This window comes from Streptomyces sp. NTD91 (genome assembly GCF_059510455.1).
Genome location: NZ_JCAJZW010000051.1, coordinates 1 through 52,595 on the forward strand (window position 1 = coordinate 1; position 52,595 = coordinate 52,595).

Here is a 52,595-nt window from a genome sequence, read left to right on the forward strand (position 1 = left end):
GTTTATGCTCGCGGGTATGCGCTATGACCTGGTCATCTTCGACAACGACGGGGTGCTCGTCGACAGCGAGCCCATGTCCAATCGGCATCTGGCCGCGTATCTGACCGAGCTGGGGCACCCGACGTCGTACGAGGACTCCGTCCGCGACTACATGGGCTCGGCGATGCACCGGATCCACGAGCTCGTGCTGGAGCGGACCGGTCAACGGCTGCCGGACGACTTCGACGACGTCTTCCACGCCCGCGTATTCGCGGCGTTCGAGCGGGAGCTGCAGGCCGTGGCCGGCGCAGCGGGCGTCCTGGAGAAGCTCGCCGCGGACGGGGTGCCGTACTGCGTGGCCTCGTCGGGAAGTCATGCGCGGATCCGGGTCGGACACCGCACGACCGGGCTCGACCGGTGGTTCCCGGACGAGCGCATCTTCAGTTCCGAGGACGTGGGGAGGGGGAAGCCGGCGCCCGATCTCTTCCTGTACGCCGCGCAGCGGATGGGAGCGGCGCCGGAGCGGTGCCTGGTCGTGGAGGACTCTCCGCTGGGCGTGCAGGCGGCCGTGGCGGCCGGGATGACCGTCTACGGGTTCACCGCGATGACGCCGGCGGCGAAGCTTGCTGATGCCGATCAACTCTTCTCCTCCATGGGAGAGTTGGCTGACCTGCTGGTTTGACGGAAGCCATCGCCCGGTGCCTGACAATTGTCATGCGGACGTCCGGACGATCGTTTCTACAGGCGGACCCCCCGCGGGGGCGAAGCTTGGGGCATGACGAAGAACACGGGGGCCCAGGGCCGGAGCGAGCAGCAGGACCAGAAGCCGAGCGTGTGGCACAACTTCCGGCCGCTGATGCTGGACGTGGCGGTGCCGCTCGGGTCGTACTACCTCCTCAAGGACGCCTTCGGGCTGAGCACCTTCACGGCGCTCGCCTGGAGCAGTGTGGTACCGGCCGTGCGGACCGTGTGGGGCGTGGTGAAGGAGCGGCGGGTCAACGGCCTGGCCGGGCTCATCCTGGTCGTCAACGTCGTCTCGCTGCTGCTGAGTTTCGCCTCCGGCGACCCGCGGCTGATGCTCGCCAAGGACAGCGCGGTCAGCAGCACCATCGGCATCGGCATGCTGGTGTCCGTGTGGCTGGGCAAGCCGATGATGACCGCCGGCATGAAGCCGTTCCTGGTGAAGGGCGACCCGGTCAGGGAGGCGGCCTGGGAGCGGCTGCTCTCCGGGCAGTCGGTGCGGTCCGCGGCCTTCCGGCACAAGGAGAGGGTCTTCTCCGCCGTCTGGGGTGGGGCGCTTCTCCTGGAGTGCGTCAGCAGGGTCCTGGGTGCGTACACCATCCCCGTGAACACGATGGTGTGGCTCGGCACCCTCTTTCTGATCGGTTTCATGGCGGTCGCGTTCGTCATCAGCGGGGGCCTGGCCGTCGAGCCGATGGGGAAGATGCTGACCGCGGAAATCGAGGCCGATGCCAAGGACGCGCACCCGGCCGGGGTGGCCGTCGCCGCCTGACCGGACGCAAAGCAAAGCTGAAGAAAATTCATCTTTGGCTGGATCTACCCACAGGTAGCCCGGGGCCCTACGCTCGCCGCCATGACTGATGTGCTGCGGCGCGGCAGGGCCTCGCTGGCGTTCGGCTTCTTCGCGCAGGGCGCCACCTTCGCCCTCCTGGTGACGCGCATCCCGGCCATCCAGGACCGGTACGACGTCTCCGACGCGTTGCTGCCGGTCTTCCTGGCCGCGGTACCGATCCTCGCCGGCGCCGGCAGTGTGACCACCGAGCAGCTGGTGAAGCGGATACGCCCCAGCCGGCTGCTGCGCTGGTCCCAGCCGCTCGTGCTGCTGGCGCTGCTCGGTGCCGGAGCGGGCGGGAACATCGCGGAGCTGGCGGTGGCGCTGGGCGCGTTCGGGCTGGCCGTGGGTGCACTGGACGCCTCCATGAACATGCTCGGGGTGAGTCTCCAGCGGTCGTACGGGCGCAGCATCATGCTCAGCTTCCACGCCGCGTACAGCCTGGGCGGGATCCTGGGCGCCTCGCTGGCCTGGGCCGGAGCGCACTGGCATCTCGCGCTGTGGGTGTCGTACCTGCCGGTGGTGGCCGTTCTGCTGCCGGCGGCGCTCGTGGGCAGCCGGTGGTACGTCGACGGGGATCCGGCGCCCCTGGAGGAGCAGGGCGGCACGGCGGGAGGCGTCGTCTTCAAGGTGCTGCTGCCGCTGTGTCTGGTGATGACCTTCGCCTACATCGGTGACTCGACCGTGTCCAACTGGAGCGCGAAGTACCTGAAGGACGTGCTGGGCAGCTCGGAGCAGCTGGCGACCGTGCCGTACAACGTGTACATGGTGACCACGCTGGTCGGGCGGGCCCTCGGGGACTTCGGGGTACGGCGGTTCGGAGCGGTGGCGGTCGTACGGCTCGGCACGCTGGTGGCGGCCGGCGGGTTCGCTGTGGTGGCCTCGGCGCCCGGGGCGTGGGTGGGGATGCTCGGGTTCACGCTGTTGGGCCTGGGGCTGTGCGTGCTGGTGCCGCAGACGTTCGCGGCGGCGGGGCGGCTGTTTCCCGGGGCTTCCGATGCGGCGATCGCGCGGCTCAACATCTTCAATTACGTTGGTTTTCTGGTCGGTTCGCCGCTGGTGGGGGCGCTCGGGGACGCCTGGAGCTATCGGGGGGCCATGCTGGTGCCGATGGTGTTGGTACTGGTGACGTTGGTGTACGCCAGGTCGTTCGCCGCTCAACCGGACCGATACGGTGGCGGGCATGAGCGGCCGCGCACAGCTGATGTGGGACGAGGCAGTAACGGGCTATGACTTCGGCCCGGACCATCCGATGGATCCGGTCCGGCTGGCACTGACCCGCAAACTGGTGGATGCCTTCGGGCTCGACCGGGAGATCGAGGTCGTGGCGGCCAAGCCGGCCGGGGAGTCGACACTGCGGCTGGTCCACCGGGAGGACTACATCGACGCGGTGAGGGCCGCGTCGGCGGACCCGGCGGGAGCGGACGGGGCGTACGGGCTGGGTACGCTCGACGATCCGGCCTTCGCCGGGATGCACGAGGTGTCCGCGTTGATCGCCGGGCAGTCGGTGGGGGCGGCGGAGGCGGTGTGGCGCGGGGACGCCGATCACGCCGTGAACTTCGCGGGCGGTCTGCACCATGCGATGCCGGGTGGGGCATCGGGGTTCTGCGTCTACAACGACGCTTCGCTGGCCATCGCGCGGCTGCTGGAGCTGGGGGCCGAGCGGGTCGCGTACGTGGATGTCGACGTGCATCACGGGGACGGGGTGCAGGCGGCGTTCTGGGCGGATCCGCGGGTTGTGACGATCTCGCTGCACGAACATCCGCGGACGCTCTTCCCGCAGACCGGGTGGCCGGAGGAGACCGGGGCCGGGGCGGGGGAGGGGTCCGCGGTGAACGTGGCGCTGCCCGCGGGGACCGGGGACGCGGGGTGGGTGCGGGCGTTCCACGCGGTGGTGCCCGAGCTGCTCGCGGATTTCCAGCCGCAGGTGCTGGTGACGCAGCACGGGGCCGACACGCACTTCGAGGACCCGCTCGCGCATCTCGCCGTGTCGCTGGACGCGCAGCGGGCGGTGCAGGTGGCATGCCACGAGTTGGCGCACGAGTACGCCGGGGGCAGGTGGGTCGCGCTCGGCGGCGGCGGGTACGCGGTGGTCGACGTCGTGCCACGGTCCTGGACGCATCTGGTGGGGATCGCGGCGGGGAGACCGATCGCTCCGGAGACGGTGATCCCGCAGGGGTGGCGCCAAGAGGTCTTCGCCCGGACCCGGCAGTTGGGGCCGCAGCGGATGACCGACGGGCGGTGGCCGGTGAGTTGGGCGCCGTGGGAGGCGGGGTACGACCCTGCGGACCGGGTCGACCAGGCGGTACGGGCGACTCGCCGGGCGGTGTTCCCGCTGCGGGGCCTGCTGCCCTGAACGGCGGGGACTCCGTTACCCCAACCGTGCGCAAATCCCCCGTTCCCGGCTCGCTGTCGGCCGCCATGCGTCACCATCGCACCCATGGCGACCGGCGGAGCCCTGCGTGCGCATCTGCTGGCTGTTCGGCTTGCCGGGGAGGTGGGGACCTCTCGGGAGGACAGTCTGCGGAGTTATCGGCTGTTCGCTGCCCGGGACCCCCGGGTGCTGATCGGGATCGATCCCGAAGGGGCCTGGGGGCAGCGCGACTTGCTGGAGCTGATGGCGGAGAAGTGCGGGGTTTCGGCCGATCCCCGGCACACGTCGGGGCCGGACGTGATCGATCCGGAGCGTACGCTGGCGGCGCTGGACGCCTTCGCGGGGCGGATCGGTGAGGTCGCGAGGCGGGGCGCGCCCGTGTTGTTCGGGACCGGGCATCCGCGGCCGCTGCTCGGGTTCTACGCCGGCTTGGCGGACGCGCTCTCGGCGGCGGGATGTGAGGTGCTCACCCCCGCGCAGGGTCGCTGTGTCGACATATTGACCCGGTTCGGTCTACGTACGTGCGCCCTGGACTACGCACGGGGAGTCGGGCTGGTGCGGGAAACCGGCGGCGGGCGCCCCGGTTGTGAGCCGGGCGTGCACTGCCATTCACCGCTCCCGGTTCGGGTCGTGCTGGAGGCCGCCGCGGCGGGTGGGGGGCCGTTGCCCGAGCTGGTCGTCGGCGATCACGGTTGGGTCTGCGGTGCTGGTCAGCTGGGGTTCGAGGCCATCGGGCTCGCCGACACCGACGACCCGGCGCCGTTCGTGGGGGAGGTGGAGGGGCGTGTGTCCGTCGTCGTTCCGGTTGATGACGGCGTGCGATCCGAGTACTACGGACCGCTCACCCGGTACGTACTCAAACGAGCGTGTCTGTCACAGTAGGCCTGCGATGGGTGCACCTCTTCCCCACTTGCATCACCCGCCCCTACATTGGGGAGTGAGCACGCAGCGACGAAGAGTCACCGGAAGGGGAAGCCGGTGGCCGTCGAGTGCGGAAGGTTCAGGTGTGTCATGGCTGCAGCTGGCGAGAGGCCTCTGAACGAGGTTCAGTTCCTTACCGTGGCGGAGGTCGCCTCGGTGATGCGAGTGTCCAAGATGACCGTGTACCGCCTGGTGCACAGCGGTCATCTGCCCGCGATCCGGGTGGGGCGGTCCTTCCGTGTCCCGGAACAGGCGGTACACGAGTACCTCCGTGACAGCTATGTGGGGGTGGAGACGGCCTGACGGCAACTCCAGGGTGACCCCGGGGCGACCGGGGCACCCCCTCGATTACGACCTCGGCGCTCGGTTGGGTAGGCTAGCCCCTCGTAGGTCGTGTGGGCCCATGGCGCCCAAACAACCGAGTGATGAGAAGTGAGCGAGGGTAGTCGTGGGCTCTGTTATCAAGAAGCGGCGCAAGCGGATGGCCAAGAAGAAGCACCGCAAGCTGCTCAAGCGCACGCGCGTTCAGCGTCGCAACAAGAAGTAAGCGGCGTCGCGAGAGCGTGTCCCTGTGGCCCCCCATCCACGTCGGTGGGGGGCCACAGTCATATCCGGGGTACCCGGCGTGTTCCGATGAGTGAATTTCCGTCACTTCATGCATCGGGTGGTCATCACAGCGCAACATCCACCCGCTAGGTTGACCGTACGCATCACGTACGAGGGAAGGCGCTGATCTTGGGAAAGGTCGTGCTCGTCACCGGAGTGGCCCGGCAGCTGGGCGGCCGGTTCGTACGGCGGATCCAGCGGGATCCCGAGGTCGCCCGGGTGATCGCCGTGGACGCGGTGCCGCCGGCGCACCATCTGGGCGGGGCGGACTTCGTCCAGGCCGACATCCGGCAGCCGACGATCGCCCGGGTGCTGGCCGAGACGGGCGTGGACACGGTCGTCCACATGGATGTGACGGGAACGGCGCTGGGCAGCGGCAACCGCGCCACGGTCAAGGAGACCAACGTCATCGGCACCATGCAGCTGCTCGGCGCCTGCCAGAAGTCGCCGGCCGTGAAGCGGCTGGTGGTGAAGTCCAGCACCAACGTGTACGGCTCGGCGCCGCGTGATCCGGCCGTGTTCACGGAGACGACCCCACCGAAGTCGCTGCCGAGCGGCGGCTTCGCGAAGGACACCGTCGAGGTCGAGGGCTATGTGCGCGGGTTCGCCCGGCGGCGCCCGGACGTCGCCGTGTGCGTGCTGCGGTTCGCCAACATCCTCGGGCCGACCGCCGGCACCCCGCTCGCCTCCTACTTCTCGCTGCCCGTGCTGCCGACCGTGCTCGGCTACGATCCGCGGCTGCAGTTCGTCCACGAGGACGACGTCATCGAGGTGCTGAGGATCGCCTCCCACGAGCCGCGCCGGGGCACTCTCAACAGCGGCACGTTCAACATCGCGGGCGACGGTGTGCTGCTGCTCTCGCAGTGCTCGCGGCGGCTCGGGCGGCCGACGGTGCCACTGCTGCTGCCCGCGGTCACCTGGGCGGGTTCGCTGGTGCGTACGCTCGGTATGACGGACTTCTCGCCGGAACAGATCCGGCTGCTCACCCACGGACGGGTGGTGGACACGGTCCAGATGCGCGAGACGCTGGGCTTCACGCCCAGGTACACGACGGCGGAGACGTTCGCGGACTTCGCCCGCGGCCAGGGCCCCGGCCTGGTGCCGCCTCAGGCCCTCGCGGGGGCCGTCGACCGGATCGCCGCGCTCGCCGCGAAGGCAGGCGGCCACCCACAGACGCACAGCGCCAACTGAGGAGAGCGGCAACGATGGCGGACGCCAAGGTCATTCCGTTCGACGACGACCGGTCCCGTGGGAGCGCCGCACAGCGCCCGGTGCGGCGCCGGAGCGCGGGCAGCCGGCGCGGTGGCCTCACCGAGACCGGGGAGATGGGTGAGGTCCAGCCCCTGCCGGGCCGGGGCAGGGTGCAGGAGGATGGGCCTGTGAGCCGCGAGGAAGGTCCTGGGAAGCCGCAGGAGCACGACGGGCAGGGGGGTGGTCTGGAGCGGCGGGTGGCGGCCGGGCTGGCCTTTCTGCGGCGCCGGCTGACCGGGGACTACGACGTCGACGACTTCGGTTACGACGCGGAGCTGACCGACCAGGTCCTGATGTCGCTGCTGCGGCCGGTGTACGAGAAGTACTTCCGGGTCGACGTGAAGGGCATCGGGAACATCCCCGCCGACGGCGGGGCGCTCATCGTCGCCAACCACTCCGGGACGCTGCCGCTGGACGGGCTGATGATGCAGGTCGCCGTACACGACCGCCATCCGGCCGACCGTCATCTGCGGCTGCTGGCGGCCGACTTGGTGTTCGTGCTGCCGGTGGTCAACGAGCTGGCACGCAAGCTGGGGCACACTCTCGCCTGCGCGGAGGACGCCGAGCGGCTGCTGGCCCAGGGCGAGCTGGTCGGGGTGATGCCCGAGGGTTTCAAGGGCATCGGGAAGCCCTTCAGCGAGCGGTACAAGCTGCAGCGGTTCGGGCGGGGCGGCTTCGTGTCGACCGCGCTGCGGCAGGGGGTGCCGATCATTCCGTGCTCGATCGTGGGGGCGGAGGAGATCTACCCGATGATCGGCAACGCGAAGACGCTGGCGCGGGTGCTGGGCTTTCCGTACTTCCCGCTGACGCCGACGTTCCCGTGGCTGGGTCCGCTGGGTGCGATTCCGTTGCCGACGAAGTGGACGATCCAGTTCGGGGAGCCGATTCGGACGGACGGGTATCCGGCGGAGGCGGCCGAGGACCCGATGCTGATGTTCAACCTGACCGACCAGGTACGGGAGCAGATCCAGCACACGCTGTACAAGCTGCTGGTGCAACGGCGCTCGGTGTTCTTCTGACGCCCTCGAAGACCCGCGTGCGACGGCGGGGACACCCCGCTCGGGTGGGGTGCCCCCGCCGTCGTGGCCGTGCCGGCGTCAGTGGGCGTCCTCGCCCTCGATGCCCAGGCCCGGCAGGAGGCCGGGAAGGAGCGGGGGGAGGGTGACGTCAGGGGCGGTCGCCGAGGGTTTGGTGGTGGACGGGGCGCTGCTGCTCGTGCCGGTCTTCGGCGGCTCCAGCAAGCCTCCCGTGTCGCCGCCGAGCAGGCCGTCCCCGCTGCCGGTCGCCGCGTCGCTCGGGTCGCCGGTGCGCGCGTGCCGGCCGGAGGACGGGGTGGTGCCGGATGAGCTGGGCGCCGTCGACCGGTGGCTGCCGGAGCCGGGAGACGACGGGCCGGAGCCCGGCTGCTTGCCGCCGCCGCTCTGGGAGGGGGGCTGCGGCAGCAGGGACTGCAGCGGGGCGACCTCCTGGTCTATGGCGTCGAACACCGACGACACCTGCCTTTTGACGTCCCCGAGCTGCACCGGCAGCTTGTCGCTGAGCGCGCTCCAGGCCTCCCGGTGCGAGCGGGAGAACGTGGACAGCGCCTGGATCGGGCCCAGGGAGTCGGGGTCGGCCTCGTAGGCCTCGTGGAGCAGGCGGTGGCCCTCGGTGACGTCGTGCCGCATGCCGGAGAGCGTGCGGCGGATCTCGCCGATGGACTCGTGGTCGAGCTGGCCGCCGCGGCCGCGCTCGAGCAGCCGGCGGGCCTCGTTCAGCCGGGTGGAGGCCTGGTCGAGGTAGGTCTGACCGCGGGCGTCGTCGCCGTCGGTCAGATAGTTGAGCTTGAAGTCCTCGATGCCGCGCTTGAGGCCGTAGAGGGAGTCACCGGGCAGGGCGTTCGAACTGGCGGCGGCGACTCCGCCCAAGGCTCCCGCGGCCACGCCGACGCTGAGCCCGCCGACGGCGAGGCCCTTGGTCAGCCGGGAGCGCGGGCGGAGCTTGCCCAGCGGCCTCGCCCGGTGCGTGCCCCGGCTCCGGGAAGAGCGCTGTTCCGGTACCGACGCGTCCGCCGCCCCCGTGCCCTCCTGGAGCATGGCCTCCATCGCCGCCACCAGCTGGGCGCGCTGCACGACCTTGACCTCGGGGTCGAGGTGCGGCTTGGGCAGCGCGCCGAGGCCCGCGGCGAGGGCCAGCAGCTCGCCCTGCTCGGACTGTTCCTCGGCGGTCGGCGGAGAACCCGCCGGGCCTGCGGACTGCTCGGCCGCCGTGTCCCGGTCGGACTGCTCCTCCAGGGCCTGGGCGAAGGCGTTCGCCCGCCGGTGCGCCGATACGTTCGCGATCACTGGCGGCACCTCCTCTCGTCATGACGGTCGACTCCCCAGGGGATCCTGAGGGTTGCACGCCCGCGACCACTTGCACACGATCGAGCGATCAGGGTCGGCCGGACGTGACCACAGGGAGCCTGTATCCCGCACAACGACTGGCGCGGCACTTCGGTTACGGATGGCGGGCGCCCGGATCGAAATGGCAACTTGCTTTCACGGAACGTGAGTTGAACGTCGCTCAGGGTGGCGGACGGTCAGCGGGCGTCGTCCGGAAGGAGCCGGGCGAGGGTGCGCACGGCGCGGTACTGGAGGGTCTTGATGGCGCCCTCGTTCTTGCCCATGACACGAGCGGTCTCGGCGACCGAGAGGCCCTGGAGGAAGCGGAGGGTCACACACTCCTGCTGCTGCGGGTTGAGCCGGCGTACGGCGTCCAGCAGCGCGGCGTTCGACAGGGACTCGAGGACGGACTCCTCCGGGGAGCGCTCGACCTCGTTGGCGTCGAGCATCTCGCCGGTGGTTACCTCCAGGCGGAAGCGGCTGGACTTGAAGTGGTCGGCGACCAGGTTACGGGCGATGGTCACCAGCCACGCCCCGAAGTCGCGGCCCTGCCATGTGAAGGTGCCGATCCGGCGCAGGGCGCGCAGAAAGGTCTCGCTCGTCAGGTCCTCGGCGGTGGCCCGGCCGCCGACGCGGTAGTAGATGTACCGGTACACGGTGTCGCTGTACTGGTCGTACAGCCGGCCGAAGGCCTCGGCCTCGCCGGCCTGCGCGCGCTCGACCAGGTCCATCATCCGGGCGCTGTCACTGTCGGCGGCCGGGCGGCGAGCGGTGGCGGCGCCGGCCGAGCGCCCGCGTCTGCCCACGGCGGCGCCGCCTTCGGCCAGTGCGTAGCACGGGCCGACGGGCGCGGCGGCGAAGGCGGGGACGGCGTACGCGGTGGGGACGAGGCCGCGCAGCGTCTCTTTGACCGTTGCGACGGTTGCGCGCAGCGTAGCCAGGCCCGAGGCGTCAACCCCGACGTGTGGGTACACGGGACTCCCAGAGGCAGAGCTTCCATCACGTGCAGTGCGGGACCGTTCACCCGTCGTGACGACGGAGGGGTACCGGTTTGCGTCTGAGGAGAATAACGCTTCGTGCAGGCACTGCTACACCGAGTTGCTCAAATCATCGATTGCGTCGCTTCTGTTACCGATTGACGCCTGATCAAGTGCCGCAGAGTGATCGGTTCTTGACCGATATTCGGCTGGTTTCGGCGAGGTACAGGCGTGTTGAAGTTGCCGCGGCATAATCCGTGCGCGGCACCGGGGCGGGGCGGAGCGCCGCTGCGGAGGTGTTACCGCCGGCGCCGGCTCAGGGCGATGGCGGCCGCAGTGCCACCGGCGACCGCGCCGACGCCCGCCGCCGCGGGGATCCCCACCTTCGCAGCCTTGCGCCCCGTGCGGTAGTCCCGCAGGCGCCAGTCCTTCTCGTGGGCGTGCTTGCGCAGCTTGGCGTCGGGGTTGATGGCGTAGGGGTGGCCGACGAGGGAGAGCATCGGGATGTCGTTGTGGCTGTCGCTGTAGGCGGCACAGCGCGAGAGGTCGAGGCCCTCGGCCGCGGCCAGGGCGCGCACCGCCTCCGCCTTCGCCGGCCCGTGCAGCGGCTCGCCCACCAGCCGGCCCGTGTAGACGCCGTCGACGGACTCCGCCACCGTTCCCAGCGCGCCGGTCAGTCCCAGGCGGCGGGCGATCACCTGGGCGATCTCCACCGGGGCCGCCGTGACCAGCCACACCTTCTGTCCGGCGTCCAGGTGAGCCTGGGCCAGGGCGCGGGTGCCGGGCCAGATGCGGTCGGCCATGTACTCGTCGTAGATCTCCTCGCCGATCGACTCCAGCTCGGCCACCCGGTGGCCCTTGACGATCGACAGCGCGGAGTCGCGGGCGTCCTGCATGTGCTCGGGGTCCTCGACGCCGGCCAGCCGGAACCAGGCCTGCTGCCAGGCGAACCTGGCGAGGTCGCGCGTCTCGAAGAACTTCCGCTTGTACAGGCCCCGGCCGAAGTGGAACAGCGCGGCGCCCTGCATCACGGTGTTGTCGAGGTCGAAGAAGGCGGCCGCCTTGTCGTCGCCGATCACCGGGAACTCCGGTTCCGCCTGCTTCGGCGGGGCCTCCTGCGAGGATTTGCGGGCAGCCTCGGCCGAGGCCTCGCCTGCCAACACGCTGCGCGCCGTGGCGGAGCGCCTACGGGGAGTGAGCCATCCGAGAGCGGCCATGGCGTGAGCATAGCCAGTCCGTTCCGTCGTTCCGTCGGTGGAGAGGTTGGGTGTGTGTGAACTCTCCGCGACCGAGCCGTTAAAGAGCCGATCCGAAGCGTGCGCGACGCGAGCGAGAATGGCCGGTATGAGTCCACTTTTCCGGCGCAAGGCCGACTCCGCCGACCCTCGTGACCGGCTCGTCACCCTGATCCGCAAGCCCGGCTGCCATCTGTGCGACGACGCGCAGGTGGTGATCGAGAAGGTGTGCGGGGAGCTCGGCGTGCCCTGGGAGCGGAAGGACATCACCGAGGACCGGGCGCTGCACGATCAGTACTGGGAGCAGATCCCGGTCGTCCTGATCGACGGTGAACAGCACACCTTCTGGCGCGTGAACGAGGAGCGACTGCGCCGGGCACTGACCGACTAGTCCGAAGAGGCGGGAAAGTCGCTTAGGATCGACGGCGGTGTGATCTCGGGGGCGGGATTCGTGAGGAGAGTGTGCGGTTTTGCCCCCAGTAACTAAGGGACACCGGTGCGTATGCGCCGGTTCCCGCCGAGGGCGCGAAAGGCGCGTGACCCCGGTCACTTCTGCCGGGCAAATCGGACACCATCTTTGTGCACGCGTTCACAAAGACATAGCCTGCTGTCCACGGGGCGGTCTGGGGACGTATGACCGCCTGCAGCCCCGCTCTACCCGCAGGAGCACCGTGGCAACTGGCCGAACACACCGACCGGCGACCCGCAGCCGAGGGATTCCCGAGGCCACCGTCGCCCGGCTTCCGCTGTACCTCCGAGCCCTGACCGCGCTGTCCGAGCGCTCGGTACCCACGGTCTCCTCCGAGGAGCTGGCCGCGGCGGCGGGGGTCAACTCCGCCAAGCTGCGCAAGGACTTCTCGTACCTGGGGTCGTACGGAACGCGCGGTGTCGGCTACGACGTGGAGTATCTCGTCTACCAGATCTCCCGTGAACTCGGTCTGACCCAGGACTGGCCGGTTGTCATCGTCGGTATCGGCAACCTCGGCGCCGCCCTCGCCGGCTACGGCGGTTTCGCCTCCCGTGGCTTCAGGGTCGCCGCGCTCATCGACGCCGACCCCGCCCTGACCGGCAAGCCGGTCGCGGGCATCCCCGTGCAGCACAGCGACGACCTCGAGAAGATCATCGAGGGCAACGGGGTCTCCATCGGTGTCATCGCCACCCCCGCCGGCGTCGCGCAGCAGGTCTGCGACCGGCTCGTGGCCGCCGGGGTCACCTCCATCCTGAACTTCGCGCCGACCGTGCTGTCCGTCCCTGACGGTGTCGACGTGCGCAAGGTCGACCTCTCGATCGAACTCCAGATCCTCGCCTTCCACGAGCAGCGCAAGGCCGGCGAGGAGACCGCGGCCGGTGACGTCGGCTCGCTGCCCGCCACCACCCGCGACGCCCCCACCGACCAGGGACCCGACGGGGACGTGCCCGCCGTGATGCCGGCATGAGTCTCCTCGTCGTCGGACTGAGCCACCGCAGCGCGCCGGTCAGCGTGCTCGAGCGGGCCGCGCTGGGCGCGGACGCCCAGATCAAGCTGGTGCAGGACACGGTCGCCGCCGAGCCGGCCACCGAGGCCGCGCTGCTCGCCACCTGCAACCGCATCGAGCTGTACGCCGACGTGGACAAGTTCCACGCCGGTGTCGCCGAGCTGTCCACGCTGCTCGCCCGGCACAGCGGGGTCGGCATCGAGGAGCTCAGCCCCTATCTCTACGTGCACTACGAGGACCGGGCCGTCCACCATCTGTTCTCGGTGGCCTGCGGTCTGGACTCCATGGTCGTCGGCGAGGGGCAGATCCTCGGCCAGATAAAGGACTCCCTGGCCACGGCGCAGGAGCTGCACAGCGCCGGCAAGCTGCTGAACGACCTGTTCCAGCAGGCACTCAGGGTCGGCAAGCGGGCTCACTCCGAGACGGGCATCGACCGCGCCGGCCAGTCACTGGTCACCTTCGGTCTGGAGCAGCTGGCCGCCGGCGGTGACGTTCCGGCCTGGGCGTCCGGCCGCAAGGCGCTGGTCATCGGCGCCGGATCGATGTCCTCGCTGGCCGCCGCCACGCTCGCGCGGACCGGGGTCGCCGAGGTCGTCGTCGCCAACCGCACCTTCGAGCGCGCGGAGCGGCTCGCGCGGATACTCACGGAGGCCGACGACAACGCGGTGACAGCCCGTGCGGTACGGATGGACGCCGTGCCGGACGAGCTGACACGTGCCGACGTCGTCGTCTCCTGTACCGGGGCGACGGGCCTGGTGCTCACGGCGGAGGCGGTCGCCCAGGCGGTCGAGGGCCGCACCGGGCAGCCTGCCGTCGCGAACACCACGGTGACCGCGAAGGCTGTGCTGCCGACCGCCACCGTCGGCGCCGACGAGAACTGCCCGCTGGACCTGGCCGCCGTACAGCCCGGCTTCTCCCTCATGGGCGAGGCCGCCGTCGCCGGCATGGACGCGGCCACCCTCGAGCAGCACGCGGCCTGGGTCGCCGGAGGCACGATCGACCGCTCGGGCCGCCGTGGCCCCGAGGCGGGCGCCGAGCTGATCGCCGCGCTCGCCGCGACCGCCGCCACGGTGGGCCGGATCCCCGAGCGGCGCAGGCCGGAACCGCCGGCCGAGCGCCCGGCGCCCTTCTTCTTCCTCCTCGACCTGGCCATGCCCCGCGACATCGACGCGGCAGTGCACCGGCTGGCCGGGGTGCGGCTGGTGGACATCGAGTCACTGGCGGAAGCCTCCGCCGACGCTCCGATGGCCGCCGACGTGGACCAGGTCCGGCGTATCGTTTCCGACGAGGTCGCGGCCTTCGGCGCGGCACAGCGGGCGGCGCACATCACGCCGACCGTGGTCGCGCTGCGCACCATGGCCGCCGACGTCGTCGCCGGTGAGATCGCGCGGCTCGACGGCCGCCTGCCCGACCTCGACGAACGCCAGCGCGGCGAGATCCGCCAGGCCGTGCACCGGGTCGTCGACAAGCTGCTGCACGCGCCGACCGTACGGGTCAAGCAGCTCGCGGCCGAGCCCGGCGGCGCCGGGTACGCGGACGCGCTGCGCACCCTGTTCGACCTCGACCCCGAGACGGTCGCCGCCGTCTCCCGGGCCGGGGACAGCACAGACAAGAAGGACCGACCGGCATGACTGAGAAGGCACTGAGGCTGGGAACCAGGCGCAGCAGGCTCGCCATGGCCCAGTCCGGTCAGGTGGCGGAGGCCGTCCGCCGGGTGACCGGGCAGCCCGTCGAGCTGGTCGAGATCACCACGTACGGCGATGTCTCCCGCCAGGCGCTCGCGCAGATCGGCGGCACCGGCGTGTTCGTCACGGCGCTGCGGGACGCGCTGCTGAGGGGCGAGGTCGACTTCGCGGTTCATTCGCTCAAGGACCTCCCGACCGCGCAGCCCGAGGAACTGGTCCTGGCCGCCGTACCGGAGCGCGAGGACCCCCGCGACGTGATCGTCGCCCGGGACGCGCTGAAATTCACGGACCTGCCGCGCGGGGCGCGCATCGGCACCGGTGCGCCGCGCCGCATGGCGCAGCTGAACGCGTACGCCCGCGTCCACGGCCTGGACATAGAGACGGTCCCGATACGTGGCAACGTCGACACCCGCATCCGGTATGTCCACGACGGCGAACTCGACGCGGTCGTGCTGGCCGCCGCCGGCCTGAACCGGATGGGCCGGATCGACGAGGTGACCGACTTCCTGTCGGTCGACACGGTTTTGCCCGCCCCCGGCCAGGGGGCCCTGGCGATCGAGTGTGCCGCGGGCAACGCGGACCTGATCGCGGCGCTCGGCGAGCTCGACGACCCGTTCACGCGGGCCGCCGTGACCGCCGAACGGTCACTGCTCGCCGCCCTGGAGGCCGGTTGCAGCGCCCCTGTGGGTGCGCTGGCCGACCTTCCCCCACTCTCGGCTCCGCTCGAGCGGGGGGACCCCCAGGCCGACGGGCAGATTGTCAAGGAAATGCGCCTGCGCGGCGTCGTCGGCACGACCGACGGCACCCGCATGGTGCAGCTGTCCACCACCGGTCCCGTGCCCCAGACGCACGACCAGGCGTGGGCACTCGGTCGCGAACTCGCCACCGAGATGCTCGCCCAGGGCGCGGCCGGTCTGATGGGGGAGCGAGCACAGTGAGCCCCACCGCCCTTCCTGCCGCCGGTCCGGAACACGGGCACGTCACCTTCCTCGGTGCCGGACCCGGAGATCCGGGACTGCTGACTCTGCGTGCCGTGGAGGCGCTGTCGCACGCGGACGTCCTGATCGCCGAGCACGAGGTGCTCGACGTGGTCCGGACGCACGCCCGACAGGGCGTCTCCGTGGTCCAGACGGACGCGGACCCCTCTTCGGTCTCGCCACCCGGCACGGGCACACCCCAGCTGACGGTCGTTGACGGGACGTCAACAACCGCCGCTGTCCCGGCTGCTGCCCGGGATGCCGCTCATCTTGTCATGGAGGCCGCGCGGGGTGGCAGGCGGGTCGTCCGTGCGGTGTCCGGGGACCCGGGACTGGATACGTACGCGGCCGAGGAAATGCTCGCCTGCGCCGCCGCCGGGGTGCCCTTCGAGGTGGTCCCGGGCGTCGCGACGGCCGTCGGTGTGCCCGCGTACGCCGGTGTGCCGCTGCGGGACGCCGAGGGCGCGGACGTCCGGTTCGTGGACGCCCGTACGGCCTCGGACCGCTGCTGGACCGAGGTCGGTACCTCCGACGGCACGGTGGTCGTCTCCACGACCCTGGACTCGGTGGCCGCGGCGGCGGGCGAACTGGTCTCGGCGGGCCGCAAGCCCGACACGCCCCTGACGGTCACCGTCGCCGGTACGACCACCCGCCAGCGCACCTGGACCGCGACCCTCGGCACGATCGCGCAGACCCTGAAGCAGGCGAAGGTCCTGCCGTCGCCGGACGGCGGCCGGCCGGTGATAGCCGTGGTCGGCGAGCGTTCCGCTGCCGCCCGGCGCGACCAGCTGTCGTGGTTCGAGTCCAAGCCGCTGTTCGGCTGGAAGGTGCTCGTGCCGCGCACGAAGGAGCAGGCGGCCTCGCTCTCCGACCAGCTGCGGTCCTACGGCGCGGTGCCGCACGAGGTCCCGACCATCGCGGTGGAGCCCCCGCGCACCCCGCAGCAGATGGAGCGCGCGGTCAAGGGCCTGGTCACCGGCCGCTACGAGTGGATCGCCTTCACGTCGGTCAACGCGGTGAAGGCGGTACGGGAGAAGTTCGAGGAGTACGGCCTTGACGCTCGGGCTTTTGCGGGTATCAAGGTGGCTGCGGTGGGCGAGCAGACGGCGAAGGCCCTCGTCGCCTTCGGCGTGAAGCCGGACCTGGTGCCGAGCGGCGAGCAGTCCGCGGCGGGCCTCCTGGAGGACTGGCCCCCGTACGACCCGGTCTTCGACCCCATCGACCGCGTCTTCCTGCCGCGCGCCGACATCGCCACCGAGACGTTGGTCGCCGGTCTGATCGAGCTGGGCTGGGAGGTCGACGACGTCACGGCCTACCGCACCGTCCGCGCCTCGCCGCCCCCGGCGGAGACCCGCGAGGCGATCAAGGGCGGCGGCTTCGACGCGGTCCTCTTCACGTCGTCGTCCACGGTCCGCAACCTGGTCGGCATCGCGGGCAAGCCGCACAACGTGACGGTGATCGCGTGTATTGGGCCCGCTACGGCGAAGACCGCCGAGGAGCACGGTCTGCGGGTCGATGTCATGGCCCCCGAGCCGTCGGTCCACAAGCTGGCGGAGGCGCTGGCCGACTTCGGCATGAAGCGCCGGGCTGCCGCGCTGGAGGCGGGCGACCCGGTGACCCGTCCGAGCGAGCGGCGGCCGGGGGCGCGCAGGCGGCGGTCCACGACGTGAGGCCGTGAGCTCGTCCTCTGATGCGCGGAAGCGGCCCGCACCCGTGAACTCGGGTGCGGGCTGCTTCCGGCTTCGCCGCCGCACTGCGCGGGCTGGAGACGCACGGTTCCCGGAGCGGGTTCGTGAACACACGGAGTCCGGGCGCCTGGTCACGCGTACGTACGCCCGCCACACCCCGGTCACGGGAGCGGCGGCCGCTGCGCCTCTTCGTGTGGCCGGGCGTTCCCCGGCCGTTCGCCGTACCGTCGACCGTCAGCCCGTGGCAGGCACGGACGGGCAGGCCGCGCCCGAGGAGGACGACCAGGCCCACGGCCGCCGCGCTGAAGGCGGCCGGTGCCGACGGTGCTCGGCCGCCACCTCGACATGGACTACGGCAACACGGCCGAGCACGTCGCGCGGGCGCGATTACGCCGCTTCTCCCGGGACGCCTGCCCGCTGCGCCTCCGGGGCCACTGCCGATCTGGGGCCAGGTGAGGCCGGGCGGGCGTCGTACGGCACCCGCCCGGCGTACGTCCGCTACGCCGCTGTGCCGCCCGCGTAGTCGCTGTCGAACGTCGTCTCGACCGTCGACGCCACCGGTTCGGCCACGCCCGTGCCGGTGAGGATGATGCCCAGCTCCCGGTTGTTGCTCAGGGAGTTGCTGCTGATGTTCATGGAGCCGGCCTCGACCTCCTGGGTGCTCAGGCCGTAGTCGGCGACCATGGCCTTGGCGTGGATGTAGAAGCCGTTGGGGTCGGAGTAGCCGACGACCGTGCCCCCGGCGGCCTTGACGGCGGAGACCTCACTGGCGTAGCCGGAGGGATCCTCCAGGACCACGCGGACCTTCACGCCGGCCTTTGCGCGGGCCACGATCGCGTTGACCACCGTGCTGTCGCTGAACTCCAGCTCCTCCACGTCCAGGCTCTTGGTGGCGGAGTCGATGAAGGACACCAGGCGGTTGCGGGAGTCGGTGGGGGACCAGAGCAGGTGGTCGCCGTCCGTCGGGGTGATCGATGTCGCCGTGTAGTCCGCGTTGAAGACCTTCTCGATGGCGGCCACGTCGCGCGTGTCGTCGGTGAAGACGCCGTAGTCGCGGCTGGTCGTGTAGTACTGCGAGGTCAGGTTCCCCGTCATGACCAGGGACTTGACGTCGTCGACCGTGATCGTCTTCTGGTGGGTGTAGACGTAGGCGGAGGAGGACCAGACCACGCCGATGCCCGCGTTCCTCAGGGAGGTGTAGGCGGAGCTGTTGGCGGTCCGGTGCTGGCGGTCGAGGATGACGCGGACCGTGACGCCCTTGTTCTTCAGGGCTATGAGGTCGTTGACGGCCGTGGTGTCCTCCAGCTCGTACATGGTCATGTCGAGCGTGCTGGTGGCCGAGTTGATGAAGTCGTAGATCGTGGGCTGGCTGCCGCTCCGGGAGAAGGCGAACGCCGAATAGCTCGCCGCGTTCGCGGGGACGGCGGTGGCGACGACGGCGGCGCCGGCGGTCAGGGCGATGGCCGCGCGGGTGAGGACCTTCCGCAGCATGCGTGACTCCTAGGTGAGCGCACGGGGAGGGGGTGGCGCGTGCATGACACCACGCGCGTAGAACGCTGGGGAGGCCGCGAGTTCCAGGGATGTCCAGGGGAGCGCAAAGACTTCGTATGCCGGTGCCGGTTTGCCCGTGAATGGGCCTGCTGCGGGCCGCCTATGGGCCGTCGCCCGGGCCGACACGGCGTCGGCAAAGGCGCCGGCCGGGCGGGCGTAGCGTAGAAGGCATGACGAAGTACGGATCCTTCCCCGGTGCGCGTCCCCGGCGGCTGCGCACATCGCCCGTCATGCGCCGCATGGTCGCCGAGACGCGACTGCACCCGGCCGACTTCATCCTCCCGGCGTTCATCCGGGAGGGCGTGAGCGAGCCCGTGCCGGTCGTCAGCATGCCCGGTGTCGTCCAGCACACCCGCGACAGCCTGAAGAAGGCCGCCCTGGAGGCCGTGCAGGCCGGGGTCTCCGGGATCATGCTGTTCGGCGTGCCGGAGGAGGCCAAGAAGGACGCGCAGGGCACGGCCGGCACGGACCCGGACGGGATCCTGCAGGTCGCGCTGCGCGACGTGCGCGCCGAGGTCGGCGACGACCTGCTCGTCATGTCCGACCTGTGCCTGGACGAGTTCACCGACCACGGGCACTGCGGGGTGCTGGACGCCGAGGGCCGGGTCGACAACGACGCGACCCTCGAGCGGTACGCCGAGATGGCCCAGGTGCAGGCCGACGCCGGCGCCCATGTCGTCGGGCCCAGCGGGATGATGGACGGCCAGATCGGCGTCGTCCGCGACGCGCTCGACCAGATCGGGCGCGAGGACGTGGCGATCCTCGCCTACACCGCCAAGTACTCGTCCGCCTTCTACGGCCCCTTCCGCGAGGCCGTCGCCTCCTCGCTCCAGGGCGACCGCAAGACCTACCAGCAGGACCCGGCCAACTGGCGCGAGGCCCTGCGGGAACTGGAGCTGGACCTGGCCGAGGGCGCGGACATGGTCATGGTCAAGCCGGCCGGGCCGTACCTCGACATCCTCGCCAGGGTCGCGGACGCCGTGGAGGTGCCCGTGGCCGCCTACCAGATCTCCGGCGAGTACTCGATGATCGAGGCCGCCGCCGAGAAGGGCTGGGTCGACCGCGACCGGGCGATCCTGGAGACCCTGACCGGCATCAAGCGGGCCGGGGCGCGGAACATCCTCACGTACTGGGCCACCGAGGTGGCGCAGAAGCTGCGCTGAGGCGGCGGGACGGGTCGTCCGGCGGATGCTGCGGGTCGGCCGAATCGGCTTTCACGGCACGGCGCGAGCCCGGACGAAGTGACTGGTTCGGCAGTTGCTCCGCGTGCGGCGGGAGTGGCTCCGCGGGGGCTGTCGGCACAGTCCGGGCGTCGCCGGGCGCGCTGATCGGCCGTCCGGATCGCGGAATTACCGGTGCAGGCGGCACCCAGTTCTCTAGCGTGGCGGCTCCCGGAGCCGAACGGTCTCAGCCGAACGGCCCCAGAAGCGAAGGAGAGCCGTGCCATGACCGCGACCGAGCCCGCTCCCGTGGAGCCGACCCACGCCCCCGTCCCGCCGCTCGCCGCGCGCGCCCGTGCCGTGGGCGGCTCACCGGTGCGGGACATCCTCGCGGTCACCGCACGCCCCGAAATGATCAACTTCGCGGGCGGCCTCCCGGCACCTGAGCTGTTCGACAAGGACGGCATAGCGGCCGCGTTCGGGGAGGTCCTGGTGCGGACCCCGGCGCAGGCGCTGCAGTACTCCACCACCGAGGGCGAGCCCACGCTCCGGGCCGCCCTGGCCGCGCGCGCCACGGCCCGTGGCCTGCCCACCGGCGCCGACGACCTCCTTGTCACCACCGGCTCCCAGCAGGCCCTGTCCCTCCTGGCGACCGCCCTGCTCGAACCCGGCGACACGGTCCTCGTCGAAAGCCCTTGTTACCTGGCCGCGCTTCAGGTCTTCGGTCTCTCCGGCGCGCGCCTCGTGCCCGTACCGGGCGACGCCGACGGCGTGGACCCGGCCGCCCTCGAAGAGGCGATCCGCCGCGAACGTCCCAAGCTGCTCTACCTGGTCCCCACCTTCCAGAACCCCACCGGCCGTACGATGCCCGTGCCGCGCCGCGCCGAGATCGCCGCCGTGGCCGCCCGTCAGGGGGTGTGGATCGTCGAGGACGACCCCTACGGCGAACTCCGCTACGACGGTGAGCCCGTCCCCTGGATCGCCTCCCTTTCGGGCGCCGAGGACCGAACCGTGCTCCTCGGCTCCCTCTCCAAGGTGATGGCCCCCGGCCTGCGCCTCGGATGGCTGCGCGCGCCCGCCGAACTGCTCCGGGCATGCGCGGTGGCCAAGCAGGCGGCGGACCTGCACACCCCGACGCTCAACCAGCTCGCTGCCGCCCGCTATCTGGACGTCCTGGACGCCCATGTGGAACGGGTACGGGCGGGGTACGGCGAACGCCGGGACGCCATGCTCGCCGGCCTGCCGGACGCCCTCCCGCCCGGCTCACAGTGGAGCAGGCCCGAGGGCGGCATGTTCCTCTGGGTGTGCCTGCCCGAGTCGTACGACACCCTCGCCCTGCTGCCCCGCGCGGTCGAGCAGAACGTGGCCTACGTCCCCGGCGCGCCCTTCTACGCCGGCACCCCCGACCCCTCCACCCTGCGCCTGTGCTTCGTCACCCAGACGCCGGAGGAGATCGCGGAGGGGCTGCGCAGGCTGCGGCGGGCCCTGCGGGCCTGACGAAGGTGGGGAGTCAGTCCCACCAGAAGGTCCAGACAGGCCGGCCGACCAGTCCCTTCGCATACGTGCGGACGGTGGTCTCCTCGCCCTGGAGCACGTTGTCCGGGCAGAACGCGAAGTGTTCCGCCGCCACCGCCTCGGCGTCCTCCTGGGTGGCCGGCGGAGCCGCGACGGAGACGACGAGGGTGTCCGGGCCGAGGGCCACCACCCGTATGCCGAAGCGGTCCTCCCAGGAACGCAGCACCGCGCAGATCCGGGCCACGTCGCTCTCGTAGTTCACCGCGCCGGTCCAGCCGATCGCCGCCGGGATGTCGGCGGACCGGCGCGCCGGGACCAGGGCGAGGTGCGCCTCCTCGATCGCCGCGCCCCGGCCGCCCTCGAGTCCGTCGGCGACCTGCGCGGCGCGGGTGTCCGGGTCCGCGGACAGTGAGCCGGCCGGTGCGAGGCCGGGCCAGGTGTCCCCGAACGGCTCGATCTCCTCGACGAGCTCGCCGTCCTCCGTCTCCTCCTCCCAGTACTCCGCCAGGACCTCCTCGGCGTCGTGATCCCCCGGATACGACGTCTCGCCGGGAAGCAGCACCCAGTCCTCCAGCCCGCCCCGGGACGCCGCCAGGTCTATCAGCACCGGCAGCAGGCCGGCCCGTGCCGCCGGTGCGCCCAGCGCCTTCCACGTGCCCGGTGCGGCCGGCTTCTCCGCGTGCCACAGCAGCGGTTCGTGCCAGGGGCCGTCGTACGCCAGGTCGACCAGCCGGCCGGGAGGGAGCCGCAGCCCCAGGGAACGACCGCTGGGGTCGGTGGCCAGCTCGGGCAGCGGATTGGGAAGAGTCGCCATACCCGTGACTGTAAAGGCCGCCACTGACAATGCGGTTGACCGGCCGCGCGCGAGGAACCCCCGGCCCCCGAACCGGCTCTTACCGGGTGGTGTTGTGATGGGTGGGGCACGGTGATCGGCGTGGCGGAAAGGACGGAGGAACGTGCGGATCGGGCGTTACCCGGTGCGGTGGCACATCGTGCTGCTCACCCTGTGGACCGTCGTCTGGTTCGCGGTGGCCGAACGTCACGCGGCCGTGTCCTGGCACTATCTGCGCCAGGGCGAGCAACTGCTCTTCGGCCAGGCCGACGGAGGCGGCCTCGCCCTCTACGCCAACCACCCCGAGCTGCAGATCGGCCCCGTCAGCTTCCTCGTCGCCGGACTCTTCGCCCCCTTCCCCGCCGATCTGGGTGAGAAACTGGCCGACGCGTTCATGTCCGGTCTCGGCCTGTACATGCTTGTGCTGGTCGGCCGCGCCGCAGCCGACCACTACCTCGGCACGGGCGTCAACCACAAACGCCTCCAGCAACGCGTCCTGATCGCCGGCGCCGCCTTCATCCCCATGTGGGTCGAGGTCGCGGTCCGCTTCGCCCACCTCGACGACGTCCTCGCCCTGTTCTTCACCACGCTCGCCGTCCGCGCACTGGTCCGGGGCAACGCCACGGCGGTCGGCGTCTTCCTGGCCCTGGCGGTCGACTCCAAACCCTGGGCGGTCGGCTTCCTGCCACTGCTGCTCGCCCTGCCGCGCCCGGCCCGCCCGCGCGCCGCGGCCTGGACGTTCGGCCTGGTGGCGCTGGCCTGGCTGCCCTTCTACCTGACCCACCTGGAAACCCTGCACGCGGCCCGCTTCACGATCCCCAACCAACAGGCGTCCTCGCTCCGCTGGTTCGGCGTGCACGACCCCCAGACCCCCTGGTGGGACCGCCCCGCCCAGATGGCCCTCGGCATGGGCCTGGGCGCCCTTGCGGTACGACGGGGCCGCTGGCCGGCGGTGGTGTTCCTGGCGGCCGACGCCCGCATCGTCCTCGACCCCAGCGTGTACACGTACTACAACGCCTCCGTCCTGCTGGGCACGCTGATCTGGGACTCCATCGGCCAGCGCCGCCTGGTCCCGTGGGTCAGCTGGATCGCGCTCATCTCCCTGTACGGCAGCGCCCTGCTGATCCCGTCGGACCCCACCCGGGGCTTCATCCGGCTGGCGTTCTGCCTGAGCTCGGCGGCGTACGTGCTCCTGTGGCCGCAGCGGAGGCCCCGCAGCAGACGCGGCCGGCACCAGGAGGAAGGCCGGGGCGGCCCGCCGGTACAACGCACCGGGCGGGCCGCCCCGGCCTGGCACCCCGTCGACACTCAGGGCCGTTGATGCCCGCCGTCGCAGTCGGAGAGCCGGAAGGAGGCGATGCGGGTGCGCCAGTTGTCGATGCCGTCGGACGGCAGGTACTCGTTGGTGTACCAGAACGTGCAGTCGTCCGTCGGGTCGATCGCCATGGAGGTGTAGTCGCCCCAGCGCCAGGGCTGCTCCGGCACGTCCCCCACCTGCGAGCCGGCGCCGGTCAGCACGGTCGTCTCGCGGAACGTCATCAGGCCCGACCGGTCGTGCGCCAGACGCCCGGTGACGCGGATCGAGGGATGGTTCCGGGAGGACGACTGCGAGTATCCCAGCGCGATGTCACCCACCCTGTTCTGGGCGACGGAACCCATCCACCGGTAGGTGGTGTCCGGAGCATAGGTGCTCTGCTGGTGGACGACCGGCCGGCCGTCGCGCAGCCGCAGCTCGTACCAGCGCACCCCCACGGCGCCGCGGGCGTCGACCGAGTGGTTGAACACCAGTGACTCGTGGTCGCCGAAGTTGCGGTAGGCGAGCCGGTACATGGGCCAGTAGGACAGCGAGTCCAGCTTCTGCGTGGTACCGGCCTGGGGAACGCACATGTCGGGAACGGTGTGCTCGCAGGCGGGGGTGAAGGGCGCGACCCTCAGGGTTCCCGGGCCGGTCACGGAGGTGCGGGCCTGGTTCCTCCAGTCGACGTGGAACCGGTAGTAGCGCAGGGACCGGCCGTTGTCGCCCATGGTGACCAGCAGGTTGGGCTCCCCGCGCGGCGGCGGATTCGTGCCGTCGAGATCGGAGCCGAGGAGGACGGGGATCGCCGGCACCAGGTAGCACTGTTGGCTCGCGTCCTCACCGCGCAGCATCCTGCTCCGGTCCCAGGCGCACACCTCCTTCCTGTGCGGACCGCCGGAGTTGATGGTCACGTAGTAGGCGTCCGGCCACACCGCGAGCTTCTCGTAGTCGGGGTCCTCCCGGTACTCGAAGGCGTAGCGGTGATAGGAGCCGGTGGCGTCGGACGTGGTGGAGACGCCCACGCACAGGAGGTTGTCATTCGCGGAGAACTGGGTGAAGACCCAGCGGCGGGCAAGGGTGTCCCACCGGACGACGGGGTCCACGTTGAACCCGGTCTCGCACGGTCCGCCGAAGCCCTTCCACAGGGTGTCGGTCGGGATCGGTCCGAGCAGCGCGGTGCCGGTCCTGGAGTACACCGCGAGTTCGACGTTGGTGACCTCCATGATCTGGCTGGATCCCACCGAGGCGTTCGGGTCCGGCGGAACGGTGCCGCTCGCCGGAACCCCCTCGAAATTGCTGCGCAGCGGGATCTGCGGCCGGCGGCCCTGGTGGCGCTGCACCACCGGATCCGGGGCCTGTCCGGGGAGCGCCGGATGCTGCGGCTCTCCGGGGGGCACGGGGTGCGGCGCGGTCGGGGGCCCGGGCGTCTGCGCCAGCGTGCGCAGCGGTGGTGAGGTGTCATGGTGCAGCGCGGGGCCGGAGTCCGGGGAGCGGACCGGCCGCGCATGCGTGGACCGGCTGAGAGCCGCGCCGGCGGCGGGCGTGGGGGACAAGGCGGGAAGGACGGCCAGCGCCGCGCCCAACGCGGCGACGGCCGAGAGCGAACGCGGGCGACGGAAGACTCGCACAAAGCCTCCAAAGCGATGCGCCCGCCCACGACGGCGGACGCGGTTCCCCGTGCCGCAGTCACACCGGCATGTGTCGGGGCCGCGCCTCTGGTACCGGGACGAGCGGCTCATCTGGTGCAACGGACACCAGTTACCCACGGCATCCTCCGGGCGCGGTCGCAACCGGCGTCGTGCCGGAAGCGGATCACCCGGACGGCGCCCTCGACCGGGTCGGGACCGGACGGCTTCGGGACCGGGTTCTCGAAGCCGCCGAGGACCCGGGCGAGGGCGGACGGCGGGTGTGGCCGCTATCGGCGTGCCCCGGTGGGCCCCGCTCCTGGGGCGTGTCTCGAAAGTCCCGTCTGGTCCGCGACGCCTGGCACGGCACCTCGCCGCGTTGTCGGGATCGTCCACGTACGCCCGGTACGAGGACGACCCTCCGCCTTGCGATGCACCGCACCAGACGCCGCGGACCCCGCCCTCCGGGCGGACGACGCCACTTTCGAAACACGCCCTAGACGAGCGTGGTGATGCAGAACGGGTGCCCCGCGGGATCCAGCAGCACCCGCCACCGCTCCCCGCCCGGCTGGAACTCGGGCTTCTGCGCGCCCAGTTCGAGCAGCCGCTTCTCGGCGGCGTCCAGGTCGTCCACGCCCAGCTCGATGTGTGCCTGCTTCTCCTGGGCCGGGTCCGGCCAGGTGGGTCGGCGGTAGTCGGCGAGGCGGTTGAAGCCCAGGCCGGTCGAGCCCTCCTTGCCGAGGAAGACGAAGTCGTCGCTGGAGAAGGCGACGGACATGCCGAGCAACTCGCTGTAGAACCGGGCCATCTCGGCGGGGTCGGCACAGTCGAAGGTGACGGCGGCGAAGCGGAACGCGGGCGTGGAGGAGGTTTCCGTGGTCATGGGGAGGACGGTAGGACATGACCAGGACAGCTACGGTCCTGGTCACCGGTTGCCGCGTGCCAGACTTCCCGCGTGCTCAGCTCGTCCGCCCGCCTTCTCCGCCTGCTGTCCCTGTTGTCCTCGCGTCCTTCCTGGACCTGCACCGAGCTGGCCGAGCGCATGGAGGTCACCGACCGCACGGTCCGCCGGGACGTGGCGAGGCTCCGGGACCTCGGCTACACGGTCGACTCCGAGGCCGGCCCCTGGGGCGGTTACCGCCTCCGCGCCGGCTCGCGCGTACCGCCGCTGATCCTCGACGACGAGGAGGCACTGGCCGTGGCCGTCGGCCTGAGCCAGGCCGCGCTGAGCGGCGCGCTCGGTGGGGACCAGGCGGCCCTGTCGGCACTGCTGAAGTTGCGGCAGGTGCTGCCCCGGCACATCGCGGACCGTCTCGGCGAGCTGGACGACGCGTTCGTACGCCTCCCGGGGACGGACGACTCCGCGTTGCGCCCCGGCCTGCTACTGGAACTGGCCGTCGCGTGCAGAGAGGGCCGCCGTGCCCGGCTGTCGTACACCGACGGAGAGGGCACAAGCACGACCCGGGACGTGGACCCGTACCGACTGGTCCACACCGGTCGCCGCTGGTACTTCGTCGCGCGGGACGTCGCCCGCGCCCAGTGGCGCACCTTCCGCGCCGACCGGGTCGACCGCCTCCAGCCCACCGCCCACCCGGCGGACCTCACCGACGCACCGGACCCGGCCCGGCTGGTCTCCCGCAACATCGCGAACGGCCCCTACCCGCTCTCGGCGACCGTCCGCCTGCCCCTCCCCGCGAGCGAGGCGCTACGGCTGATCCCGCCCACGGTCGGCACCCACCGCCCCGACGGCCCCGACGCCACCGTGGTCGACATCGGCGGACCCGACCCGGACGGCCTCGCCCGCTACCTCCTCACCCTGGGCACGCCCCTGCGCGTCCTCGCCCCGGACGCCGTGCGCCAGGCCCTGGCCCGCCGCGTGCGGGAGCTGGCCGAGGACAACGCGCAGGAGGCGGAGGATGCGGAGGCACCCTCCGCATGACCGACCGCGGCCAGATGGCGTACGCCCCCGTGCTCGGCCTGCCACGCTCCCGCGCGTGCGGGGTGAGGGCCACGATCCCGGCACCCCGCACGGAGGTGCCCGGGCCCAGACCGAAGGGACTGGCCCCCAGCCGACGCGCCGACTCCGGTGCGAGGTACGGGGCGAGGTACGGGGGCGAGGTCCCGCCCACTCCTCGTCGCCGCCATCAGGCGGGTCGTCGCGCCGCGGTCTGCTTTCAGACGCGGGGCTTCCAGGGGCTCACGATGGTGTCGGGGGTGACAGCCCGACGAGCGGGCGTGGACTCTTCGTCACAGCGGTCCTACCAGATCCCGTGCTCGATTTCCTCGAGCGACAGGTTCCACTGCGACTCCTCGTCGGCGAACGGTGTGGGATCGAAGGCGCCGACCACGTGCCTGAAACGTTCGGTGAGTTCCGCGGGATCGACGTTGTTCTCGTGGTCGACTTCCAGCTTCCGGAACTCGATGAGGCTGAAGAGCAGGGATTCCAGGTCGCGGTGCAGGAGAATGTACTGCTCTTCGCTCTCCGGGAAGGCGTACACCTTCCCCGACCGTGGGTCGAGGGCGAGGAGTGAGGTGAAGAGGTACCCCAGAACCCACCATGTCCGGCTCTCCTCCGGGCAGGACAAGCCGTAATGGTCGAAGCGACTGCCTACGACCAGCGGGTCGAAGCCCGGCTCGTACGGGTCCTCCGGATCTTCTTTCGATGTGAAGGCTTCTGAGTGCGGTAGTCCTACGGAGCTGAGCAGAGAAAAGGCGCGCGGGTCGACGGATTCGTCGACCGTGAATTGTGGATGATAGACCACGTTGGTCAGCCCGTAAGCCTCGATCAGGTCGCTGGAGTTGACGGTGAAATTCACGGGTGCATCTTAGCGTGGTGCTATAGTCCGAGCGTCTTCTTCAGGCCGTTCACGTATTTGGTGTGTTCTGTGTTGGTGGTCTTCATTTTTTCGTCGTAGTAATCTGCGGCGTGGGTCACTTTCAGGTCCGAGCCGAAGTGGTAATCCAGTCAGCGGGCGCACACGGGGTTCTTTTGACAGGGTTCCCGCTCTGTGAATATTTCCTCAAGTCCATGCTTCTGGTTCGAGTGAATGACGGGAAACCCTATCATGCGCTCGGAATGGCCCCTCTTATTGCTGTAGCCGACGAGGATTGACTCCCTGCCGGCCCCGTCGATGTAACGGCCTGCGGCATAGTTTGTTCCGCCGCCGTCGCCGCGGACCACACGAGCCGCCTGGGTGGCCCGGGCGAGATCGCTGGTGGACGGGTCGATCTTTTGAGACTTGGCCCTTCCCGGATGTTTTTGCTCGGCGTGGAATTCCGACTTCTGTTTCGGCGTCGCAGGGATGTAGAAGCGGCCGTCATCCCCGACGATTCCATGGAGGCGCTTCTTGTCGTGGTCGTCGAGGTCTCCCGTACCGCCGTCGGCGTGCAGGCGCTGTACGGACCCGTCGGCGTGCAACAGGTACGTGCGCGTTTCGGCGTCCTCACCGTCCTTCCATGTCTTGATCCGCTTGGCCCGCCTCCCGATCTCGATGTCGTTGTCCTTGTGCAGCCGCGACACCGCCCGTGCACGGTCCGGGACCGTCTCGGTGAGGTGCTTGCCGACCTTTGCCAGGGCCTTTTCGCAGCCTTCCAAGGCCCCGTGGATCACCGAGTCGAAGGTCTGGGTGAAGGGGTCCTTGCCCCTCGTGCGGCCGAACAGGCCCTTGGCACGGCCGAGTGGGGCGGTGCTGTTCGCGTGGAGTTCGCTGCCGTGGAAGGAGAGCTTGCCGGCGCCGCTCTCGAATTCCTCGTGGTCCATGTGGAGGTCACCCCCCGCCCAACCGCCGGACGCGGAGGCCGGTTCCGTGCCACCGCTGCCTCCCGCCGAGGCCAACTTCATGCCGCCGTGGCCGTGACCGCGCCCGCCGTCCGCGCCGCCACCGTCCGCGCCGCCACCACCCGCGCCGCCACCACCCGCTCGCCCACCGCCTCCTCCGGTCGGATCCTGCGGCAGGGAGAACGCGTCCTCCGCCAGATTCAGCACCGCGTCCTCGATCATCGCCTCCAGCTTGGCGTTGACCGGCTCGGTGACCCTGGCGATCAGTTCGCTCACGATCTGGTCGGCTGCCTCGTCGATGATGCGTTTCACCAGTTGGCGCATGGCGGTGACCTCCGCCGCGCCGAGCACGGCGGACAGGCCGCCGGTGAGGAAGGCCGCTCCGATCGACAGGCCCACCGAGCCCGCCATGACGGCGAGTTCGGCCTCTGCCTTGGTCTTCATGCCGAAGACGACGTCCGCGACCACGTCGAGGGCGTCGGCGAACAGGCGGGCCAGTTCGGGAATTTTGTCCAGGTGGCCGGCCTTGACCTGGTTCCAGTGCGTCTGCATCGAGTGGACGGCCCAGCCCTTGGACGAGGCGAGGATCTGCTCCACCGTCCTGTGCGCGTCCGCGCCGTGTCCCTCGAACTTGTCGGCGAACTCCCGCATGGCCGTGGCCATGTGACGGTAGTCGTCCTCGTCGACGTTCGGGAAGTGGATGCCGATGTAGTCGAGGACCTGGTCCAGCCAACCCGGAATCGTGTAGCCCATCCCCCGTGACGCCCCCTCGTCCTCCGATCGTCATGTGAGCCTGAAAACCGTAAGGATGAGGGGAGTTGGAGGGCAACGCCGACTCCGCCTCTATGGCATGACTGTGACAAGCCCGCCCATCGGTGCGCTCGTCACGCCGGGCGCAGGTGCACCAGTGTCTCGTCCGTGCCGACCAGCAGCGTCCCGGTCCCTGTCAGCGCCAGCGCGCGCACCAAGGCGCCCGGCCGGTAGCGGCGGACCACGCCCTCCTCGTCCAGGGTGTGGTGCTCGACCAGTCCGTCCGCCCAGCCGACGGCCAGCACCGGTGCCCCGGCGTGGGTGGTCGCCGCTGCCAGGGCCGTCACCGGGCACGGCCGCGATACGACAGGGGTGGCGAGCGGCTCGGCGCCGGGGCCCCACGCCCGTACCGTGCCGTCGTGACCGCCGCTGTGGATCAGGGGGATGCCCGGCGCGTCGTCGGATGTCCCAAGGCGCAGGGCTGCCACGGCCGCCACCTCGCCCTCGTGCAGCCGCGCCGTCAGCGGCTCCGGCTCACCCTGGGCCTCGGAGAACACGTGCACCCGGCCCGTTGCGTCGCCCACCGCCAGCAGGCCCTCCGCGTACGCCAACGCCACCGCCGGGCCGCCCACGTGGGACCGTGCCGCATCCACCAGCCGTTCCAACGGTCTCGGGCCGTCCTCCAGCAGTGCCGCCAGACCCGTGGCTCGCGGTGCCGAGGGGCTGGGCCAGGTCTGGAGCCGGCCGTGCGTGTCCAGGACCAGGACGTCACCCCCGGGCACGGCGGCCACGGCACGCACCCCGTCCACCGGCTCCGGCAGCCGGCCGGCCGGGGTCGCGTCCGCCTCCTCCAGCAGGCGGACCGTGCCCTGGTGATCGGCCACGACGAGCTGTCCGGCAAGGTGCCCGCGCCCCGACGAGAGCGCGCGTGCCGGTCCCGGCCACGGTGGGCGGACGTCACCGCGCACCCTGCGCCAGACCACCTGCCAAGCGGCGCCCGCGGCCGGCGTCGTCAGCGTCTGCGGCAGCCTCGGGTCCGCGTCGTCGCCCAACGCCGCCAGGAGGACGACGGCACGGTCCGCCGGTGTCTGGTCGCGGGTCAGGGAGGCTCCGGCCCGCAGCCATGCCGCGCGCAGGCCTCCGTGGGGGTCCGAGGAGCGCTCGTAGGCGACGGACACCTGCCAGGGGTCCGCGGCGCAGACCGCCACCGGGTCGTCCAGGTCGACGGCGGGGGTGGAGGGTCCGGGCTCCGGCTTGCGGCGGCCGGCGGGCCGGGTGGCGGCCCATGCCGCGTACCGCCGCGGATCCGTCCACTGCGGCTGATCGAGGTCCATCACCGCCGAGGGGACCGCCGTGAGGGTTCCGGCGGTGTCGCTGCGGACCTCCACGACCAGCCGTACGTGCGACAAGTCCAATAATGTCAGGGCGAGTTCGGTCACCGCCTCGACGTCCGCCGCCGCGTGCAGATCCGGCAGCGCGATCACCGTACGGCGTTCGTCGGCGGCCAGGGCCTCGACCAGCTCGCCCGGGGTGCGGGCGGCCGTGTACAGCTGGCCGGCCAGGGTCCAGGCACAGGTCAGGGCGGTCTGGTCGGCCAGGGGCACGAAACCGTGGATCCGGCGTTCCGGCTGCGTCCCCTCCCGCGTCCCGTGCCCGATCATCCACGCCAGCAGGGTCGACTTGCCGCATCCCGCTCCGCCTGTGACGACACACAGGCGGGGGGCCTGCGGATCGGCCAGCCAGGACAGGAGCGCGGCGGCGGCCGGTTCGCGGCCCGCCGCCGGGCGGGACCACTTCGGTGCCCCGGTCACTGGCGGCCCGCCTGCTTCGCCGCGTAGGTGGTCAACTCCTTGAGTCCCTCTTCACGCGCGTCCGCCGTGTCGCCGTAGTCGAAGCTGTGTGTGAACTCCGCGTGCGGAAACGTCGCCTGCAGCCATACGGCGCAGTAGTGGCCCGGCATCATGCACGGTTCCAGCTCGCAGTAGACGCGCCGGACCTGTTCCGGAGAGATGCCCTCGGCCTGCAGCCGGGACCAGACCAGTTCCCCGGGGTGCGGGCGGCCCGGTCCGGTCGCGTCGGTGACGATCTGCTTGGCGCCCGACGCGTCGACGTACTCGAAGGCGGAGGAGAACGGGAAGTTGAGGGTGTGCCGCACGTCGTCCAGCACCTTCGGCCACCAGCTCTCGCGGTCCTCGAACGCGGCGGCGTCGATGTGCCGCAGCTCGGCGTTCAGTTCACGGAACGCGGCCGCCGCCACCGGAAGGCTGGTCGAGGCGGCGATCACCGGCACGCGACGGTCCAGGGCGGCCAGCGAGGCGTTGAACGCCCACACGTCCGAGCTGACGAACATGTCGCCCTCGCCGAGTCCCAGGAACACCGCCTGCACCGCGCCGTCCGGACGCACGCACAGATGGGCCAGCGGATCGCCGCCGATCCGCAGCCAGTTCTGCCGCCCGCCGACGGGCGCGGGCAGCCCCTGGTGCCCTGCGATGAGCCCCAGGGCGGGGTCGTCGGTGTCACCCGCGGCCGTGAAGTACGGCTGTACGTGCAGCGGGACACCCGTGCCCGCCAGCCCCTCGCGGACCGCGTCGGGCAACTGGACGCCGTAGGAGGCCGGCACCGTGAACCGGCGCATGCCGTCCCGGCCGAAATGGGACGTGGCGGGATCAGGGACTCGCTCGGACATCGGGCTCCCTCAGAGTCTGTGGAGGCACAACAGCGCTCCACAGACTCTAAGGGGTGCCGATCACAGCTTCTCGGGCGTCCGGATGCCCAGCAGCGCCATCCCCTGGTGCAGGGTGCGGGCCGTGACGTCGCACAGGAAGAGACGGTTCTCGACCTGGGCCGACGTCTGAGCCTTCAGCACCGGGCACTTGTCGTAGAACGACGTGTAGAGGGACGCCAGCTGGTACAGGTACGCGGCCAGCTTGTGCGGGGCGTACTCCGCCGCCGCCTCCGTGACCGTCTCCGCGAAGGCGTCCACGTGCAGGCCGAGGGCGCGCTCGGCGTCCGCCAGCGCCAGCTCCGGGTGCGCGGCCGGGCGGGTCTCGCCGGCCTTGCGCAGGATGGAGCGGATACGGGCGTACGCGTACTGCAGGTAGACGGACGTGTCGCCGTTCAGCGAGACCATCTGGTCCAGGTCGAACTTGTAGTCCCGGTTCGCCGACGTCGACAGGTCCGCGTACTTCACCGCGCCGATGCCCACCTGGGCGCCCCGCTCGGCGATCTCCTCCTCGGAGAGATCCTGGGCCTTCTCCCGTACGACGGCCGACGCGCGGTCGATCGCCTCGTCCAGCAGGTCCACCAGCCGGACCGTCTCGCCCTCACGCGTCTTGAACGGCTTGCCGTCCTTGCCGAGGACCGTGCCGAACGCCAGCTGGAACGCCTTGACGTCCTCGTTCAGCCAGCCGGCCCGCCGTGCCGTCTCGAAGACCATCTTGAAGTGCAGCGCCTGGCGGGCGTCCACCACGTACAGGAGCGTGTTCGCCTTGAGGTGGAAGACGCGGTCGCGGATCGCCGACAGGTCGGTGGCCGCGTAGCCGTAGCCGCCGTCCGACTTCTGGACGATCAGCGGGACCGGGTTGCCGTCCGGGCCCTTGATGTCGTCGAAGAACACGCACAGGGCGCCCTCGCTGCGGACCGCGACGCCCGACTCCTCCAGGAGGCGGCAGGTCTCCGCCAGCATGTCGTTGTACCCCGACTCGCCGACGATGTCCGGGTCCTGGATCTCCATGTCCAGCTTCTCGAAGACGGAGAAGAAATAGATCTTCGACTCGTCCACGAACTTCTGCCACGTGGCCAGCGTGTGCGGGTCACCGGCCTGCAGGTCCACCACACGGCGGCGGGCGCGCGTCTTGAACTCCTCGTCGGAGTCGAACTTCCTTCGCGCGGCCTTGTAGAGGCGGTCGAGATTCGACATCGCCTCCTCACCCGTCACCTGGGCGTCCTTGTGGTCCAGCTCGTGCGGGTGCTCGTCCAGGTACTGGATCAGCATGCCGAACTGGGTGCCCCAGTCGCCGATGTGATGCCGGCGAATCACGTTCTCACCGGTGAACTCCAGGAGCTGGACCACCGAGTCGCCGATCACCGCCGACCGCAGATGGCCTACGTGCATCTCCTTCGCCACGTTCGGCTGCGCGTAGTCGATCACCGTCGTGCCCGGCTCAGGGGCGGTCGGCACGCCGAGGCGGCCCGACTCGTCCGCGTACCGCGCGGCCAGGTTCCCGGTGATCGCCCGGTCCGCGATCCTGATGTTCAGGAAGCCGGGGCCGGAGACCTCGACGTCCTTGATCAGCTCGTCCCCCGTCACCACATGGGAGACGACCCGTGTCGCCAGCTCCCTCGGGTTCGCCTTCGCCTTCTTGGCCAGCGCCAGGATGCCGTTGGCCTGGAAGTCGGCCCGGTCGCTTCGTCGCAGCAGCGGGTCCGCGCCGGCGGCCTCGGGCAGGGTGGCCGAGAGGGCGGACGCGAGGTGCTGCTGGACGCTGTCGCTGAGGGACGTGACCGAGGCCATAGGAATGGGTGCCGTTCTCCTCGTGGGGATGGATAGACCCAGCCAGTATCCCACGGCAGGTAAAGCCGTTTTCGCCGTCGCATCCCGGTCTGTGAGAATGGAGTGGCACCCCGATCAGACGGAGTGCCACCCCGTTCAGAAAGAAGGACGTGCCGATCGTGGCTCAGAGCACCGAGACCACCGACTGGGTCTCCCGTTTCGCGGATGAGGTCATCGAGGAGTCGGAGCGCCGGGCCCCGGGCAAACCGGTCGTCGTCGCGTCCGGGCTCTCTCCGTCGGGTCCGATCCACCTCGGCAACCTGCGCGAGGTCATGACCCCGCACCTGGTCGCCGACGAGATCCGCCGCCGCGGGTACCAGGTCCGGCACCTGATCTCCTGGGACGACTACGACCGCTACCGCAAGGTCCCGGCCGGCGTCGAGGGCATCGACGAGACCTGGGCCGAGCACATCGGCAAGCCGCTGACCTCGGTGCCGGCACCCCGCGGATCGCAGCACCCGAACTGGGCCGAGCACTTCAAGGCCGCGATGATCGCCTCGCTGGCCGAGCTGGGCGTCGAGTTCGACGGCATCAGCCAGACCGCGCAGTACACCTCCGGCGCCTACCGCGAGCAGATCCTGCACGCCATGAAGCACCGGAGCGAGATCGATGCGATCCTCGCCCAGTACCGCACCAAGAAGGCCCCCAAGCAGCAGCAGAAGGCCGTCGACGAGGCCGAGCTGGAGGCCGAGGAGGGCTCCGGCGCGGCGAGCGAGGACGACGGCTCCTCCGGCTCCGCCGGGTACTTCCCGTACAAGCCGTACTGCGGCGCCTGCGAGAAGGACCTGACGACCGTCACCTCCTACGACGACGACTCCACCGAACTGTCGTACACCTGCACCGCCTGCGGCTTCTCCGAGACCGTCCGGCTCAGCGAGTTCAACCGCGGCAAGCTGGTGTGGAAGGTCGACTGGCCGATGCGCTGGGCGTACGAGGGAGTGATCTTCGAGCCGAGCGGCGTCGACCACTCCTCGCCGGGCTCGTCCTTCCAGGTCGGCGGGCAGATCGTGCCGATCTTCGGCGGCAAGCAGCCCATCGGCCCCATGTACGCCTTCGTCGGCATCTCCGGCATGGCGAAGATGTCCTCCTCGCGCGGTGGGGTCCCCACCCCGGCCGACGCGCTGAAGATCATGGAGCCGCAGCTCATCCGCTGGCTCTACGCCCGCCGCAGGCCCAACCAGTCCTTCAAGATCGCCTTCGACCAGGAGATCCAGCGGCTCTACGACGAGTGGGACAAGCTCGCCGCCAAGGTCGCTGGGGGCGCCTCCCAGGCTTTCGGCTCTGGGGGAGGCTCCGCCCTGCCGGGCGACGTCGCCGCCTACACGCGCGCGGTCGGCACCGCCTCCGGTGAGCTGCCCAGGACGCCGCGGCCGCTGCCGTACCGCACCCTCGCCTCCGTCGCGGACATCACCGCCGGACACGAGGACCAGGCCCTGCGGATCCTCTCCGAGCTCGACCCGGAGCAGCCCCTGGCCTCCCTGGACGAGGTGCGGCCCCGCTACGACAGGGCCGAGTCCTGGATCAACACCCACGTGCCCGCGGACCAGCGGACCATCGTGCGCGACGAGCCGGACGTGGAACTGCTGAAGTCCCTCGACGAGGCTTCCCAGCAGTCCGTACGGCTGTTGCTCGACGGCCTCGCCGAGCACTGGTCGCTCGACGGACTGACCCACCTCGTCTACGGCGTCCCCAAGGTCCAGGCCGGCTTCCCGGCCGACGCCACGCCGAAGGAGCTGCCGCCGGAGATCAAGACCGCCCAGCGTTCCTTCTTCGCCCTGCTCTACCACCTGCTCGTCGGACGCGACACCGGCCCCCGGCTGCCCACCCTGCTGCTCGCGGTGGGACAGGAACGGGTCCGCACGCTGCTCGGCGAGTAAGAACGCCGTAGGAAAGCGCGCAAGAAGAAAGGGGCCCTCCCGGCGGAGGGCCCCTTCTCGTGTGCCTACGCGATGTGGTTCTCCTCCAGCTCCGCGTTGAAACGGTTGGTGAATCGCTTGACCATCCGGTCCGCGTCACGCGGCGGGAGCGTCTGCCCGTACGTCGCCTCCACCGCCTCGCCGAACTGGTGCGGCGTCGGGAAACTGCCGTCGATCGACTTCCGGAACACCTGGTAGTAGTCGTCCTCCGTCGGATCCGGCTCCGGCGTACCCCCGCCCTCACCCAGCTCGCGGGTTCGGTTCGGACCCACCGGGATCGGGAAGCTGCCGGTCTCCTCGGGAGAAGGCTGCTGGAACTGCTCCGCGGGCTGATCCTCGTACCACTCCTCGTACTGCTCCTCCGGAGCGTACTGAGGCTCCTGCATCATCGGGTCGTACGTCGGGTCGTAGCCCCCGTGATACTCCACCTCGCGCGGAGCCTGGAACCACGGACTCGCCTCGTCCACGGGAACATGCTCCGCCGGCCCGGCGTACCGGCCCGGCAACTGCGGACGCTGCTCCCCGGCAGGCACCGTCCGCTGCGCAGAGGGCGCCGCACCGCCCGCCGCCACCGCCGGTGTCCGGCTCGGCTCTATACCCGCCGCCGACAGGCCCGCCGCAGCCGTCTCCGCCAGCGGAACGCCGTACCGCGCCAGCCGCAGCGGCATCAACGACTCCACCGGAGCCTTCCTGCGCCACGCACGGCCGAACCGCGAACGCAGCCTCGCCTGATACACCAGACGCTCCTGCTCCAGCTTGATCACCTGGTCGTACGACCGCAGCTCCCACAGCTTCATCCGCCGCCACAGCAGGAACGTCGGCACCGGGGACAGCAGCCAACGGGTCAGCCGCACCCCCTCCATGTGCTTGTCCGCCGTGATGTCGGCGATCCGGCCGATCGCATGCCGCGCCGCCTCCACAGCGACCACGAACAGCACCGGAATCACCGCGTGCATGCCCACGCCCAGCGGATCCGGCCAGGCCGCGGCGCCGTTGAAGGCGATCGTCGCCGCCGTCAGCAGCCACGCCGTCTGCCGCAGCAACGGGAAGGGGATACGGATCCACGTCAGGAGCAGGTCCAGGGCGAGCAGCACACAGATGCCTGCGTCGATACCCACCGGGAACACATAGGAGAAGTTCCCGAAGCCCTTCTTGATGGCCAGCTCACGGACGGCCGCGTACGAGCCGGCGAAACCGATTCCGGCGATGATCAAGGCGCCGGTCACGACCACGCCGATGAGAACGCGGTGCATCCGAGTCAGCTGCAGTGGCGCGGCCACTCGTACTCCCCTCCCATTGCCTGTTGTTGCGCGCAACAGGGTGGCACACGCGTGCGGCGAACGTGGTACCGGTCAGGGCTTCCGCAGCCCGCTCAGCTCTTCTTCGCCGCCGACTTGGACGGAGAAGCGCTGGAAGAGGCCGACTTGCCGGGAGTCGGCGACTTCGACGCCGACTGCGAAGGAGACGCCGACGACGAGCCCGAACCGCCTGCCGCCGAGCCGTCGTTGGCGGACGACACCGCTGTGACCGCCTCCTTGATCGCGGCCTCGGCCGACTTCGTCAGACCGTCCGCGTCCGGCGTCCTCTCGCCCGCCAGACCCGCGCCGTTGTAGTCGAGCGTGACCACCACGTTCTCGACCCGCGCGACCACCGTCTGCTGCTTGAACAGACCCTCCTTCTTCTGCAGGTCGTAGCGCACGGCCGTCGCCTCCGCGCCCGTACCCGACAGCGGGATCTGCTTCGTGTTCTTCGCGCCGTCCACCGCCGACGCGTCCCTCACCTGCTGGGCGAAGTACGTGTGCGCCTGCGCGTCACCGGAACCGCGCGTGCCGTCCGAGTCGAAGCGCAGCAGCGACACGTTCAGCCAGCGGAACTGCGAACCCTTCACACCGTTGTTGTCCAGGCTGCTCCACGAACACGAGGCACGCGACGACGGATCGTCCGAAGTGCCCTTCTTGCCGGAGGTGTCCTGCGGCACCAGATCCGTCAGGGTTTTCTTCGACAGCACCGCGCACGCGTCCGGCAACTTCTTGTAGGCCGCCGCCTGCACCGTCGACGACGCACTCGCCGACGGCCCGGTGCCCCCGCCCGCGGACTGCTGGGCACCGCTGCCGGACCCCTTCGCCTTGGAGTCACCGGAGTCCGACGAACAGGCGGCGGTGATCAGCATCGCCGGGACGGCTGCCGCGCAGACAAGGACACGGCTCAGGCGCTTGCCACGGATTCCTCCCTCCCACTGCCGGACAGGCATGGGAGGTACCCCCGGGGCACGGTCGTCTCGCTGGGCTGCTCGCTGCATGGTTCCTTCACTCATGACGCTCGGTGGTCGTGCGGGTCCTTGCGGGGCCCCACGGTACGCGGTGAAGGAGCTGTGCGGTTTCCGTTCGGGTGCTTCGCGCACACCCCGACGAGCGGCTCCGTGAGCCGTCAACCGCCCAGCGCGTCATCCAGATGAGAGGCCAGATTCCGGGCCTTGTCCTGCATTTCCTTGCTGTCCGGGACCGAGCCGAGCGCCGTCGGCTGCTCCTCGTACTCGATGGTGACGACGACATTGGACGTGCGGAACACCACAGTCACCGTCCGCTGTTCGGCCGTCGACCCGGCCGGACTGAGCTGGTCGTCGATGTACGCCTCGTCACCGAGCCCCGACAGCACCCGCGGCAGCAGATCGGCCGCGGAAGCGCCGGAGGAGGGGGAGCCGGAGGGGGAGGGGTCACCACTGGACGACGCCGAGGACGTGGGTCCGGGCGCAGCCGCCCCAGCCGTCGGGGAGGAACTGCTGCCCGGCGCCGGGAGGTCGGCGGCCGACTCCTTCCCCTCGAACAGCTTCTTCGCCTGGTCGTCGTCGCTGACCGAGTTGTCGTACGACACCACGCGCTCGAAGTCGACCGAGAGACGGTCGGTGGCGTCCGCGGACTCCACCTTCCAGTGGCAGCCGACCTTGCGATCGGTGTCGTACGTGAGCGCGGCCTGCCCCTGATAGGCCTTGTCCCGCTGCACGGGGTCCGTGATCTGCTTGATGCCGGGCAGCATCGAGTCCAGCGTGTCGTGACCCACCGCGCCACAGGGTTCGGGAAGCGTGCGGTACTTGCCGGGCTGGGCGGCGACGGTGGCCGTACCGGCGTCACCCGGGTTGGAGTTGTCCGACGAAGCGTCGCTCCCCGAGCCGCTCGAGCAACCGGCCAGAAGCGCCGCGAGGAGGGCGGCGGTGCCGGTTACGTACGCCTTCCGCTGCACGGTCGGGCTCCTCTCGGGTGTGCGCTCGCTCGGTGCTCCAGTGTCCCCGCTGGTTATTCGCTTGCCGCGGCGGGGCGTCCCCTGGAGACAATGTGTATCGCACGCGCTGCCGTGGCCGCCGGTCCCTTGTCCTTTTTCACCGGCCCTGAAGCTGCTTTTCCTTATTGCTGCTTATAAGCCTTGCGTAAATCCGTGTTGTCGTTTTCGGGGGAATGAGGAACGTATGTCGTACGTCGAGATGCCGGGCGCCAAGGTCCCGATCCGGATGTGGACGGACCCCGCGACGGTCGAGGACGTGGCCCTGCGTCAGCTCCAGAACGTCGCCACCCTGCCCTGGATCAAGGGCCTCGCCGTGATGCCGGACGTGCACTACGGCAAGGGGGCGACGGTCGGCTCGGTCATCGCCATGCAGGGCGCGGTGTGCCCGGCGGCGGTCGGGGTGGACATCGGCTGCGGAATGTCCGCGGTGAAGACCTCGCTGACGGCCGGCGATCTGCCGGGAGACCTGTCGCGACTGCGGTCGAGGATCGAGCAGGCGATTCCGGTGGGGCGGGGGATGCACGAGGATCCCGTGGAGCCGGGGGACTTCCACGGGCTGGCCACGGCGGGTTGGGACGACTTCTGGCAGCGGTTCGACGGGGTCGCGGAAGCGGTCAGGTTCCGTCAGGACCGGGCGTACAAGCAGATGGGGACGCTCGGGTCGGGCAATCATTTTGTCGAGGTGTGCATAGACACGTCCGATTCGGTGTGGCTCATGCTCCACTCGGGCTCGCGCAACATCGGCAAGGAACTCGCCGAGCACCACATCGGCGTGGCCCAGAAGCTCCCGCACAACCAGGGCCTGGTCGATCGGGACTTGGCGGTCTTCGTCGCGGACACTCCGCAGATGGCCGCCTACGAGAACGACCTCTTCTGGGCTCAGGAGTACGCGAAGCACAACCGGTCGCTCATGATGGCGCTCCTCAAGGACGTGGTCCGCAAGGAGTTCAAGAAGGCCAAGGTGACCTTCGAGCCCGAGGTGAGCTGCCACCACAACTACGTGAGCCGCGAGCGGTACGAGGGCGTGGACCTGCTCGTCACCCGCAAGGGCGCGATCAGTGCCCGGACCGGGGAGTACGGCATCATCCCCGGCTCCATGGGCACCGGTTCGTACATCGTGAAGGGCCGCGGCAACGAGAAGTCCTTCAACTCCGCGTCGCACGGTGCGGGTCGGCGGATGAGCCGCAACGCTGCCAAGCGGCGCTTCTCGACGAGGGACCTGGAGGAGCAGACCCGGGGCGTGGAGTGCCGCAAGGACTCCGGCGTCGTGGACGAGATCCCGGGCGCCTACAAGTCGATCGACCAGGTCATCGACCAGCAGCGGGACCTGGTGGAGGTCGTGGCGAAGCTGAAGCAGGTCGTCTGCGTGAAGGGCTAGGGGGTTTCGTTCGGATCGGCCCGGGTCCGCGGGTGACCCTCCCTTGTGACGCACGGCACCGGACGCCGCGGTCTGTCCGACCTGATCCGAACGAGACCCCCTGGGCGCGACGGTGGGCGTGGCGAACGTTCGTCACGCCCACCGGTCTGCTCGGCGGGTCACTTCGCGTGGCGGACCGCGTAGATCATGACGAACGCCACGATGTGGATGCCGAAGAGGAAGTAGCCGAGGAAGTACCAGACCTTGCGTTCGTCCCTGGTTTCCTGAGCCAGGCGGGCCTTTTCGAGGGAGTCGACGGCGGCGGGTCCTTCGAGGGGCTGCTCCGTCATTGCGATTCCCTGTAGACCTTCGTGTTGGACGCCTGCGCGCGGGGGCGGAGGACGAGGAGATCGACGTTGACGTGGCCGGGGCGGGTGACCGCCCAGGTGATCGTCTCCGCCACGTCGTCCGCCGTGAGGGGGTCGGGCACGCCCTCGTAGACCTTGGCGGCCTTCGCCTCGTCGCCGGCGAAGCGGGTCAGGGCGAACTCCTCCGTCTTGACCATGCCGGGGGCGATCTCGACGACGCGGACCGGCCGGCCGACGATCTCCAGGCGGAGGGTCTCGGCGAGGACGTGGGCGCCGTGCTTGGCGGCGACATAGCCCGCGCCGCCCTCGTAGGTGCCGTGGCCGGCGGTGGAGGAGACGACCACGACCACGCCGTCGCCGCTCGCGATCAGCTTCGGGAGCAGGGCCTGGGTGAGGTTGAGGGTGCCGATGACGTTCGTCTCGTACATCGTGCGCCAGTCCGCCGGGTCGCCGGTGGCCACCGGGTCCGCGCCGAGGGCGCCGCCCGCGTTGTTGACCAGGACGGCAACGGTCTGGAAGGCGGTGGCGAACTCGTCCACCGCCGCGCGGTCGGTGACGTCCAGCTGGTAGGCCACCGCGGAGTGACCCGCCGTGGTCAGTTCCTCCGCCAGTGCCTCGATGCGGTCCTTGCGGCGGGCCGCGAGGACGACGCGGTAGCCGGCCTCCGCGAGCTGCCGGGCCGTGGCGGCGCCGATGCCGCTGCTCGCACCGGTGACGACGGCGATGCGGGAGGCGGGGGCCATGGGCAGCTCCTGGGTTCTGGTGGCGTACGGCTCCGTCCAGCGTAGGTCAGAGTCAGGCGCCGTTCCGCGGCGCCCACATGATCACGGCCATCCCGGCGAGGCAGATCAGCGCCCCGGTGACGTCCCAGCGGTCGGGGCGGTAGCCGTCGGCGATCGCACCCCACAGGAGCGAACCGGCGACGAAGATGCCGCCGTACGCGGCCAGGATGCGGCCGAAATGGGCGTCCGGCTGGAAGGTGGCGACGAATCCGTACGCGCCGAGGGCCAGGACACCGCCTGTCATCCACAGCCAGCCGCGGTGCTCGCGCACGCCCTGCCAGATGAGCCAGGCACCGCCGATCTCGAAGACGGCGGCGAGGACGAACAGGGCGGCGGAGCGGAGGATCGACATGGGCAGCAGCTTGGCACGCGCGGCCCGGTCGGTGTCCCGGGGCCGCTTGTCCCCCGATGGACGGCGCCTGGTGACCGGCACGGGTGGGTGCGGGTCGACGGCGTGCGGCTCGCGGAGCCGGTCCGGCTGGTGGACGAGGGGGTGCCGACGCTGCGGGTGGCGGAGACGTACGCGCTCGAGCAGGCGGCGAGGGCGCATGCCCGGCTTGCGGCGGGTGGGCTGCGGGGGCGGCTGGTGATCGTGCCCCGAGCGGGCGGAATATCCGGGGGTGGGGGGCCGTTCGCGGATATAGTTGAAGGATAAACAACCTGGAAGGTGAGCGACCATGCAGTTCGGGATCTTCACGGTCGGCGACGTCACGCCGGACCCGACCACGGGGCGTACGCCGACCGAGCGCGAGCGGATCAAGGCCATGGTCGCCATCGCGCTCAAGGCCGAGGAGGTCGGCCTGGACGTCTTCGCCACCGGCGAGCACCACAACCCGCCGTTCGTGCCCTCGTCCCCGACGACCATGCTCGGCCACGTGGCGGCGCGGACGGAGAAGCTGATCCTGTCCACCTCCACCACCCTGATCACCACCAACGACCCGGTGAAGATCGCGGAGGACTACGCGATGCTCCAGCACCTGGCCGACGGGCGCGTCGACCTGATGATGGGCCGCGGCAACACCGGGCCGGTCTACCCCTGGTTCGGCCAGGACATCCGGCAGGGCATCAACCTCGCCATCGAGAACTACGCCCTGCTGCGCCGGCTGTGGCGCGAGGACGTCGTGGACTGGGAGGGGAAGTTCCGCACCCCGCTGCAGGGCTTCACCTCCACCCCCCGCCCGCTGGACGGCGTACCGCCGTTCGTCTGGCACGGCTCCATCCGCTCGCCGGAGATCGCCGAGCAGGCGGCCTACTACGGCGACGGCTTCTTCCACAACAACATCTTCTGGCCGGCCGACCACACCAGGCGCATGGTCGAGCTGTACCGCACCCGGTTCGCCCACTACGGCCACGGCACGCCCGAGCAGGCGATCGTCGGTCTCGGCGGCCAGGTGTTCATGCGGCGGACGTCGCAGGACGCGGTGCGCGAGTTCCGGCCGTACTTCGACAACGCGCCGGTGTACGGCCACGGGCCCTCCCTGGAGGACTTCACCGACCGGACCCCGCTGACCGTCGGCACCCCCGAGCAGGTCATCGAGAAGACCCTGTCCTTCCGCGAGTACGCCGGTGACTACCAGCGCCAGCTGTTCCTGGTGGACCACGCCGGCCTGCCGCTGAAGACCGTGCTGGAGCAGATCGACCTGCTCGGCGACGAGGTCGTGCCCGTGCTGCGCAAGGAGTTCGCGAACGGCCGTCCCGCCGACGTGCCGGAGGCGCCGACCCACGCCTCGCTGCTCGCCGCCGCGCAGAAGGGGGCCGCCGCATGAAGCTCGTCGTCGTCTCGGCGGGGCTGAGCGTGCCCTCCTCCACCCGGTTGCTGGGCGACCGGCTGGCCGCCGCGGTGGCACGGCGGTCCGAGGTGGAGGTGGAGGTGGTCGAGTTGCGGGACCTCGCCGTGGAGATCGCGCACAACTTCACCAACGGATTCCCGGGCAGGGCGCTCGCCGCCGCACAGGCCGCGGTGACGGCGGCCGACGGGCTGATCGTCGTGACCCCGGTGTTCTCGGCGTCGTACAGCGGACTGTTCAAGTCGTTCTTCGACGTCCTCGACAAGGACGCGCTGGCGGGCAAGCCGGTACTGATCGCGGCCACCGGCGGTACGGCCCGGCACTCGCTGGTGCTGGAGCACGCCCTGCGGCCGCTGTTCGCCCACCTGCGGGCCGTGATCGTCCCCACCGGGGTGTACGCGGCGTCGGAGGACTGGGGGGAGGAAGGGCTCGCCGGACGGACCGAGCGGGCGGGCGCGGAGCTGGCCGCCCTGATGACGGGGCTGCGGGCGGGCGGTCCCGGGCGGCAGGCCCTACCGGAACCGGCCGTGGCGTCCGTGGAACGCGCTCTGCCGTCCGTGGAACGGGTCGTGCCGTTCGAGGAGCAGCTCGCCCGGCTCGGTGCTCATGCGGGGTGAGAAGACGGTAGGGCGGCGGTCCCGGTTGCCCGTGTGACGGTGAGAGGCGGGTAAAAAGGGTGATCGTAGGTCCACTCGTCTCGACCGAACCGCCGGACACCTTGGCAAACTGGGTGCGTGCCCCAGACTGTGCTGCTCGCTGAAGACGACCGCGCCATTCGTCACGCCCTGGAGCGTGCCCTGGCCCTGGAAGGGTACGAGGTGACGGCGGTGGCCGACGGCGTCGAGGCGCTGGCTCAGGCCCACAAGACGCCGCCGGACGTCCTCGTGCTCGACGTGATGATGCCGGGGATCGACGGCCTCCAGGTCTGCCGCGTGCTGCGCGCCGAGGGCGACCGCACCCCGATCCTCATGCTCACCGCCCTCGTGGAGACCGCCGACCGGATCGCGGGCCTGGACGCCGGCGCCGACGACTACGTGGTCAAGCCGTTCGACGTCGAGGAGGTCTTCGCCCGGCTGCGCGCCCTGCTCCGCCGTACCAGCCCGGTGCCCGCCGGTGCCGGCGCCGGCGGCGGGGAGAACGGCGGCCGGGAGGTCCAGCTCTCCGACCGGCAGGTGGAGGCCGCCGGCATTCGCATGGACCTGCAGGCCCGCCGGGCCTGGCGGGGCCAGCGCGAGCTGGAGCTGACCCGCACCGAGTTCGAGCTGCTGGAGCTGCTCGTGCGCAACGCGGGCATCGTGCTCGACCACTCCACGATCTACGACCGGATCTGGGGCTACGACTTCGGCCCCGGCTCGAAGAACCTCGCCGTCTACGTCGGCTATCTGCGCCGCAAGCTGGACGAGCCCGGCGCGCCGCAGCTGATCCACACCGTGCGGGGCGTGGGTTACGTGCTGCGGGAGGACTAGGTGGGCCGCCTGCGGCGGCTGCTGGCCCGGCGCCGGCCCAAGTTGGTCTCCCTGCGCACCACCTTCGCCGTCTCTTTCGCGGCCGTCACCGCCGCCGTCACGATCCTCGTCGGCATCCTGTCCTACGGCAGCGCCGCGCGGCTCGTGCGGGTCGACCAGCAGTCGGTGTTCATGCAGGTCGTGCAGGACGTCCGGGACGAGGTACGGCAGCACGACATGGTGCCCGAGGACTTCTCCTCCTCCCGTCCCGGGCACGACCTGGTCCGGCCCGCCCGCACCGATGTGCAGGTGCTGGGCGCCCAGGGCCAGATCGTGGACCACGGCAGTCCGTCCCTGCCCGTCACCTCCCGGGACAAGGCGATGGCGCTCGCGACGACGGCGGGGAAGGTCGTCGAGCACAAGGACGTACCGGTGGACGGGGACCTGTTCCGCATCGCCACCGTCTCGCTCGGTGACGGGCGGGGCGCGGTCCAGGTGGCGCAGGAGTTCAGCGACACCGAGGACCTGTTGCGGACGCTGCAGCAGCGCACGCTCATCCTGATGGCGGCGGTCGTGGTGGCGGCCGGTCTGTTCGGCTGGTGGCTGGCCCGCCGGATCACCCGGCGCCTGGTCATCCTCACCTCCGCCGCGGAGGACGTGGCCCGCACCCGGCAGCTGGGCATCGAGGTGCCGGTGGCCGGTCTTGACGAGGTGGGCCGGCTCGGCCGCGCCTTCGACCGCATGCTGGGCCGGCTCGCCCAGTCCGAGGAGGACCAGCGCCGCCTGGTGCAGGACGCCGGGCACGAGCTGCGCACCCCGCTGACCTCCCTGCGGACGAACATCTCGCTGCTGCGCCGCATCGACGAGCTGCCCCCCGACACCCGGGACGAACTGGTCGCCGACCTCACCCAGGAGGCGCGGGAGCTGACCGACCTGGTCAACGAGCTGGTCGACCTCGCGGCGGGGCAGTCGGACGCCGAGCCGCCGCAACGGGTGGACGTCGCCGACATCGCCGAGGAGGTCATGGGGGTCGCCAAACGGCGCACCGGACGCGAGATGGTGCTGCGCACCAGCGGCGACACGACGACCGACGGACGGCCCGGGATGCTCCAGCGGGCCATGTCGAACCTGGTGGAGAACGCGGCCAAGTTCGACCGGGACAAGAAGGCGCCGATCGAGATCAACATCACCGGTCCGGCCCGGTCGGGAACGGTACGGGTGGAGGTCCTGGACCGGGGCCCCGGTATCGCCGAGGGCGATCTCGTCCGCATCTTCGACCGCTTCTACCGGGCCGCCGACGCGCGGTCCCTGCCGGGCTCCGGGCTCGGGCTGTCCATCGTCCGCGAGGTCGCCCTGGCGCACGGCGGGGCACCGTTCGCCTTCCAGCGGGAGGGCGGCGGAGCGGTGATCGGGTTCACGGTGGGCGGCGGACTTGTGAAGCACTCCGGCGGCGGGCACGGGGGCGGAGGCTGACCCGGCTTCGAGCGGTGGACGACACGTCGGCCGAGGGGCATCACCCGATCCCGTACGCCCTGTCCGTCGGCACCCTGCGTGCCGGTGACCGGGCCGGCAGCGTGCCGGACCTGCTGGTCGCTGAGGGACGCCTCGGGGTGCGGATCGGGGAGGAACCGGACGCGGCGCGGGAGGAGTTCGAGCGGTGGGTGGCCAGGACTTGCGCCGGTGATCCCTGGTTGCGTGAGCACCCCGCCCGCGTACGGTGGCTCGGGGGCCAGTTCGCGAGCGGCCGGCTGGCGGAGGGGCATCCGCTGCGGCACACCGTGGCGGACGCCTGCGCCGACGCCGACGGCGGCTCCCGGCGGCGTGAGCGCGGGGCCCCGTACGGCAGCGACCTCAGGCTCTACACGGCCGCCGGGATACCCGCCCCGCAGTACGGGCCGGGGGACGTGCGGGTGGCACACGGCCCGCGGGAGTGCGTCTCGGTACCGGAGGTGGTGGGTGGCCCGGACGCCGGTGCTGACGGCCCTGCGGACGGACGGCGTGGAGTGACCGGCTCACCGGGCTCAGGACGGCCGGCTGCCCATCCCCGGCAGGGTCAGGAATCCCTCCGCGCGGGCACTCGCCAGGCCGATCCTCGGGATGTCGCTGCTCTTGGCGAAGAGCAGGAAGCGCGGCTCCCACACCGGGCGGTACTTGGCGTTGGCCCGGTAGAGGGACTCGATCTGCCACCAGCGTGAGAAGAAGGTGAGGGTCGAGCGCCACAGCCGCAGGACCGGGCCCGCGCCCAACCGGGCGCCGCGCTCGAAGACGGAGCGGAACATCGCGAAGTTCAGCGACACCCGCTGGATGCCCAACTCCTTACCACGCAGCAGGAGTTCCACGACCATGTACTCCATCAGGCCGTTCTCGCAGTCGCGGTCCCGGCGCATCAGGTCCAGGGACAGGCCGTGCTCGCCCCACGGGACGAAGCTGAGCAGAGCGCGCGGCTCGTCGTTCGCGTCCCGGCACTCCAGCATCACGCAGCGGCCGTCCGCCGGGTCGCCGAGGCGGCCGAGGGCCATGGAGAAGCCACGCTCCGTGGCACCGTCGCGCCAGCGGTCGGCGCACTCGATCAGCCGGACCATCTCGTCGGCGGGGATGTCCTCGTGGCGACGGATACGGACCGTGTAGCCGGCCCGCTTGACCCGGTTGTGGGCCTGCCGGACCACACGCATGGCACGGCCCTCCAGACTGAAGTCGGCGATGTCGACGATCGCTTCGTCGCCGAGCTCGAGGGCGTCCAGGCCGTGCCGGGCGTAGATGGTGCCGGCCTCCTCGCTGGCGCCCATGACGGCCGGGGTCCAGGCGTGCCGGCGGGCTTCGGTGAGCCAGGCGTCGATGGCACCGGGCCAGGCCTCGGGGTCGCCGATGGGGTCGCCGGAAGCGAGGGAGACGGCGCCGACGACGCGGTAGGTGACGGCTGCCTTGCCGGTGGGGGAGAAGACGGCGGCCTTGTCGCGACGCAGCGCGAAGTAGCCGAGGGAGTCCCGGGCGCCGTGCTTGTCCAGCAGGGCCCGCAGCCGCGCCTCGTCGTCCTCGGTGAGCAGCTTGCGGCCGCGCGGGGAGCGGAAGCAGGCGTACAGCACCAGGCAGAAGGCCGCGGCGAGCAGGAGGTTGAGGATGATGTCGACCCAGCGGGGGGCGTGCACGGAGTCGACGCGGTCCGCGAGCGGGCCGACGCTGATGCCGCGCAGCAGGCTGTAGGCGAGTTCCTCGAGCAGGGGCGCGTGCGGCAGCTTGTTGGTGGCGTGCACGAGCAGGGTGCCGAGGCCGCCGGTCACCGCGATGCCGCCGACGCCCACGGCCAGCGCGAGCCTGGGGTTGGAGGGGTCGCCGATGGCATTGAACTCGCGGCGGCCGATCAGCAGCGCGGCCACGAACAGGCCGGTGAGGGCGGTGGAGACCCAGTTGAAGGCGTGGTCGCGGTAGGGGTGCTGGGTGAGTGCGAGGACGTAGAGCACGAACAGGGGACCGGCGAGCAGCAGGTTGACCACCCACGCGGCCCGCTTGCCGCGCCGCATCACCAACGCCAGGAAGATGGCCGCAGCGGCCGAGGCCAGACCCGCGGTGGCCAGGTACGGGGTGAAGAACTGGCCGGCGTGGTGGGCGTGGGCGTGCACGTGACGGGCGGTGAAGAGCTTGCCGTCGTTGTGTTCCTGCACCTCTTTGCGGAACGGCAGCGACATGACCGCGACGATGTTGAAGACGGCGATCAGCCGCAGGTACCACACGGTGGCCGAGGCCGCCCGCGCGCGGACGCGGGGGCTTGGCTGGGGCAGCTGCGGCAGGCGGCGCAGGCCGCGTTGTGCGGGGACCTGGGGAGTGGTCAGGGTCGGCTGCTGAGCGGGCATGGTGACTGGTCACCTTGACAGGGTGGGGGACGGTGCGGCCCCGGCCGGGGCACCTTGACCCTACAGCTTGTAGGGTAGTGCGCTCGGATGAGGTTTCGGGAGAGGAGCGTACCGGCATCCGCCCCTACCCGGTCCTTCCCGTGCCGCCTCTTACCTGGCCCTGTCCGGCCTTACCCGGTCTTTTCCCGCCCGCGCCGGGCCGCCATCAGATGCCAGCCGAGGTTCCCGACCGCCGCGCCGGCCGCGACCGCGGCGACGATCACCCCGCCGGTCGCGAGGCCGTCGCTGAACAGATGCGGGCGCCGGTCGAGGCTGTGCAGCCCGAACCCGCACAGCTCGTACACGCCGACGGCGGCGACGAACAGGCTGACGACCAGCAGGGCCAGCGTCGGCGCCAGAGTGCGCGCGCAGACCTCACCGCCGGCCTCCGTTTCCGTGTCCTGCATGGGTCCCCCGATGAACAGACGAATGAACGGCCTCGCGGCAGCCGGTGATTGGGAACCTACAATACGTAGGGTCGGTCGGGGTCGACGGCGTGCGCATCTGCATCAGCGTGGACATGGAGGGCGTCACCGGTCTCGTGGACGCCGACGACGTCCAGCCGGGCGGCCGGGACTACGAGCGCGGCCGCTCCATGATGGCCGAGGGCGTGAACGCGGCGGTGCGCGGTGCGCTGACGGCCGGCGCGGGCGACATCCTCGTCAACGACGCGCACGGCCCGAGGCGCTGCACCCGGCCGCCCGGCTGGTGCGGGGCAAACCCAAGCCGATGGGCATGCTGGAGGGCCTGACGGAGGACTACGACGCCGCGCTGTGTGTCGGTTATCACTGCCGGGCCGGCGCCCCGGGTGTGCTCAGCCACAGCTTCATGGGCCACGAGATCGAGGACATGCGGCTGGACGGCCGTCCGGTCGGCGAGATCGGGCTCGCCCACGCCACGGCGGCGGCCCTGGGGGTCCCGGTCGTGGCCCTCACGGGTGACGACGTGGCGTGCGCGGAGACGACGGCGTGGGACGCGTCCGTGGTCACCGTGCCCGTGAAGTACGCCCACGACCGGTTCGCGGCCGAGCTGCGTCCGCAGGCGGAGGCGTGGAAGGCGGTCGAGGAGGGGGTCGCGGCGGCCCTGAGCCCTGCCCCGCGCCGCCCCGAACCCACCGCCGCCGAGGTCACGCTCACCGTGCGCTGGCAGTCCGCCTCCGCCGCCGCGATCCTCCCCGGCATTCCGGGCGTGGTGTCCGAGGACAGCCGCACGATCCGGGCGACCGCCCAACTCCCCGCGCTGTATCGACAGTTCGGTGTGCGGATGCGGGTCGCCGCCTCGCTGACCGGGCAGGCGCCGTACTGCCAGGGGATTTCGTCTGGATCAGGTCGGGCGGGCCGCGGCGTCCGGTGCGGTGCATCGCAAGCCGGAGGATCACCGCGTACTGGTGGGCCTACCAGTACGACGGCACGCCCTAGGGGTCGCCGTCGGGGCGTCCCGTGCGGCGGGCGTAGGCGCGGGCCGCTCGGGCTCGGTCGCCGCAGCGGGTGGAGCACCAGTGGCGGCGGCCGTGGCGGAGCAGGTAGCGGTTGCAGGGTGTCGAGCCGCAGGCGGTGAGGCGGTCGGCGTCGGGGCCGGTGAGCAGGTCGGCTGCGTCCGCGGCGAGGGCGGCCAGGGCGTGCTCGACGATCTGGGTGGTGGGGTGGGCCGTGGCGCGGTGCAGGCCCCGCTCCGGCGACCAGTGCAGCAGCGAGGCGGCCGGGGCGAGGGTGAGGGCCTCGTTGACGGCGGCGAGGGCGTCGGCGGGTGCCGGGCGGCCCTCGATACGGGACGTGAGCAGCGAGCGGACCGGCTCGCGCAGCGCCCGCAGGCGGCTCGCGCACGTCTCGCGCAGGCCGGCGCCGACCGGAGCCAGCCCGTGCTCCACCAGCCAGTGCTGCGCGGCGGCCGGCGTGTCCAGGAAGTCGGCCCGTTGCCCGCCGGGCAGGGTGATCACGCTGTTGGCGAGGTCGAGCGCGGGATGCCGCGCGGCACCGGGAGCGGGCGGCAGGGGCGGCTCGGCGCTCTCCTGCACGGCGGGGATCGAGGAACTCACGACTCTCATGGTACGTCTTGTCATCATCCGTGAGGAAGCGGTAGCGTCTCTCACGGATGACAATCCTCCTGTCCGTGAGGTGAAGCCGTGACCGCCCCCTCCGCCGACTTCGGCGAGCAGATACCCGTCCGCGTCCTCGGCGGCCCCACCGTGCTCATCGAGTACGGCGGGCTCCGCCTCCTGACCGACCCGACCTTCGACGGCCCCGGCGACTACCCCTCGCCCAGCGGCCGCACCCTGACCAAGACCGCCCCGCCGCGCATCGGCGCCGACGAACTGGGCCCCGTCGACGTCGTCCTGCTCTCGCACGACCAGCACGCCGACAACCTCGACCACTCCGGCCGGGACGTGCTCGCGGCCACCGCGCGCACCCTGACCACCCCCGCGGCGGCGAAGCGCCTCGGCGGTGCCACCGAGCCCCTCGTCCCCTGGCAGTCCGTCGACCTGCCCCGTCCCGACGGCGGCACGCTCACGGTGACCGCCGCCCCGGCCCTGCACGGCCCCGAAGGCTCCGAGCCGCTCGTCGGCGAGGTCACCGGCTTCCTGCTCACCTCCGCCGACCTGCCCGGCGTCTACGTCAGCGGCGACAACGCCTCCCTGGAGCTGGTCCGGGAGATCGCCGACCGGTACGGCCCCGTCGACACCGCCGTCCTCTTCGCCGGCGCTCCCCGGATGCCCGTCCTCGACGACGCCCTCCTCGTCCTCGACGGCAGGGGCACGGCCGCCGCGGCCCGCCTCCTCGCCGCCCGCCGGGTGGTCCCGGCCCACTGCGACAGCTGGGCCCACTTCACCGAGGGCCGCGAGCACGTGGTGGCGGCGTTCGAGGAGGCAGGCCTGGCGCACCTGCTCCAGTCGGCCTGAACCGGAGGCGCTCCTCAGGGCTCCGTGCGGCGCAGCGGCACGGCGAGGCCGCCGAAGAACTCCCGCTCTGCGTCGACGCGTCGGGCATGCCGCGCGGTGGCGGCCATGAGCGGGAACTCCTCGGGGGCCAGCGCCGGGACGGCCGCCGTGCCGGCCCCCGACAAAGAACCGAGCCGGGCCGGCTGCAGGGCGCCGTCGGCGCAGGCGGCAGGCTGCGAGGTCCAGTACCCGGCGCCCGCCCGCGGGTCCCGCGTCCGTGAGGATGCCGAGCACCGTCTCCGACCAGCGCGGCACGGTGCGCGAGTGGTGCCGGTGGGCGACCGACAGCGGGATCACCGAGGGATGCGCGCCGAGGGTGTCCCGCACCCGCCGGACCGTGATCTCGATCCGCTCGCGCCACGGCAGGTCCGCCGCCGGTGCCCGGTGTCGACCGCCCCGAGCACGGACTCCACGACCAGCAGCTCCAGCTCCGCTGCCGCCGGACTGCGCGCGCCGGAGATCACCGGGGGCCGCCGCGGGGAGGGGGAGGAGGAGCGGTGGTGGCGGACCGCGGTCCTCGGCGTCCTCGGCATCGGCGCCATGCCCCTGCTGTTCGATCCCGCAGGGCGCCCGCCCGGCGGGGTCGCCGCCACCGTCGCGCCGCCCGGCCACCGCGGGGGGAGCAGACGAGAGACGACCCGGACCGGCCGGACCGGCGGAGTGCCTGTTGCGGCACTA

The 52,595-nt window shown here is 71.1% G+C and carries 47 protein-coding genes and 2 pseudogenes; 28 read left to right on the top strand and 21 right to left on the bottom strand.

The window, feature by feature from the left end; genetic code table 11:
• The first annotated feature begins 16 nt into the window (after positions 1-16).
• From AC5WRT_RS33680 to AC5WRT_RS33720, 9 genes are all read left to right on the top strand, one after another.
• Positions 17-661, top strand: a complete 645-nt coding sequence (locus AC5WRT_RS33680; RefSeq protein WP_496100890.1) for an HAD family hydrolase — start codon at positions 17-19, stop codon at positions 659-661.
• Between the two features lie 93 nt (positions 662-754).
• Positions 755-1,492 carry a VC0807 family protein gene (locus tag AC5WRT_RS33685; RefSeq protein ID WP_496100886.1) on the top strand — a complete coding sequence of 246 codons (738 nt, stop codon included), beginning with the start codon at positions 755-757 and terminating at the stop codon, positions 1,490-1,492.
• 81 nt (positions 1,493-1,573) lie between these two features.
• Positions 1,574-2,785 carry an MFS transporter gene (locus tag AC5WRT_RS33690; protein ID WP_496097950.1) on the top strand — a complete coding sequence of 404 codons (1,212 nt, stop codon included), beginning with the start codon at positions 1,574-1,576 and terminating at the stop codon, positions 2,783-2,785.
• Complete coding sequence (locus tag AC5WRT_RS33695) at positions 2,736-3,908, top strand: acetoin utilization protein AcuC (RefSeq protein ID WP_496097951.1); 1,173 nt, start codon at positions 2,736-2,738, stop codon at positions 3,906-3,908. Before AC5WRT_RS33690 ends, AC5WRT_RS33695 begins: the two co-directional genes overlap by 50 nt.
• A gap of 84 nt (positions 3,909-3,992) precedes the next feature.
• Positions 3,993-4,808 (top strand): phosphatase, encoded by an 816-nt coding sequence (locus AC5WRT_RS33700; protein ID WP_496097952.1) that lies wholly within the window; start codon positions 3,993-3,995, stop codon positions 4,806-4,808.
• A 129-nt stretch (positions 4,809-4,937) separates the two neighbouring features.
• Positions 4,938-5,150: a helix-turn-helix domain-containing protein gene (locus AC5WRT_RS33705; protein WP_121791081.1), complete on the top strand. Its 213-nt coding sequence runs from the start codon at positions 4,938-4,940 to the stop codon at positions 5,148-5,150.
• Between the two features lie 145 nt (positions 5,151-5,295).
• Positions 5,296-5,394: a 30S ribosomal protein bS22 gene (locus tag AC5WRT_RS33710; RefSeq protein ID WP_003948845.1), complete on the top strand. Its 99-nt coding sequence runs from the start codon at positions 5,296-5,298 to the stop codon at positions 5,392-5,394.
• A gap of 188 nt (positions 5,395-5,582) precedes the next feature.
• Positions 5,583-6,644, top strand: coding sequence for an NAD-dependent epimerase/dehydratase family protein (locus AC5WRT_RS33715; protein ID WP_496097953.1), 1,062 nt, complete (start codon positions 5,583-5,585; stop codon positions 6,642-6,644).
• A gap of 14 nt (positions 6,645-6,658) precedes the next feature.
• Entirely contained in the window at positions 6,659-7,723 is a 1,065-nt protein-coding gene (locus AC5WRT_RS33720) for a lysophospholipid acyltransferase family protein (protein WP_496097954.1), read from the top strand.
• Positions 7,724-7,801: 78 nt separating this feature from the next.
• On the opposite strand, the gene AC5WRT_RS33725 is transcribed toward AC5WRT_RS33720, so the two are convergent.
• From AC5WRT_RS33725 to AC5WRT_RS33735, 3 genes are all read right to left on the bottom strand, one after another.
• On the bottom strand, positions 7,802-9,028 hold the full coding sequence (locus tag AC5WRT_RS33725; protein WP_496100887.1) for a DUF5667 domain-containing protein: 1,227 nt from the start codon (positions 9,026-9,028) through the stop codon (positions 7,802-7,804).
• A gap of 236 nt (positions 9,029-9,264) precedes the next feature.
• Positions 9,265-10,041: an ECF subfamily RNA polymerase sigma factor, BldN family gene (locus AC5WRT_RS33730; RefSeq protein WP_496097956.1), complete on the bottom strand. Its 777-nt coding sequence runs from the start codon at positions 10,039-10,041 to the stop codon at positions 9,265-9,267.
• A 302-nt stretch (positions 10,042-10,343) separates the two neighbouring features.
• Positions 10,344-11,261, bottom strand: a complete 918-nt coding sequence (locus tag AC5WRT_RS33735; protein WP_496097957.1) for an HAD family hydrolase — start codon at positions 11,259-11,261, stop codon at positions 10,344-10,346.
• Between the two features lie 118 nt (positions 11,262-11,379).
• On the opposite strand from AC5WRT_RS33735, the gene AC5WRT_RS33740 reads away from it, so the two are divergent.
• From AC5WRT_RS33740 to AC5WRT_RS33760, 5 genes are all read left to right on the top strand, one after another.
• On the top strand, positions 11,380-11,670 hold the full coding sequence (locus AC5WRT_RS33740) for a glutaredoxin family protein (RefSeq protein ID WP_496100888.1): 291 nt from the start codon (positions 11,380-11,382) through the stop codon (positions 11,668-11,670).
• 280 nt (positions 11,671-11,950) lie between these two features.
• The gene (locus AC5WRT_RS33745; RefSeq protein ID WP_496100889.1) at positions 11,951-12,715 is read left to right on the top strand and encodes a redox-sensing transcriptional repressor Rex; all 765 of its coding nucleotides are present in this window, start codon (positions 11,951-11,953) and stop codon (positions 12,713-12,715) included.
• Positions 12,712-14,385, top strand: a complete 1,674-nt coding sequence (locus tag AC5WRT_RS33750) for a glutamyl-tRNA reductase (protein ID WP_496097960.1) — start codon at positions 12,712-12,714, stop codon at positions 14,383-14,385. The genes AC5WRT_RS33745 and AC5WRT_RS33750 overlap by 4 nt, the downstream gene beginning before the upstream one ends.
• Positions 14,382-15,377 carry a hydroxymethylbilane synthase gene (hemC, locus tag AC5WRT_RS33755; RefSeq protein ID WP_496097961.1) on the top strand — a complete coding sequence of 332 codons (996 nt, stop codon included), beginning with the start codon at positions 14,382-14,384 and terminating at the stop codon, positions 15,375-15,377. Before AC5WRT_RS33750 ends, hemC begins: the two co-directional genes overlap by 4 nt.
• Positions 15,374-17,086: a bifunctional uroporphyrinogen-III C-methyltransferase/uroporphyrinogen-III synthase gene (locus AC5WRT_RS33760; RefSeq protein ID WP_496097962.1), complete on the top strand. Its 1,713-nt coding sequence runs from the start codon at positions 15,374-15,376 to the stop codon at positions 17,084-17,086. The genes hemC and AC5WRT_RS33760 overlap by 4 nt, the downstream gene beginning before the upstream one ends.
• A gap of 516 nt (positions 17,087-17,602) precedes the next feature.
• Here the strand turns inward: AC5WRT_RS33760 and AC5WRT_RS33765 are convergent.
• Positions 17,603-18,595 (bottom strand): phospholipase D-like domain-containing protein, encoded by a 993-nt coding sequence (locus AC5WRT_RS33765; RefSeq protein ID WP_496097963.1) that lies wholly within the window; start codon positions 18,593-18,595, stop codon positions 17,603-17,605.
• A gap of 230 nt (positions 18,596-18,825) precedes the next feature.
• On the opposite strand from AC5WRT_RS33765, the gene hemB reads away from it, so the two are divergent.
• Positions 18,826-19,818, top strand: a complete 993-nt coding sequence (gene hemB, locus AC5WRT_RS33770; RefSeq protein ID WP_496097964.1) for a porphobilinogen synthase — start codon at positions 18,826-18,828, stop codon at positions 19,816-19,818.
• 282 nt (positions 19,819-20,100) lie between these two features.
• Positions 20,101-21,312 carry an aminotransferase-like domain-containing protein gene (locus tag AC5WRT_RS33775; RefSeq protein WP_496097965.1) on the top strand — a complete coding sequence of 404 codons (1,212 nt, stop codon included), beginning with the start codon at positions 20,101-20,103 and terminating at the stop codon, positions 21,310-21,312.
• A gap of 13 nt (positions 21,313-21,325) precedes the next feature.
• Here AC5WRT_RS33775 and AC5WRT_RS33780 read toward each other — a convergent pair whose 3' ends face one another.
• Positions 21,326-22,144, bottom strand: a complete 819-nt coding sequence (locus tag AC5WRT_RS33780) for a DUF4253 domain-containing protein (protein WP_496097966.1) — start codon at positions 22,142-22,144, stop codon at positions 21,326-21,328.
• A 142-nt stretch (positions 22,145-22,286) separates the two neighbouring features.
• Here AC5WRT_RS33780 and AC5WRT_RS33785 point away from each other — a divergent pair, with 142 nt between their 5' ends.
• Positions 22,287-23,483, top strand: a complete 1,197-nt coding sequence (locus AC5WRT_RS33785) for a hypothetical protein (protein ID WP_496097967.1) — start codon at positions 22,287-22,289, stop codon at positions 23,481-23,483.
• Here the strand turns inward: AC5WRT_RS33785 and AC5WRT_RS33790 are convergent.
• Together AC5WRT_RS33790 and AC5WRT_RS33795 are read right to left on the bottom strand one after the other, a co-directional pair.
• On the bottom strand, positions 23,471-25,087 hold the full coding sequence (locus tag AC5WRT_RS33790; protein WP_496097968.1) for a hypothetical protein: 1,617 nt from the start codon (positions 25,085-25,087) through the stop codon (positions 23,471-23,473). The two genes, AC5WRT_RS33785 and AC5WRT_RS33790, sit on opposite strands and share 13 nt — an antisense overlap.
• A 493-nt stretch (positions 25,088-25,580) precedes the next feature.
• Entirely contained in the window at positions 25,581-25,967 is a 387-nt protein-coding gene (locus AC5WRT_RS33795) for a VOC family protein (protein WP_496097969.1), read from the bottom strand.
• Between the two features lie 72 nt (positions 25,968-26,039).
• Between AC5WRT_RS33795 and AC5WRT_RS33800 the strand changes: the two genes are divergently transcribed.
• Positions 26,040-27,023 (top strand): helix-turn-helix transcriptional regulator, encoded by a 984-nt coding sequence (locus AC5WRT_RS33800; RefSeq protein ID WP_496097970.1) that lies wholly within the window; start codon positions 26,040-26,042, stop codon positions 27,021-27,023.
• A gap of 319 nt (positions 27,024-27,342) precedes the next feature.
• On the opposite strand, the gene AC5WRT_RS33805 is transcribed toward AC5WRT_RS33800, so the two are convergent.
• From AC5WRT_RS33805 to argS, 5 genes are all read right to left on the bottom strand, one after another.
• The gene (locus tag AC5WRT_RS33805; protein ID WP_496097971.1) at positions 27,343-27,900 is read right to left on the bottom strand and encodes an SUKH-4 family immunity protein; all 558 of its coding nucleotides are present in this window, start codon (positions 27,898-27,900) and stop codon (positions 27,343-27,345) included.
• A gap of 149 nt (positions 27,901-28,049) precedes the next feature.
• Positions 28,050-29,615 carry a WXG100-like domain-containing protein gene (locus tag AC5WRT_RS33810; RefSeq protein ID WP_496097972.1) on the bottom strand — a complete coding sequence of 522 codons (1,566 nt, stop codon included), beginning with the start codon at positions 29,613-29,615 and terminating at the stop codon, positions 28,050-28,052.
• A 131-nt stretch (positions 29,616-29,746) separates the two neighbouring features.
• A complete protein-coding gene (locus AC5WRT_RS33815) occupies positions 29,747-31,423 on the bottom strand; it encodes a WD40 repeat domain-containing protein (protein WP_496097973.1) in 1,677 nt (558 codons plus the stop codon).
• The gene (locus AC5WRT_RS33820; RefSeq protein WP_496097974.1) at positions 31,420-32,298 is read right to left on the bottom strand and encodes a nucleic acid/nucleotide deaminase domain-containing protein; all 879 of its coding nucleotides are present in this window, start codon (positions 32,296-32,298) and stop codon (positions 31,420-31,422) included. The genes AC5WRT_RS33815 and AC5WRT_RS33820 overlap by 4 nt, the downstream gene beginning before the upstream one ends.
• 60 nt (positions 32,299-32,358) lie before the next feature.
• Entirely contained in the window at positions 32,359-34,125 is a 1,767-nt protein-coding gene (gene argS / locus AC5WRT_RS33825; RefSeq protein ID WP_496097975.1) for an arginine--tRNA ligase, read from the bottom strand.
• A gap of 149 nt (positions 34,126-34,274) precedes the next feature.
• Between argS and lysS the strand changes: the two genes are divergently transcribed.
• Positions 34,275-36,041, top strand: coding sequence for a lysine--tRNA ligase (lysS, locus tag AC5WRT_RS33830; RefSeq protein ID WP_496097976.1), 1,767 nt, complete (start codon positions 34,275-34,277; stop codon positions 36,039-36,041).
• Between the two features lie 65 nt (positions 36,042-36,106).
• On the opposite strand, the gene AC5WRT_RS33835 is transcribed toward lysS, so the two are convergent.
• The 3 genes from AC5WRT_RS33835 to AC5WRT_RS33845 form a co-directional block, all read right to left on the bottom strand.
• The gene (locus AC5WRT_RS33835; RefSeq protein ID WP_496097991.1) at positions 36,107-37,333 is read right to left on the bottom strand and encodes a DUF2637 domain-containing protein; all 1,227 of its coding nucleotides are present in this window, start codon (positions 37,331-37,333) and stop codon (positions 36,107-36,109) included.
• A 119-nt stretch (positions 37,334-37,452) separates the two neighbouring features.
• Positions 37,453-38,394 (bottom strand): DUF3558 domain-containing protein, encoded by a 942-nt coding sequence (locus AC5WRT_RS33840; protein ID WP_496097977.1) that lies wholly within the window; start codon positions 38,392-38,394, stop codon positions 37,453-37,455.
• Between the two features lie 113 nt (positions 38,395-38,507).
• Positions 38,508-39,317 carry a DUF3558 domain-containing protein gene (locus AC5WRT_RS33845; RefSeq protein ID WP_496097978.1) on the bottom strand — a complete coding sequence of 270 codons (810 nt, stop codon included), beginning with the start codon at positions 39,315-39,317 and terminating at the stop codon, positions 38,508-38,510.
• Positions 39,318-39,540: 223 nt separating this feature from the next.
• Between AC5WRT_RS33845 and AC5WRT_RS33850 the strand changes: the two genes are divergently transcribed.
• Complete coding sequence (locus AC5WRT_RS33850; RefSeq protein ID WP_496097979.1) at positions 39,541-40,734, top strand: RtcB family protein; 1,194 nt, start codon at positions 39,541-39,543, stop codon at positions 40,732-40,734.
• A 158-nt stretch (positions 40,735-40,892) separates the two neighbouring features.
• Here AC5WRT_RS33850 and AC5WRT_RS33855 read toward each other — a convergent pair whose 3' ends face one another.
• From AC5WRT_RS33855 to AC5WRT_RS33865, 3 genes are read right to left on the bottom strand one after another with little or no spacing between them, the layout of a single operon-like run.
• Positions 40,893-41,063, bottom strand: a complete 171-nt coding sequence (locus AC5WRT_RS33855) for a hypothetical protein (RefSeq protein WP_496097980.1) — start codon at positions 41,061-41,063, stop codon at positions 40,893-40,895.
• Positions 41,060-41,824 carry an SDR family NAD(P)-dependent oxidoreductase gene (locus AC5WRT_RS33860; RefSeq protein ID WP_496097981.1) on the bottom strand — a complete coding sequence of 255 codons (765 nt, stop codon included), beginning with the start codon at positions 41,822-41,824 and terminating at the stop codon, positions 41,060-41,062. Before AC5WRT_RS33860 ends, AC5WRT_RS33855 begins: the two co-directional genes overlap by 4 nt.
• Positions 41,825-41,876: 52 nt before the next feature.
• The gene (locus tag AC5WRT_RS33865) at positions 41,877-42,215 is read right to left on the bottom strand and encodes a YnfA family protein (protein ID WP_496097982.1); all 339 of its coding nucleotides are present in this window, start codon (positions 42,213-42,215) and stop codon (positions 41,877-41,879) included.
• 156 nt (positions 42,216-42,371) lie between these two features.
• On the opposite strand from AC5WRT_RS33865, the gene AC5WRT_RS33870 reads away from it, so the two are divergent.
• From AC5WRT_RS33870 to AC5WRT_RS33890, 5 genes are all read left to right on the top strand, one after another.
• Positions 42,372-42,518 carry a hypothetical protein gene (locus AC5WRT_RS33870; protein WP_496097992.1) on the top strand — a complete coding sequence of 49 codons (147 nt, stop codon included), beginning with the start codon at positions 42,372-42,374 and terminating at the stop codon, positions 42,516-42,518.
• Positions 42,519-42,540: 22 nt separating this feature from the next.
• Entirely contained in the window at positions 42,541-43,629 is a 1,089-nt protein-coding gene (locus AC5WRT_RS33875; protein WP_496097983.1) for an LLM class flavin-dependent oxidoreductase, read from the top strand.
• Entirely contained in the window at positions 43,626-44,267 is a 642-nt protein-coding gene (locus tag AC5WRT_RS33880) for a CE1759 family FMN reductase (RefSeq protein WP_496097984.1), read from the top strand. The genes AC5WRT_RS33875 and AC5WRT_RS33880 overlap by 4 nt, the downstream gene beginning before the upstream one ends.
• 117 nt (positions 44,268-44,384) lie before the next feature.
• Positions 44,385-45,116, top strand: a complete 732-nt coding sequence (locus tag AC5WRT_RS33885; protein ID WP_496097985.1) for a response regulator transcription factor — start codon at positions 44,385-44,387, stop codon at positions 45,114-45,116.
• Positions 45,117-46,568 carry a sensor histidine kinase gene (locus tag AC5WRT_RS33890; RefSeq protein WP_496097986.1) on the top strand — a complete coding sequence of 484 codons (1,452 nt, stop codon included), beginning with the start codon at positions 45,117-45,119 and terminating at the stop codon, positions 46,566-46,568.
• A 548-nt stretch (positions 46,569-47,116) separates the two neighbouring features.
• On the opposite strand, the gene AC5WRT_RS33895 is transcribed toward AC5WRT_RS33890, so the two are convergent.
• Complete coding sequence (locus tag AC5WRT_RS33895; RefSeq protein WP_496097987.1) at positions 47,117-48,943, bottom strand: phosphatidylglycerol lysyltransferase domain-containing protein; 1,827 nt, start codon at positions 48,941-48,943, stop codon at positions 47,117-47,119.
• Between the two features lie 170 nt (positions 48,944-49,113).
• Entirely contained in the window at positions 49,114-49,389 is a 276-nt protein-coding gene (locus AC5WRT_RS33900) for a hypothetical protein (protein WP_496097988.1), read from the bottom strand.
• 113 nt (positions 49,390-49,502) lie between these two features.
• On the opposite strand from AC5WRT_RS33900, the pseudogene AC5WRT_RS33905 reads away from it, so the two are divergent.
• Positions 49,503-50,152, top strand: a pseudogene (locus AC5WRT_RS33905) (M55 family metallopeptidase); the annotation flags it as partial.
• A gap of 244 nt (positions 50,153-50,396) precedes the next feature.
• Here AC5WRT_RS33905 and AC5WRT_RS33910 read toward each other — a convergent pair.
• Positions 50,397-51,026 carry a CGNR zinc finger domain-containing protein gene (locus tag AC5WRT_RS33910; RefSeq protein WP_496097989.1) on the bottom strand — a complete coding sequence of 210 codons (630 nt, stop codon included), beginning with the start codon at positions 51,024-51,026 and terminating at the stop codon, positions 50,397-50,399.
• Positions 51,027-51,104: 78 nt separating this feature from the next.
• Here AC5WRT_RS33910 and AC5WRT_RS33915 point away from each other — a divergent pair, with 78 nt between their 5' ends.
• Positions 51,105-51,878: an MBL fold metallo-hydrolase gene (locus tag AC5WRT_RS33915; protein ID WP_496097990.1), complete on the top strand. Its 774-nt coding sequence runs from the start codon at positions 51,105-51,107 to the stop codon at positions 51,876-51,878.
• A 342-nt stretch (positions 51,879-52,220) separates the two neighbouring features.
• A pseudogene (locus AC5WRT_RS33920) lies at positions 52,221-52,595 on the top strand (hypothetical protein); the annotation flags it as partial.

What these genes read in the sequence shown, in the direction of transcription:
- AC5WRT_RS33850 (WP_496097979.1), top strand. Translation starts at nt 39,541, where the DNA reads ATGTCGTACGTCGAGATGCCGGGCGCCAAGGTCCCGATCCGGATGTGG.
- AC5WRT_RS33860 (WP_496097981.1), bottom strand. Translation starts at nt 41,824, where the DNA reads ATGGCCCCCGCCTCCCGCATCGCCGTCGTCACCGGTGCGAGCAGCGGC.
- hemC (WP_496097961.1), top strand. Translation starts at nt 14,382, where the DNA reads ATGACTGAGAAGGCACTGAGGCTGGGAACCAGGCGCAGCAGGCTCGCC.
- AC5WRT_RS33795 (WP_496097969.1), bottom strand. Translation starts at nt 25,967, where the DNA reads ATGACCACGGAAACCTCCTCCACGCCCGCGTTCCGCTTCGCCGCCGTC.
- AC5WRT_RS33685 (WP_496100886.1), top strand. Translation starts at nt 755, where the DNA reads ATGACGAAGAACACGGGGGCCCAGGGCCGGAGCGAGCAGCAGGACCAG.
- AC5WRT_RS33720 (WP_496097954.1), top strand. Translation starts at nt 6,659, where the DNA reads ATGGCGGACGCCAAGGTCATTCCGTTCGACGACGACCGGTCCCGTGGG.
- AC5WRT_RS33740 (WP_496100888.1), top strand. Translation starts at nt 11,380, where the DNA reads ATGGCCGGTATGAGTCCACTTTTCCGGCGCAAGGCCGACTCCGCCGAC.
- AC5WRT_RS33895 (WP_496097987.1), bottom strand. Translation starts at nt 48,943, where the DNA reads ATGCCCGCTCAGCAGCCGACCCTGACCACTCCCCAGGTCCCCGCACAA.
- AC5WRT_RS33680 (WP_496100890.1), top strand. Translation starts at nt 17, where the DNA reads ATGCGCTATGACCTGGTCATCTTCGACAACGACGGGGTGCTCGTCGAC.
- AC5WRT_RS33820 (WP_496097974.1), bottom strand. Translation starts at nt 32,298, where the DNA reads ATGTCCGAGCGAGTCCCTGATCCCGCCACGTCCCATTTCGGCCGGGAC.
- AC5WRT_RS33775 (WP_496097965.1), top strand. Translation starts at nt 20,101, where the DNA reads ATGACCGCGACCGAGCCCGCTCCCGTGGAGCCGACCCACGCCCCCGTC.
- AC5WRT_RS33840 (WP_496097977.1), bottom strand. Translation starts at nt 38,394, where the DNA reads ATGAGTGAAGGAACCATGCAGCGAGCAGCCCAGCGAGACGACCGTGCC.
- AC5WRT_RS33765 (WP_496097963.1), bottom strand. Translation starts at nt 18,595, where the DNA reads ATGCTGCGGAAGGTCCTCACCCGCGCGGCCATCGCCCTGACCGCCGGC.
- AC5WRT_RS33705 (WP_121791081.1), top strand. Translation starts at nt 4,938, where the DNA reads ATGGCTGCAGCTGGCGAGAGGCCTCTGAACGAGGTTCAGTTCCTTACC.
- AC5WRT_RS33700 (WP_496097952.1), top strand. Translation starts at nt 3,993, where the DNA reads ATGGCGACCGGCGGAGCCCTGCGTGCGCATCTGCTGGCTGTTCGGCTT.
- AC5WRT_RS33865 (WP_496097982.1), bottom strand. Translation starts at nt 42,215, where the DNA reads ATGTCGATCCTCCGCTCCGCCGCCCTGTTCGTCCTCGCCGCCGTCTTC.
- AC5WRT_RS33695 (WP_496097951.1), top strand. Translation starts at nt 2,736, where the DNA reads ATGAGCGGCCGCGCACAGCTGATGTGGGACGAGGCAGTAACGGGCTAT.
- AC5WRT_RS33810 (WP_496097972.1), bottom strand. Translation starts at nt 29,615, where the DNA reads ATGGGCTACACGATTCCGGGTTGGCTGGACCAGGTCCTCGACTACATC.
- AC5WRT_RS33735 (WP_496097957.1), bottom strand. Translation starts at nt 11,261, where the DNA reads ATGGCCGCTCTCGGATGGCTCACTCCCCGTAGGCGCTCCGCCACGGCG.
- hemB (WP_496097964.1), top strand. Translation starts at nt 18,826, where the DNA reads ATGACGAAGTACGGATCCTTCCCCGGTGCGCGTCCCCGGCGGCTGCGC.
- AC5WRT_RS33880 (WP_496097984.1), top strand. Translation starts at nt 43,626, where the DNA reads ATGAAGCTCGTCGTCGTCTCGGCGGGGCTGAGCGTGCCCTCCTCCACC.
- AC5WRT_RS33855 (WP_496097980.1), bottom strand. Translation starts at nt 41,063, where the DNA reads ATGACGGAGCAGCCCCTCGAAGGACCCGCCGCCGTCGACTCCCTCGAA.
- AC5WRT_RS33875 (WP_496097983.1), top strand. Translation starts at nt 42,541, where the DNA reads ATGCAGTTCGGGATCTTCACGGTCGGCGACGTCACGCCGGACCCGACC.
- AC5WRT_RS33690 (WP_496097950.1), top strand. Translation starts at nt 1,574, where the DNA reads ATGACTGATGTGCTGCGGCGCGGCAGGGCCTCGCTGGCGTTCGGCTTC.
- AC5WRT_RS33900 (WP_496097988.1), bottom strand. Translation starts at nt 49,389, where the DNA reads ATGCAGGACACGGAAACGGAGGCCGGCGGTGAGGTCTGCGCGCGCACT.
- AC5WRT_RS33750 (WP_496097960.1), top strand. Translation starts at nt 12,712, where the DNA reads ATGAGTCTCCTCGTCGTCGGACTGAGCCACCGCAGCGCGCCGGTCAGC.
- AC5WRT_RS33910 (WP_496097989.1), bottom strand. Translation starts at nt 51,026, where the DNA reads ATGAGAGTCGTGAGTTCCTCGATCCCCGCCGTGCAGGAGAGCGCCGAG.
- argS (WP_496097975.1), bottom strand. Translation starts at nt 34,125, where the DNA reads ATGGCCTCGGTCACGTCCCTCAGCGACAGCGTCCAGCAGCACCTCGCG.
- AC5WRT_RS33835 (WP_496097991.1), bottom strand. Translation starts at nt 37,333, where the DNA reads ATGCACCGCGTTCTCATCGGCGTGGTCGTGACCGGCGCCTTGATCATC.
- AC5WRT_RS33780 (WP_496097966.1), bottom strand. Translation starts at nt 22,144, where the DNA reads ATGGCGACTCTTCCCAATCCGCTGCCCGAGCTGGCCACCGACCCCAGC.